The organism is Azoarcus sp. TTM-91, from assembly GCF_012911025.1.
Lineage (GTDB): Bacteria > Pseudomonadota > Gammaproteobacteria > Burkholderiales > Rhodocyclaceae > Azoarcus.
In genome coordinates, this window is record NZ_WUEI01000017.1 from 1 (window position 1) to 57,671 (window position 57,671).

The window sequence follows — 57,671 nt, forward strand, 5'->3', positions numbered from 1 at the left end:
GCGGTGCGGTTGAAGACCTTGCGCAGCAGCTTGCGGATCATCGGAAGGTGGCGGGTTCTTGCGACATAAGGCGGGGATCATAACCCAAGGCTGGGCGCGGAAATAGCGGCGGTTCACTGGAGGTGGGGACGGAAGCCCTCGCTTCGCCGGCTTGAGGCCTGTTGCGCCGCGACGGAGTGCCTGGTTCTCCTGTTCCCTGCGGGGGATTAAGTCTTTCGGTTTACATCATCGATTGCGGCATGGCGTGGCCGGGGATCAGCCAGATGACGTCGTGGCTGGAGTTGCTGAGGTGGATTGATGTCAATTGAATTTTCCCTTTTTGAAATAAATAAATCCGGTGTATGAGCAGGTTTCGTGATTACGGAGTTGCATTGATTGGTGCGTCGCGAGGTGATTGGATTGATTTCTCATGTATATCTCTTTGGTCGCTGTGGAGTGGGCGGAATTTAATGCCAATGCATTGATTATTAATAATTTTTACTCTATCAATTGCTGCGATTTATAAATAGGTTGGAGGGGCTGTAATGCGGGTTTAAAGAAATGAATCCCGATTCGAATATTGTGTTTACATATATTTCTCTGCCTTCCTATACTGGGCGGAACGTGAGGGGAAAATGCGCAGGGAGCTGCTTCTTTCCGCCTTTTCCCCAAGCAGCAGATTCAGAGGCGAGTGCTGTTCGGTTTCTGGGGCGCGCGGGGAGAGATAAATGGATTTCATGGTAAGGCGGGGCGTGCGTCGCGGCGTTTCACAAGGCCGTGTCCTTTTCCATCTCATCCTCTGCGGCGGCCTTTCGTTCTCCCTGGACCGTGAAGCCACTGCTGCATGCTCGACCATAGGCGCTTCCATCGTCTGTAATTCGGCGGCGACGGTTCTCTCGCCGAATACGATCAACAGCGCCACCAGCGGGCTGACCGTTACCGTCAATTCAGGGGCCAGCGTTTCAGCCCTGCTCGGCATCGGCTATGCGGTGAATCTCACGGGTACGAATTACGCGTTCACCAATAACGGAACAATAGATCCCAGCCTGCTCGGCCTGATTGCGGCAGCCGCGACAGGGGTGAAGATGGGGAATGCCACCGGCGGCTCGGTGGCACTGAACAACGGCGGCTCCATATATGGCTCCGGTTTGCTGGCAACGGTTTCCCTGCTCGGACTGGGGGGAACGGCCATCGATCTGCAGAGCGGTGCTGGTGGCGTCATCACGCTCAACAACAGCGGCTTGATCACCGCCGGGACAGCTTTCCTCGGCGCTGGCGTACTGGCTGCCGACAGCACCGCGATTGCCGCCTATGGCGGCGGCCGGGTGAATATGGTCAATACCGGCACGGTGACGGGTCGCGTCGGCTTCGCTACCGCCAGCGGCGGAAACAGCTTCATCAATGCCGGCACCATCAACGGCAGCGTGCATCTTGGTGCGAACAGCACCAATACTTTCACCGCGGTCACCGGCTCTCAGGTCAATTCCAGCGGCGGCGTCGCGGTCGACGTGCTCGGCCTGCTCGGGCTGAATCTCAGCTATGCCGCGGCCGGCCAGGTAAATGGCGGCGAGAACGGCAACGACACCCTGATCCTGCAGAACGCGGTGTCCGGCACCGGCAGCGGCCTGGCGGGCACCGGCACCGCATCTGCCTCGGTATACAGAAACTTCGAGAATCTGGTGGTCAACAGCGGCAGCTGGACGCTCAACGGCGCGCTGGTCAGCGGCGCCACCAGCCTCAACGGCGGCCTGGTGACCTTCGACAGCGCCAGCAACTTCGGCAGCGGCACACTGACTTCCGCCGGCGGCACCGTGCAGGCGGCAAGCGCGGGGCTGACGCTGCCGAATCCGGTCAGCCTGGGGACTGGCGGGCTGAGTACCACCGGCAGCAACAGCTTTGCGCTCAGCGGCGCAATCTCCGGCAGCGGTGCGCTGAGCAAGGGCGGCAGCCATGTGCTGACGCTGTCCGGCAACAACACTTTCAGCGGAGGGACCAGCGTCAGCGCTGGCGGGTTGATGCTCGGCAGCGGGAATGCGCTGGGCAGCGGTGCGCTGACGGTGAACGGCGCCGCCACCGTGGATACGCTGTCGGCCTTGAACGTGGGCAATGCGATCGTGCTCAATTCGGCGCTGACGACGCTCGGCAGCAACGACCTCGGCCTGAATGGAGCCGTCAGCGGCAGCGGCAACCTGGTGAAGAGTGGCAGCGGCGTATTGACCCTGGGGGCCACCGGCAACACATACAGCGGCGGCACCACGCTCAATGCCGGCACGCTCAGGGTTGGCGGTTCTGGCGCCTTGGGCAGCGGCGCGCTGACCGTGGCCGGGGCTTCGAGCTTGAGTTCCGCCGCGGCGGCGGCGCTGAGCAACGCCGTCGTGCTGAACGGCAATCTGGGGATCGCCGGCAGCAATGATCTGACCTTGTCCGGCGTGGTGTCCGGCAGCGGCCAGCTGAGCAAGAGCGGCAGCGGCGGGCTGAGCCTGAGCGGGGCCAACAGTTATTCCGGCGGCACGGTGCTCGGCGGCGGCACCCTGAGCGTCGGGAATGCAGGGGCGCTGGGCAGCGGCCAACTCAACGTCAGCGGTGCCGCCACCTTGAGCGGCAACGGCGTCACCCTGGGGAATGGTGTGGCGCTGAATGCGGCTTTGACCGCCAGCGGTGACCTCGGCCTGAGCGGAGTGCTTGCCGGCAGCGGCAGCCTGATCAAGAGCGGCAGTGGCAGCCTTGCGCTCAATGGCGCCAATACATACAGCGGCGGCACGGTGCTGCAGTCCGGCAGCCTGGTGCTGGGCAATTCGACCGCGCTGGGGAGCGGCGCGGTGCAGGTGAGCGGCGCCGCGACGCTGGACGCTGGCCAGGCGGTGGCGGTGACGAATGCGGTCCAGCTGGGCGCGGCACTCACGCTCGGGGGCAGCCAGGACGTCGCCCTGGGCGGGGTGGTCAGCGGCAGCGGCAGCCTGATCAAGAACGGCAATGCCGGTCTCAAGCTGCAGGGTGCCAACACTTACTCCGGCGGCACCACGCTGAATGCGGGCCGATTGAGCTTGGGCAACGCCGCCGCGCTGGGCAGCGGCGCGCTGAGCGTGGGCGGTACCGCAGCCCTCGGCCTGGGGGGCAACTATGCGCTGAGCAACGCGGTGCAGCTGGGCGGTGCGCTGACGGTGGATACCGCCGGCAACACCGCCAGTCTGTCTGGCGCAATTTCGGGAAGTGGCAGCCTGCTGAAGAGCGGTTCGGGCACGCTGACCCTGAGCGGCGCCAACAGCTACGCCGGCGGCACCACGCTGGCGGGTGGGGGATTGATGCTGGATAGTGCCACCGCACTGGGCAGCGGCGGCCTGGCCGTCAGCGCCAACACCAGCCTGGACAGCACCGCCGCGCTGCTGCTGACCACCCCCATCCAGCTCGCTGCAGACCTCACCCTGGCCGGCAGCCAGAACCTCACGCTCGCGGGCGCGATCACCGGCAGCGGCGCCCTGATCAAGAATGGCAGCGCCACGGTTGCGCTGACGGGCGGCAACAGCTTCGGCAGTGCGGCGATCAACAGTGGCACGCTGCAGGCGAACGGTGCCAGCCTGGCCGCCAGCGTGAGCAACAACGCCCACCTTGTGCTGGCGCAGAACCTGGCCGGCACCTATTCCGGCAGCATCGGTGGCAGCGGCACGGTGGAGAAGAGCGGCCCGGGCGCGCTGGTCCTGTCCGGCAGCAACACCTTCGCCGGCGGGCTGGCGATCACCAGTGGTTCCCTGGAGACGCGCGGCGGGCAAGCGCTGGCCGACTCTCTGGCGGTATCGCTTGCCGGGGGCGCGCAGCTGCTGGTCGGCGACAGCGAAGCGCTGGGCAGCATTGCCGGCACCGGCGCGGTGAGCGTGGGCGCAGGCGCCAATCTCGCGCTGGGCGGCAACGGGTCGAACTCCAGTTTCGACGGCGTGCTGCAGGGCGCCGGTGGCATCATCAAGAACGGCGCTGGCACCCTCAGCCTATCCGGCGTCAGCACCCATAGCGGCGGGGTGGCGGTCAATGGGGGTGCCTTGCGGGTGGACGGCTCGCTCGCCAGCGCGAATGTAAACATCGGCAACGGCGCCACGCTGGCGGGCAGCGGCACCCTGAGCGGCGCGGTCAGCCTCGCGGATGGCGCCAGACTGAGCGCCGGCAACGGCCAGACGCTGACGCTGGGGGCGCTCACGCTGTCCCAGGGTTCCACGCTGGACTTCTCGCTTGGTGCCGCACAGGCCATCCCGCAGCCCGTGCTGCGGGTGGACGGCAACCTGACGCTGGACGGCACCCTGAACATCACCGATCTCGGCGGCTTCGGCATCGGCGTCTATCGCCTTTTTGCCTATGGCGGCAGCCTGACCGACCTGGGGCTGGACCTCGGCGCACTGCCGGCTTCCACGCTCTCGAGCGCCATGCAGGTGCAGACCTCGGTGCTCGGCCAGGTCAACCTCATCGTGCAGGATGCGAACGCCAACCTGCAGTTCTGGAACGGCGTCAAAGCCGCGGCGGATGGCGTCATCACCGGCGGCAACGGCACCTGGGCCAGCGGCGCGAGCAACTGGACCGACTTCACCGGGCTGGCCACTCAGCTGTGGAACAACCAGTTCGCGGTCTTCGGCGGCGTCTCCGGCGGCAATGTGGATGTGAGCGGCAGCCAGTCCATCACCGGCATGCAGTTTCTGGCCAATGGCTACATCCTGGGCGGCAGCGGCCAGCTGCAGACCAGCGGCAGCACCACCCTGCGGGTGGAGCCGCTGACCACCGCGACCATCAACACCGCCATGGGCGGAAGTGGCAGCCTCAACAAACGCGATGCCGGCACCCTGATCCTAGGCGGCAACAATAGCTATACCGGCGGCACCACCCTGAGCGAGGGCGTGCTGCAGGTGGACGCCGACAATCGCCTGGGGGACGCCAGCGGCAGCCTGACCTTCAATGGCGGCACCTTGCGGGTGACCGGCAACGCGTACCAGGGCACCGGCCGGGCTATCACGCTGGGGGCCAACGGCGGCGGTTTCGACATCGACTCCGCAGCCAATACCTTCACCGTCTCCCAGGCGCTCGGCGGCTCGGGCGCGATCACCAAGGCGGGTGCCGGCACACTGGTGCTCAGCGGCGTGAACAGCTATTCCGGCGGCACCCAGCTCGCGGCCGGCACCCTGGTGGCCGGCAGTGGCTCGGCGCTGGGCAGTGGCGCGCTGAGCGTGACGGCCAATGCCGCGCTCGCCAGCTCCGGGCCGCTCGCGCTGTCGAACGGCGTGAGCCTGGGGAGCGGGGTGACGCTGGGCTTGCCGCTGGGCAGCGACCTCACGCTCAACGGCATCGTCTCCGGCGCGACCGGGGCCCTGGCGAAAACCGGCAGCGGCACGCTGACCCTGGCTGCCACCAACACCTACGGCGGTGGCACTACTCTGGGGGGCGGCACGCTGGTGCTGGGTAACGACCAGGCCCTGGGCAGCGCCGGCCTGAGCGTCACCGCAGCCAGCAGCCTGGCATCTACCGGCGCGCGCACGGTGGCGAACGACCTTGCCCTGGGGGCCGACCTCACGGTAAGCGGCGCCCAGGATCTGACCCTGAACGGCACCGTTTCCGGCGGCGCCAACCTGATCAAGGCCGGCAGCGGCACGCTGACGCTCAATGGCAACAACAGCTACAACGAAACCCGGCTCGACAGCGGCAGCCTGGTCCTTGGCAGCAGCGCAGCGATAGGCAATGGCGCCATACGCGTCACCGGTGCCTCCCGCCTGGATGGCGCCACGCCGCTGGTGCTCGGCAATGCGCTGGACCTTGGCGCCCTGCTGGACGTCGCCGCCAGCCAGAATCTGACGCTGAACGGCAACATCACCGGTGCCGGCGGACTCGGCAAGAGCGGCGCAGCCACCAGCCTGACGCTGAACGGCACCAACACCTTCAGCGGCGGCATGCAGCTGGGCGGCGGCAGCCTACTGCTGGGCAACGACGGCGCCCTCGGCGGCGGCGTACTGACGGTGAACGCTTCTTCCTCGCTCGATGGCGCCTCGGCGCTCACGCTGGGAAACGGGGTGCAGCTGAATGCCGACCTGACGGTGGCCGGCACGCGCGATCTCGTCCTCAACGGCACCGTCGCCGGCACCGGCCAGCTGGTGAAGGGCGGCGGCAGCACCACGCTGACGCTCAACGGCAGCAACAGCTACAGCGGCGGCACCATCAGCCAGGGCGGCATCCTGGCGCTGGGCAACAGTGCCGCCCTGGGCAGCGGCGCGCTCACGGTGAGCGGCGCCACCGTGCTCGGCGGCAACAGCCCACTGGTGCTGGGCAACACCCTGCAGCTGAACGCCAACCTGGGCCTGAGCAGCGGCCTGGACCTGAGCCTGAATGGCAGCATCGGCGGCAGCGGCAGCCTGCTTAAAGCCGGCGCCGGCACGCTGGTGCTCAATGGCGCCAACAGCTATGCCGGCGGTACCGACATTGCAGGCGGCACGCTGGTGCTGGGCAGCAACACGGCGCTGGGTACCGGCGCCTTGCGGGTGAATGGGCTGAGCACGCTGGGCGGCAGCCTGCCGCTGTTGCTGAACAACGATGTCGTGCTCGCTGCCGGCCTGAACCTCGATGCCACCCACGACATCGCGCTGCAGGGCGGCATCAGCGGCGCCGGCGGGCTGGCGATATCCGGCGGTGGCAGCACCACGCTCGGCGGCGCCAACACCTATGCCGGCGGCACCCAGCTGAACGGGGGCCGGCTGGTGTTGGGCGGCGCCCAGGCCCTGGGCACCGGCGTGCTGACGGTGGACGCCGCCGCTGCGCTGGCCACCACTCAGTCCTTCGCGCTCGCCAACGCCCTGGTGCTGAACAACACCCTGACGCTGGAGGGCCAGCATGCGCTGTCGCTCGACGGCGGACTGAGCGGCAGCGGCGCCCTGCTGAAGAACGGCAGCGCCACGCTGACCCTCAACGGAACGAACACCTTCAGCGGTGGCCTGGGGGTGAATGGCGGCACGCTGGCAATCGGCAACGCGGCGGCTGCGGGCAGCGGCGACGTGACCATAGGCGCGCCGGTGGTGCTGGACAACGGCGTGGGCATGACCCTGGCCAACAACTTCATCCTCAATGGAGGCCTGACCTTTGCCGGCGCCCGGGATCTGGCGCTGAGCGGCACGCTCTCCGGCACCGGCCGCCTGGTAAAGAACGGCGGCGGCGTGCTCGCGCTCAGCGGCGTCAACAGCTACAGCGGCGGCGTGGATCTCAACGGCGGCACCCTCATCGGCGACAGCGGCAGCCTGCTCGGCGACATCGTCACCCAGGCCGGCACCAGCCTGGTCTTCGCCCAGAATGCCAACGGCAGCTACGGCGGGCCGCTGTCCGGCGCCGGCAACCTCAGCAAGACGGGGGCAGGGGAGCTGGTGCTGGGTGGCGCGAACAGTCTGGGCGGTACGATCAGCGTGCTCGCCGGCACGCTGGCGGCGCAGGGCGGGCAGGCCATCACCGGGGCGAGCCAGGTGCAGGTGGACGTGGGCGCCACGCTGAGGCTGGACGGCAGCGAGACGGTGAGCCGCCTGATCGGCGGCGGTGCGGTGGATATCACCGGCGGCAACACGCTGACCCTGGGCGGCGGCAGCGACAACCTCTTCGCCGGCGGTTTCCACGGCAGCGGCAACCTGAACAAGGTCGGCGGCAGTTTGCTGATGCTGACCGGCAACAGCACCAACACCGGCGGCACGCAGGTTTCCGCCGGCACACTGCGGGTGGATGGCACGCTCTCCAGCGCCACGCTGAACGTGCAGTCCGGCGCCACGCTGAGCGGCAACGGCACGGTGATCGGCGCGGTGACGGTGGACACTGGCGGCCGCCTGCAGGCGGATGCCCTCGTCGGCACGCTGACGGTGGGCGACCTGCTGCTCTCCAGTACCTCCATCGTCGATTTCGCCCTTGGCGCGCCGGGCGCCGGCAGCCCGATAGACGTCACCGGCAACCTCACGCTGGACGGCATCCTGAACGTCACCGACAGCGGCGGTTTCGGCCTGGGCGTCTATCGCCTCTTCAGCTACGCCGGCAGCCTGACGGACAACGGCGTGACGCTGGGAGCGCTGCCGCCGGTGAGCGGCACTACGACGCTGCAGGTGGCGGTGCCCAACGAGGTGAACCTGCTGGTGGAGAACAACGCCGGCGACCTGCAGTTCTGGAATGGCGGCACCGTTTCCGCGGACGGCATCATCCACGGTGGCAACGGGACCTGGGACGGCGCGCTGATCAACTGGACCTCGGAGGACGGCCTGCTCAGCCATTCCTGGGGCGGCGTTTTCGCCGTATTCAGCGGCACCGCGGGTGTTGTCACGGTGGACGGCACCCAGGCTTTCGAGGGCATGCAGTTCATCACCAACGGCTACGTGCTGCAGGGCAATCCGGGCGCTGCCCTGAACGCCGTCGGCGATGCCAATGGCGACGCCATCATCCGGGTGGATGGCGGAGACGAAGCCACCATCAACGCCACCATCGACGGCACGGCCACGCTGGTGAAGCACGACGGTGGCACCCTCATCCTGGGTGCAGCCGCCAATGACTACCTGGGCGGAACCCGAGTGGAAGGCGGCGTGCTGCAGGTTTCCGGCGATGCGCAGCTGGGCGCGGCCAGCGGCAACCTCACCCTGAATGGCGGCGCGCTGCGCGTTACCGGCGGCGCCTACACCCAGACCGACCGCAACGTCATCCTGGGCGCCAATGGCGGCGTCTTCGACATCGCCGATGTCGCCAACGACTTCCTCGTCAGCCAGCCGATCACTGGTCCGGGCAGCCTGGGCAAGACCGGGCCGGGCACGCTGGTGCTGGCCGCGGCGAACACCTACGGCGGCGGCACCCGGCTGCTGGCCGGCGGCATCACCGTGGGTGACGACGCCGCGCTGGGCAGCGGCGGCCTGCAGGCGGCCGCCGGCACCGAGCTGGATGCCAGCCAGGCGGTGGTGCTGGACAACGCCTTGCAGGTTGACGGCCCGCTGGCCATCGCCGCCAGCAAGGACATCACCCTCGCCGGCGTGGTGAGCGGCGCCGGTGGCCTGGTCAAGAACGGCGCCACCACGCTGACGCTGAACGGCGGCAACAGTTATGGCGGTGGCACCACGCTCAACGCCGGCCGCATCGTCGTCGGCACTTCCACCGCCCTCGGCGGCGGCACGCTGACAGCCGCCGCCGGCACCGCGCTGGACAGCAGCGTGGGCGGCCTCTCCCTGGCCAACAACCTCCTGCTCAATGGCGACCTGACACTGGATGGCAGCTTCGATCTGGCGCTCACCGGGCTCATCACCGGCACCGGTGGCCTGGTGAAGAACGGTACTGCCACCCTCAGCCTGAGCGGCGACAACAATTACACCGGCGATACCTGGCTCAACGCCGGCGGCCTGGTGGTCGGCAGCAACGGCGCGCTGGGCGATGGCGATCTGCATGTCGCCGCCGGCACCACCCTGGACAGCGCCGCGGCGGTCAGCCTGGACAACGATGTGCTGCTGAACGGCGACCTCGCGGTGCTGGGCAGCAACAACCTCACCCTCAGCGGCCAGATCAGCGGCACCGGCGGCATCCTCAAGTCCGGCAATGCCCGCCTGAGCCTGCTGGGCGCCAACACCTACGGCGGCGATACCTGGCTGAACGGCGGCACCCTGGAAGTGGGCAACGACGATGCGCTCGGTACCGGCACCCTGCATGCGGCCGCCGGTACCGCGCTGGACAGCAGCACGCCGGTGACGCTGGCCAACCAGGTGGACATCGCCGGCCCCTTCACCGTGCCGGGCAGCAAGGACCTGACCCTGGACGGGGTCGTCAGCGGTGCCGGCAGTCTGCTCAAGACCGGCCCGGCGGTGCTGACGCTCAACGGCATCAACACCTACCTCGGTGGCACCACGCTGGCCGGCGGCACCCTCGTCATCGGCAATGCGCAGGCCCTCGGAGGAGGTGATCTCACCGTCAGCGCGCCCTCCACACTGGGCAACTCCGCCCCCTTCACGCTGGCCAACGATGTGCACCTGCTCTCCGCGCTGACCCTGCAAGGCCTGAACGACCTCACCCTGAGCGGCGACATCGACGGCAGCGGCAACCTGGTGAAGAACGGTGCCGGCACGTTGGCGCTGACCGGCAACAACAGCTACAGCGGCGGCACCACGGTGAATGCCGGCACCTTGGCCGGCGACAGCGACAGCCTGCAGGGCAGCATCGTGACGGCGGCCGGTTCGGTGGTCGATTTCCTGCAGGCCGCCAATGGCAGCTTCAACGGCAACATCAGCGGCGGTGGCGCGGTGGTCAAGAATGGCGCGGGCACGCTGACGCTCACCGGCAGCAACAGCTACGGCGGCGGCACCACGGTGAATGCCGGCACCCTGGCCGGCAACACCGACAGCCTGCAGGGCAACATCGTCAACAACGCCACCGTGGTGTTCAACCAGACCGCCGACGGCATCTACGGCGGCGTGATGTCCGGCGCCGGCGATCTGGTGAAGGAGGGCAGCGGCGCGCTGACGCTGAGCGGCAACAACACCTTTACCGGCGATGTGTTCGTGAATACCGGCCAGCTGCTCGTCACCGGCGTGGTCGATGGCGCCTCCATCACCGTTGCCGGCGGCGCGTTCATCGGCGGCTCCGGCACCATAGGCGGGCCGGTCACGCTGGCCGGCGGCGCGCACCTGGTGGCCGGCACCTACATGACGCCGCTGAGCTTCGCCGATGCGCTGATCCTGTCTCCCGCCACCGAGCTGGACTTCGCCCTCGGCACCGCCGGCGCGCCCACCACGCTGGTCTCGGTCGGCGGCGACCTGACGCTGGACGGCATCCTCAACATCAGCGATGCCGGCGGCCTGGGCAGCGGCATCTACCGGCTGTTCGCCTACGCCGGCACGCTCACCGACAACCTGCTGAGCTACGGCCTGCTCCCGCCTGGCTACGACGCCAGCCGCTTCACCCTGCAGACCGCGTTCGGCGGGCAAGTGAACCTGCTGGTGGAAAGCGTGCCGGGCGAAATCCAGTTCTGGAACGGCAACAAGACGGTGGCCGATGGCGCCATCTCCGGCGGCAACGGCGTCTGGTCCTCCACCACCAACTGGACCGATGCCAGCGGCAACGAAACCCAGAGCTGGGGCGGCCGCTTCGCCGCCTTCGCCGGCACCGCCGGACAGGTCACGGTGGATGGCGTGCAGGCGATCACCGGCATGCAGTTCCTGTCCGACGGCTACTGGCTGCTGACTGGCTCCGGTGGCGGCCTGAACCTCACCGGAGCGGCCACGCCCATCCGGGTGGACGACGGGGTGACGGCGGAAGTCGATGTCGCCCTCGGCGGCAGCGGCGGCATCAACAAGACCGGTGGCGGCACCCTGGTGCTGGAACGCGCCAACGGCTACAGCGGCGGCACCACCATCAGCGGCGGGCGCGTACAGGTGGCGGCCGACGATCGCCTGGGGGCCGGGGGCACCGGCGTGACGCTGGATGGCGGCATCCTCAGCATCGCCGGCACCGGCTTCACCGGCACCAACCGCAGCCTGACGCTGGGCGCCAACGGCGGCGGCGTGGAGATCCTGGACGCCGCCAACAACTTCACCCTCTCCCAAGCGCTGGGCGGCAGCGGCGGGCTGACCAAGCTGGGCGCCGGCACGCTGACGCTGACCGGCAGCAACAGCTACAGCGGCGGCACAACGGTGGCCGCCGGCACGCTGGCGGGCGACAGCGCCAGCCTGCAAGGCAACATTTCCGCCGCCAGCGGCACCACCCTGCGCTTCGACCAGGGCAGCGACGGCCTCTTCCTCGGCTCCATCACCGGCGCCGGCGCGGTGGTGAAGACCGGCGCCGGCAACCTCACGCTGGGCCAGGCCAACGCCTACAGCGGTGGCACGACGGTGAGCGCCGGCACCCTGACCGGCAACAGCAGCAGCCTGCAGGGCAACATCGTCAACGACGCCACCGTGGTGTTCAACCAGAGCGGCGATGGCGTCTTTGCCGGCAACATCAGCGGTGGCGGAACGTTGATCAAGACCGGCGCGGGCACCCTCAGCCTCACCGGCGATCATCCCCTTTCCGGCGTCGTCACCGTGATCGACGGCAGCTTGCTCCTCAGCAACGGCAACGTGCCGGATTCGGTGATGAACATCGCCTCCGGCGGTCAGCTGCTGGGCTCCGGCTGGGTGGGAAGCGTGACCAATGGCGGCACGGTGCTGGGCGCGATGGGCGGCGGCCATGTCAGCGTTGCAGGCAACTACCTCAACACGGCCGCCGGCACCCTGCTGGTCGATCTGGATGAAGGCGCGGGCAACCACCTCACCGTTACCGGCTCCGCCAACCTGCAGGGGCGCCTGCGCGTGCTCAGCGGCTTCGCCTACCAGGGGGCTTCCACCACTTACACCGTGCTGAGCGCCGCCGGCGGAGTGAGCGGTACCTTCGACGAAGCGGTGATTCCCACGCTCGCCTTCCTGGATGCCTCCCTCGCTTACCAGCCGAATTCGGTGGAGCTCAGCCTGGTGCGGAACGACATTACCTTCGCCTCGGTTGCCCTTACCCCCAACCAGCGTGGCGTGGCTGCCGCGCTGGACGCCATGGGGGCGGGAACCCTCTACAACAGCATCCTCTCCCTGGACGTGGCCGAGGCCCAGCGCGCCTACGACCTGCTCTCCGGCGAGGCCTTCGGCAGCAGCTCCGCCGCACTCATCGGCGAAGTCGGCCTGGTCATGGATGCCTTGAGCGCCCGCACCCGCGCCGGCGGTGGTTGCGTTTCGCAACGCCGGGAGGGCGAGCAGGCCAGCGCGCCTTGCGTATGGACGCAGATGCTGGGCGCCATGGGCACCTACGCGATGAACGCCACCGACTACGGCTGGCCGGCCGCGCTGGGCCAGGCCAGCAGCCAGCTCGGCACCGGGTTCAGCGGCTGGGGGCATGTGCTGGGCGGCTGGGGCCGGCTGGATGGCCACGACGGCAGCGCCGCGACGGAGCGCGACACCAGCGGTGTGCTGGTCGGCCTGGAGCACACCCTCAGCGAGCAGTGGCGGGTGGGGCTGATGGGCGGTTACTCTGATACCACCGCCAAGGTCGGCCGGCGCGCCTCCAAGGCCAAGGTGGACAGCTACCACCTGGCCGCTTACGCCGGCTACCTGCACGAGCGCTGGGCGCTGAGCTTCGGCGCCGGCTACAGCCTCCACAAGGTGGATAGCCGCCGCACGGTGGCTTTCGGCAACTTCTCCGACCGCCTGAGCGCGGATTACGACGCCCACACCGCGCAGATCTTCGGCGAGGTGAGCCGCAACTTCGATGCCGGCGTCGCCCTGGTCGAACCCTATGCCCGGCTGACCTTCGTGCGCTACGAAACCGAGACCTTCCACGAACGGGGCGGCGCTGCACGGCTGGAAGGCAGCAGCAAGCAGGCGCAGACGGAGCTGACGCTGGGCGGGCGGCTGATGCGGCAGATCAATCTCGAGGGCGACAGGGCCCTGCTGCTGCGCGCTGGCCTGGGTTGGAACCACGCCTTCGGCGACGACACCGCGGATACCGACATGCGTTTCGCCGAAGGCGGCGGCGCTTTCTCGGTCAAGGGCGCGCCGCTGTCGCGCGACAGCATGGTGGTGGAGGCGGGCGCCGAGTTCCGGGTGTCGCCCGGCATGCGGCTGGGCTTCGACTACCTCGGCCAGCTCGGCAAGGACAGCCGCGACCAGCAGCTGCGGGTGAGCGTCGGCTACCGCTTCTGAGGTGCTCTGCGGCTGCGGAAGGAAGAACGCCCCGGGATGGCCGGGGCGTTCTTCCTTCCATGGTTCGTAACCCGCGGCGGCTCAGGCGCGCAGCGAGATCACCGGCCAGCCGCGTTCCACCGCGTGGGCGTGCAGAGTGTCGTCCGGATCGACCGCGATCGGGTTGCTCACCCGTTCCAGCAGCGGCAGATCGTTGCGCGAATCGCTGTAGAACCAGCTGCGCTCGAAGCTGCCGGCGTAGAGCCCCAGCGACTCCAGCCAGGCATCCACCCGTTCGATCTTGCCGGCCTGGAAGGCGGGCACGCCGCGCGCCTTGCCGGTGAAGGCACCGTTCTCCTGCGCCGGAATGGTGGCCACCAGATGGGGAATGCGGAATTCGCGGGCGATGGGGCCGGTGACGAAGCTGTTGGTGGCGGTGACGATGGCGACCAGCGCACCGCTGGCGAGGTGGCCGTCCACCAGCTGGCGTGCCTGCGGCGTGATCATCGGCCGGATGGCGGTGTCCAGGAACTCACGGTGCCAGGCGTCCAGCTGCGCGCGCGGATGGCGGGCGAGGGGGGCGAGCTGGAAATCGAGGAAGGCGAAGATGTCTAGCGTGCCGGCCTTGTAGTCCTCGTAGAAGGCAATGTTCTTCGCCTCCTGCACTTCGCGGTCGAGCACGCCCTTGGCGATCAGGAACTGGGCCCAGGCGAAGTCGGAGTCCCCATTGAGCAGGGTGTTGTCGAGGTCGAAAAGTACGAGATCCACAATGTGTTCCAGGTGAGTGAGTGGAGCGCTTGGCGGCCGTTCAGATGGAAAGGCCCTGCTGCATCATCTCGCGCAGCAGCGGCACGGTGACCGGGCGCTTGCGTTCCAGCGAGGCGGTGTCCAGCGCGTCCAGCACCGCCAGCAGGCTGGGCAGGTCGCGGCGGCCGTGGCGCAGCAGGAAGTCCACCACCTCGTCGGCCAGCGGCAGGCCGCGGCGGTCGGCCAGGGTGCGCAGGATCGCGCTGCGGGAGTCGTCGTCCAGCGGCTGTACCTCATACACCAGGCACTGGCCGATGCGGGTGCGCAGGTCTTCGCGCAGCGTCAGCCCCAGCGGCGCGTTGGGGCCGGAGAGCAGCAGCGACTGGCCATTGGCGAGCGAGCGGTTGAAGGCATTGAAGAGGCCGATCTGGGCGTCTGGCGACAGGCGGTCCACATCGTCCACCGCCACCAGCGCGCCGGGCGTCTCCGGCAGCTGGGCGCCTTGGGTGGCACCGGCGAGGCAATGGGCAGGCCGGCCGGCGGTCTCGGCCAGCGCCACGGTGGCGCGCAGCAGGTGGCTGCGGCCGCTGCCGGGCGCGCCCCACAGGAAGAGGTGGCGGGCGGGCAGGGCCTGGTCGCGCGCGGCCAGCAGGGAGAGGGCGGCGATCAGCTCCGCGTTGCTGCCGGCGACGAAGTTGTCCAGCGTGGGGGGCGCGTCCGGATGGATGTCGAGAACGAGTTGCTTCATCACCGGTTTCATTCCCTGGCCCCCGGATGGCCGCGATAGAGGGCGCTGGAGAACCAGGCGCTGCGCACCTCGCGCAGGCCCACCAGCAGCGCGGCGCTGACCGGCAGCGCCACCAGCACGCCGACGAAGCCGAACAGCTGGCCGAAGGCCATCAGCGCGAAGATGACCACCACCGGATGCAGGCCGATGCGTTCGCCCACCAGGTAGGGCGTGAGAGCGAAGCTCTCCACCACCTGGCCGATGGTATAGACCACCGCCACGCCGATCAGCGGCGACCAGCCGTCGCCCTGCAGCAGCGCGGCGAGGATGGCCAGCACCAGACCGCCGCCGAAGCCGACGTAGGGAATGAATACCAGCAGGCCGGTGAGAACGCCCACCGGCAGCGCGAAGTTGAGGCCGGCGATCCACAGGCCGACGCTGTAGAACACCGCCAGCAGCAGCATCACCGACAGCTGGCCGCGCAGGAACTCGGACAACACCGAATCGATCTCGCCGATGATGCGTAGGGTACGGGGCAGCCAGGGGCGGGGTACCGCCCGCTCCAGGCCGGCGATCAGCCGCGGCCAGTCCTGCAGCAGGTAGAACATCACCACCGGGATCAGGAACAGGTTGGCCAGCATGCCGACCAGGGCGAGGCCGCCGGTCTTCAGATGGGCGAGCAGGATGGGAATGAGATCCTGCGCGGTCGCCCAGTTCTCGGTCATCAGCTTGCGCAGCTGGCTGGCGTCCAGCTGCAGTTGCACGCCCAGGTGCTGCCGCAGCTTGGGCGACACATGGTGGTTGAAGAGTTCGATGAGGTCGGGCAGGCGCTGGGCCAGCGTCATCGCTTCGCGGTACACCATCGGCACCAGCACCAGGGTGAGGGCCACCAGCACCAGGCAGGCGATCAGGATCACCAGCAGCACCGCCAGCGGCCGCGGCAGGCGCCGCCGCACCAGCCAGCCGACCAGCGGGTCGCAGATGTAGGCGAAGACCCCGGCCACCACGAAGGGCGTGAGGATGGGGCTCAGCAACCAGAACAGGCCGACGAGGGCGAGGCCGGCTGCGGCCCAGGCGGCGGTTTGCAGACGATCGGCGCGGCGCGGGGTCATTTTCAAGTAAAATCGCGGGCTTGGCGCGGGGGCAGATCACCCGCGAAACCCGTAAATGTAGCCAGTTGGCCCTGCACCCTCAAGTTCCGTCGCATGCCGACCGGCCCGAAACCCGCATCCAGCAAGTCAGAGGAACGATCTTGACCGCTCCGAATCCGTCCCAGCAAGTTTCCCTTTCCTACCGCGACGCCGGCGTAGACATCGACGCCGGCGACGCCCTGGTGGACCGTATCAAGCCCTTCGCCAAGCGCACCATGCGCCCGGAAGTGCTGGGCGGCATCGGCGGCTTCGGCGCCCTGTTCGAGCTGTCGAAGAAGTTCAAGGAGCCGGTGCTGGTATCCGGCACCGATGGCGTGGGCACCAAGCTGAAGCTGGCCTTCCAGCTGAACAAGCATGACACCGTCGGCCAGGACCTGGTGGCGATGAGCGTGAACGACATCCTGGTGCAGGGCGCCGAGCCGCTGTTCTTCCTCGACTACTTCGCCTGCGGCAAGCTGGACGTGGAAACCGCCGCCACCGTCGTCCAGGGCATCGCCCAAGGCTGCGAGCTGGCTGGCTGCGCGCTGATCGGCGGCGAAACCGCCGAGATGCCCAGCATGTACCCGGACGGCGAGTATGACCTCGCCGGCTTCGCGGTCGGTGCGGTGGAAAAGGCGGACATCATCGACGGCAGCCGCATCATCCCCGGCGATGTGGTGCTAGGCCTGGCCTCCAGCGGCGCCCACTCCAACGGCTACTCGCTGGTGCGCAAGATCATCGACGTCGCCAGGCCCGACCTGGATGCCGATTTCCACGGCCGCCCGCTGCGCGACGTGGTGATGGCGCCCACCCGCATCTACGTGAAGCCGCTGCTGGCGCTGATGCAGGCATTGCCGGGCGCGGTGAAGGGCATGGCCCATATCACCGGCGGCGGTATCACCGAGAACGTGCCGCGCATCCTGCGCGACGAGCTGACCGCCCGCATCGACGCCGCCAGCTGGACGCTGCCGCCGCTGTTCCAGTGGCTGCAGCAGGCCGGCAACGTGGACATCCAGGAGATGTACCGGGTGTTCAACTGCGGCATCGGCATGGCGGTGGTGGTGGCCGAGGCGGATGCCGACAAGGTGACCGCCCAGCTGAGCGCCGCCGGCGAAACCGTGTATCGCATCGGCCGCATCGACAAGCGCGGCGAGGGCGAAGCCCAGACCATCGTCGGCTGAGCCGCCGCAGCCACTCGGCCAGCCCGCGGCGCCTGGTGCGCCGCGGGCTTTTTTTTGGCCTGGCTTTCCGCGGCGGCGCTCCGCTTCACGAGGCGGGCGATGCGGCTGCTTCAGCCATTGCCCTCTGTCCGGGGGCGGCAGACTGTGCGGCGGTGGCGGTCCGATTTGCCCGGAGCCAAGGAACCACGGCGCCGGGCAGCACTCCGAAACTGGCGGTTTGGGTGAGATGGAACGCAGAGGAAGCGCATAGCCGGCCGGCTACGATATGCAACAATCTGCAAGCCTTTTTCTGTTCCAATCCTTCGTTTCCCCGCGTTTTCACCGCTTTCCCCATTCGCTGGAATTCCCTCCCCCATGTCGTCCCGCCGTCCCCTCGTACTCGCTCTCTGTATCGTCGGCCTGGCCGGCCTCGGCGCCTACGCCTGGCATGCCAACCGTGCGCCGGTCTCTCCCAAGGGCAGCGCTGCCGCGGCGCCAGCCGAGGCGCCGGCGGCCATCGGCGTGGAGGTGGAGGTGGTCGTCACCCAGGCGATGCCGGATGACGTCAGCGCGGTCGGCTCGCTGCTTTCCAACGAGGCGGTGGTGCTGCGGCCGGAAGTGGCCGGGCGCATCTCGGCCATCCGCTTCCGCGAGGGCACGGCGGTGAAGCAGGGCGAGGTGCTGGTGGAGCTGGATGCGGCGGTACAGCAGGCGGAACTGCAGCAGGCCAAGGCCAGCCTGTCGCTGGCGGAGGCGGACTACCGGCGCTCGGAAGACCTGTTCTCGCGCAAGTTTGTCAGCCAGAGCGCGCGCGACGAGGCCGCCTCGCGGCTGGAGGTGGCGCGCGCCACCACCGCGCTGGCGCAGGCCCGCTACGAGCGCACCCGGCTGCGCGCGCCCTTCGCCGGCGTAGTCGGCATCCGCAATGTCAGCGTCGGCGATTACGTCCAGGAAGGCGCGGCGCTGGTGAACCTGGAAGACATCAAGACGCTGAAGGTGGATTTCCGCCTGCCGGAGCACTATCTGCAGCGCATCCGCCCCGGCCAGGCGGTGGAGGTGAGCAGCGATGCGCTGCCCGGCCAGTCCTTCGCCGCCTCGGTGGATGCCATCGACCCGCTGGTGGACGCCCAGGGCCGCTCGGTGGTGATGCGCGCCCGCCTGGCCAACGACGAGGGCAGGCTGCGGCCCGGCATGTTCGCCCGCGTGCGCCTCATCCTGCGCGAGAGGCCGGCGGTGGCGGTGGTGTCCGAGCAGGCGCTGATGCCCTCGTCCGGCACGGTGCAGTATGTCTACCGGGTGGAGCAGAACGTGGTGCGCCGGGTGGAGGTGGAGACCGGCAGCCGGCGCGGCGCCAAGGTGGAGATCGTGCGCGGTCTGGCGCCGGGCGACACCGTGGTCACCGCCGGCCACCAGAAGCTGCGCGACGGCGCGGTGGTGCGGGTGCTGCAGACAGGTGGCAACGGCGCCGCCAGCGACAGCATCGCCGCGCCTTCGGCGGCTGCGGCGGCGGGCTGAGGACGGCGGCGATGGTCCTGTCCGAGATCTGCATCAAGCGGCCGGTGTTCGCCACCGTGCTGTCGCTGATGGTGCTGCTGGTGGGCATCATGTCCTGGTCGCGGCTCACCGTGCGGGAGTACCCGGCCATCGACGAGCCGGTGGTCACGGTGGATACCACCTACACCGGCGCCAGCGCCGAGATCGTCGAATCCCAGGTGACCAAGCCGCTGGAGGATTCGCTGGCCGGCATCGAAGGGGTGGACGTGCTGTCCTCCATCAGCCGCCAGGAGCGCAGCCAGATCACGGTGCGCTTCCGCATCGAGCGCGACCCCGACAGCGCCGCCGCCGACGTGCGCGACCGCGTTTCCCGGGTGCGCCGCCGCCTGCCGGACGATGTGGACGAGCCGGTGATCGCCAAGGTGGAGGCGGACGCCAACCCCATCATCTGGGTCGCCTTCTCCTCCGACCGCCACTCCCCGCTGGAAGTCAGCGACTTCGCCAACCGCATCGTCAAGCCGCGGCTGCAGACCCTGCCGGGCGCGGCGGACGCTCGCCTCTACGGCGAGCGCCGCTACTCCATGCGGATCTGGGTGGACCGCGACCGCCTGGCCGCCTACGGCCTCACCCCGCAGGATGTGGAAGACGCCATCCGCAAGCAGAACGTGGAACTGCCGGCCGGCCGCATCGAAAGCCGGCAGCGCGAGTTCTCGGTGGTGGCGCGCACCGACCTGGCCGAGGCCGAGCAGTTCGGCGCGGTGGTGGTGCGGGAGCCGGCGACGCCGGCCGGCTACCCGGTGCGCATCCGCGACATCGGCCGGGTGGAGGTGGCGGCGGCGGACGAACGCACCTCGGTGCGCTTCATGGGCAAGCCGGCGGTGTCCATCGGCCTCATCAAGCAATCCACCGCCAATCCGCTGGACCTCAAGCGCGGGCTGATGGAGATGATGCCCAGGCTGGAGGAGGAACTGCCCGCCGGCATGAGCATGAACATCGCCAACGACTCCACCGTGTTCATCGAGCGCTCCATCAAGTCGGTGTTCTCCACCATCTGGGAGGCGGTGGTGCTGGTGGCGGTGGTGTGCTTCTTCTTCCTGCGCAACTGGCGGGCGATGCTGGTGCCGCTGGTGACCATCCCGGTGTCGCTGGTCGGCGCCTTCGCGCTGATGCTGGTGTTCGGCTTCTCCATCAACACGCTGACCTTGCTCGCCCTGGTGCTGGCCATCGGCCTGGTGGTGGATGACGCAATCGTGGTGCTGGAGAACATCTACCGCCATGTGGAAGAGGGCATGGAGCCGGTGGCGGCGGCCTTCCGTGGCGCCAAGGAGATCGGCTTCGCTGTGGTGGCGATGACCATCACCCTGGCGGCGGTGTATGCGCCGGTCGCCTTCATGACCGGCCGCACCGGCAAACTGTTCACCGAGTTCGCGCTGACCCTGGCCGGCGCGGTGATCGTCTCCGGCTTCGTCGCGCTGACGCTGTCGCCGATGATGTGTTCCAAGCTGCTGCGCCACGAGAAGAAGCATGGCGCGGTCTATGTCGGCATCGAACGCTTCCTCGAAGGCCTGACTTCCGCCTACCGCCGCGCGCTCACTCGGGCGCTGGACCTGCGCTGGCTGGTGATGCTGGCCTTCGCTGTGGTGGCCGGCAGTTCGGTGCTGCTGCTGGGCGTGCTCAAGACCGAGTTGGCGCCGGTGGAGGACAGGGGCCGCATTCTCGCCAGCTTCTCCGGCCCGGAAGGCGCCACGGTGGATTACATGAGCCGCTACGCCGCCGAGATCGAGGCGCTGTACGCCAGCGTGCCCGAGATCTCCGGCTACATGGTCACCGTCGGCAACCCGACCGTGTCCCAGGGCATCTCCTACGCTTCCTTCGTCGACTGGGCGGAGCGCACTCGCAAGAGCAGTGCCATCGCCGCCGAGCTGGACCCCAAGCTGCGCGCCATTCCCGGCATCCACGCCTTCCCGGTGTTGCCGGCCGCCTTCGGCCAGAGCCCGCGGGTGCGGCCGGTGGGCTTCGTCATCGTCACCTCCGCCAGCTACGAAGAGCTGAACGAATACACCGAGCGGATGCTGGACGAGATGCGCAAGAACCCCGGCTTCGTCTCGCCCGATACCGACCTCAAGCTGACCAAGCCGGAGCTGGCGGTGGACGTGGACCGGGACAAGGCCGCCGACCTCGGCGTGCCGGTAGACGTCATCGGCCGCACGCTGGAGACCATGCTGGGCGGCCGCCAGGTCACCCGCTACAAGAAGGAGGCCGAGCAGTACGACGTGATCGTGCAGGTCGGCGCCGGTGCCCGCGCCGATCCGCGCGACATCAGCGGCATCTTCGTGCGCGGCAAGAGCGGCGAGATGATCCCGCTCTCCAGCCTGGTGCGGGTGAACGAGACGGTGAGCCCGCGCGAGCTCAACCACTTCGGCCAGCGCCGCGCGGTCACCATCTCCGCCAACCTGGCGCCCGGCTACACCCTGGGCGAGGCGCTCAACTACATGGAAGAGGCCGCCGGACGCATCCTGCCCGCCGGCTACGCCTTCGACTACGAAGGCCAGTCGCGCGAGTTCAAGACCAGCTCCGCCAGCCTGGCGCTGGCCTTCGGCCTCGCGCTCGCGTTCATCTACCTGGTGCTGGCTGCCCAGTTCGAGAGCTTCCGCGACCCCTTCATCATCATGCTCACGGTACCCTTGTCGATGACCGGTGCGCTGGGCGCGCTTTACCTCGCCGGTGGCACGCTCAATGTGTACAGCCAGATCGGCCTGGTGACGCTGGTCGGCCTCATCACCAAGCACGGCATCCTGATCGTCGAGTTCGCCAACCAGCTGCGTGAGACCGGCACGGAAATGCGCGCGGCGGTGACCGAGGCGGCGGTGCTGCGGCTGCGGCCCATCCTGATGACCACCGGCGCAATGGTGCTGGGCACCATCCCGCTGGCGCTGGCCACCGGCGCCGGCGCAGAGAGCCGACAGCAGATCGGCTGGGTCATCGTCGGCGGACTGCTGCTTGGGACCTTGTTCACTTTGTTCGTCGTGCCCACCGTCTATACTTTATTCAAGCGCCGGGATCACCGCCCGGCGGTGGCGCAGGGGGAAGGCAAGCTCTCCGCCCCGGCCTGAGGCGTTCCCCGTCAAGGAAAGTTGGAGTTTCAATTGATCGACACTTCGTTGCGCATCTCGCCCGTCTATACCCCGGCCGTGCAAACGGTCGGGCCGGCGCGCGCCGGTGTCAATGAAACACCGCTCACCACGGATGTTCCGCCGTCCGGCCCTAGCGCGGTCGTAGACCTGAGCGCCCAGGGCCGTCAGGCCGCTGCCCGGGAAGTCGGGGCCGAAAGCGCTTCCCGTGCTGGCCTGACGCAGGCGGCCGAACGGGCCAATACCCGGGCCCTGGAGTCGGCCGCCGTTGCCGGACCGGCGGCCGACCCCACCGCAGACTTGTATACCGGCAATGGCATGAACCAGGTCGCCGCGCAGGCCGAAGCTGCGGCCCAGGCGGCGGATGAACAGCCCGCCGAGGCGCAGTTGCAGCAGGGCTCGGCTTCGCCGGATGCGCTTGAACAGGCGAGGGTGGCGCTGCAGAACGCGGATGCCCAGTCCGCCAACGATGTCCTGGTGCGGCCGGAAGCGGTGGAGCAGGCCGGAGCCGCCCTGAGAGTGGCGCAGACATCCGCGCCCGCGGTGGAGACCGCCGCTGCCCGGCCGCTGACGGCGGCCGATGCCATCCAGCAGGCGAACGCAGCCAGTGCCGCAGCGCCGCTGAACCAGACTGACTCGGTGGATCCCGCCCAGCAGGCTCAGGCTGCCCAGGCCGATGCTGCCGCGCGGGAAGCCGACAGCCAGCAGACCGCGGCCGCGGCGCAGCGTACCGAGGCGGCCCAGGCGCAGGCGGAGCAGACCGAAACCGCGGCGAACGAAACCCAGAGCGAACGCGCGGAAGCGCTCAATCGGCAAGTTGAAGCCGACCGTGCCGATGGCGCCGCCCGAGAGGCGCAGCAGGCGCGGGCCGAAGTCCAGACGCAGCGTTCCGAAGCAGCACAGGCCGAGCAGGCGGCGCGCGACCGCCAGCTGCAGCAGGCGGACACCGCGGACCGCCAGGCAGAGGCGCAGCGGGCGGAGAGTGCACTGCGTAACGACCAGCAGGTACGGGAGGCGACCGAAGAGCGCCGTATCGAAACCGAGCGGGTGCAGGAAAGCAGCCGTAGCGATCAGCTGGAACGGGCTGCGGCCGAAGAGCGCCGGCAGGACGTGCAGCGCACCGAGACGCAGACGCGCAACAACGAAATCCAGCAGGCCGCGGCCGAGACGCAGCGGGTCGAGGCCCAACGGCTGGAGGCGCAGCGGCTGGAAGCCCAGCGTAGCGATATGCTGGCCGCTGCCGAGCAGATGCAGCGCACCGAGCCGCTGACGCGCCCGGATGTCCAGCCCGCGGATGCGGCAGCCCCCACCGCCGCCAGCGAACGCGCCGAAGCGCTGGCTCGAACCGCCGAAGTGGAGGGGATGGCCAATGCGGCCGCGAATGCCGCCAACGCCTTCAACAGCGCCACCAACGGGCCCGCGGAGTTGACCGGCGCAGCCAAGGCCAACGCCCCGGCAGACGCCGCTTCCAGTGCGGGCAATCAGGCGGTGCAACTCTATCTGCAGAACGCTGCCCTGCCGAGTGGCCAACAGGCTTCCGCCGCGGTGCGGGTGGCGGTCTGAAACCCGCGGCCGGGTTTCTGGCCGCAGTTTGCTTCCTGATCTGACCATTCATCGCGCCACCGTCCGGGGGGCGTTTTTCGCGCTTTTTCTTTCCCTCGCTGAACTGATGGATGCGGCCAGCCTGGGCTGGCCGTGCGGCGTTCAGCCGAACAGGTAAGGGAAGAGCTTCTGCCGTTCGGCCGCGGTCAGCGATTCCATTCGTTGCACGTTGCGCGCCGGAATGTTCTCCGGGTCGGGGAAGTGCGCCAGGGCTGCTTCCAGGCTTTCCTCGCGGATCAAGTGCAGCAGTGGCCAGGGCGAGCGGTTGGTGAGATTGCCGGCGTCGTCCGGTTCGGTGTCGGCGAACTGGTAGTCGGGGTGGAAGCTCGCCACCTGGAATTCGCCCTCCCAGCCGAATTGCTGCAACCACAGATCGACCAGGTCCAGGAACTGGTTGTAGTCGTCGAAATCCGCCAGCACCTCCGGCAGCGCCATCACCGTGGTTTCCAGCGCGTGCACCGGCGTGTCGGAGAGGCGCTCCAGCTCCTTCTGCATGTCTTCCAGCACCGCTTCCTCGGTGGTGGCGGCGCTGACGTGGATGCGGATGCGGCCCTCGACACGCGGCCGGGCGGCGAAGGGGCAGAGGTTCTCGCCGATGACGACATCGTCCAGCCAGCGGGCGACGTCCTCGGCAACCTGGCGTTCGAAGGCGGAGCGGTCCATGGGGATTCCTTTCTTGAGGGTTCAGGCGGCGAGCAGGCGCAGGGCGGCATCGCGTACCGCGCTGGCGAGGTCGGGGCGCAGGCAGTCCAGTTCCACCAGGTCGGGCCAGTTTTCGCGGAACTGGCGCTGCCAGGTGAGCTGGCGCTTGGCGAGCTGGCGGGTGGCGGCAATGCCGGTGAAGCGCAGGGTGTCGAGGTCGCACTCGCCATCCAGGTAGGCCCAGGCCTGGCGATAGCCGACGCAGCGCATCGAGGGCATGTCGGGCGTGAGCGCATAGCGTTCGCGCAGCAGGGCGAGTTCGGCGAGCAGGCCGCCGTTCAGCATCTGGTCGAAGCGGTCCGTGATGCGTTGGTGCAGTACGCTGCGGTCCGACGGCGCCAGCGCGATCGGCAGCAGGCGACAGGGCAGTTCGCCGGCCTCGCGCCGGGCATAACTTTCGGCTAGTGGGCGGCCGGTCAGGCGCACGATCTCCAACGCGCGCTGGATGCGCTGCGCGTCGGTGGGTTCCAGCCGGGCGGCGGCGGCCGGATCCAGCCGTCCGAGCTCGGCATGCAGCGCCGGCCAGCCGCGGGCGGCGGCCTCGGTGTCGATCTCGGCGCGCATCGCGGCGTCTGCCGGCGGCAGGTCGGACAAGCCCTCGCGCAATGCCTTGAAGTACAGCATGGTGCCGCCCGCCAGCAGGGGAACGCGGCCGCGGGCGGTGATCTCCGCCATCAAGCGGACAGCGTCGGCGCAGAAGCGCGCGGCGGAATAAGCCTCTTCCGGCGTGACCACGTCTATCAGGTGATGCGGGCAGCTTGCCTGTTCGGCCGCGCTCGGTTTGGCGGTGCCGATGTCCATGTCGCGATACACCAGCGCGGAGTCTACGCTGATGATCTCCACCGGCATTTCCGCGGCCAGGGCGAGCGAAGCGGCGGTCTTGCCGCTGGCGGTAGGGCCGAGCAGGAGCAGGGCGGGGGGCAGGGACACGGCGGAGGGGAAAAAGCGGAATTACTGCACAGAGCGGGGCGCAATTATGGCGGTTTGTGTCGGGCCTGTCAGCGGCCGGCGACGCCGGCGCGTTGTAGCCCGAGGAGCAGGCCAAGGGGCACCGAAGTATTTCTTTCGGCAAGGCTAAATCCGGGTGGCCGCGATGCCGATATTCGGCCAGGAGCGGTCATACGGGCCTGCGCCAGCAGAGGGAGCCGGCTAGTCCGGCAACCCAGTTCATGTGGTGGGGCCGACCGCGGCGACAGGTCGGCGACAAGGTGAAGACAATGACGATAGCGAAGCGGATTTCCCTCTTGATACTGCTGTTGGTCGGCGCGGCGCTGATCGTTGGCGCGGTGGCATTGATACAGATGGGCCGGATGGGCGACGTGATCCGCTACCAAAGCGAGAACATCCTGCCCAGCATCCAGCTGACCGGCGGCGTGGCGCGTGATTTCCTCGACTTGCGCACCCGCATGCTGACCCACATCGCCTCGACCGACAGCAAGACCATGGAAGAGCTGGACAAGGCGATGACCGCCAGCCGCCAGGCGATAGACCAGAAGCTTCGTGACTACGAGAAGTTCATCTCCAACGATGCCGATCGCGCACTACTGGAGGAGGACAAGGCGGCCATCCGCGAGTATTACACCCTGATCGACAACTCCCTGCGGCTGTCGCGCGAAGGCCGCAAGGACGAAGCGCTGGCCCTGGGCGCCAGCGCCCGCCAGATCAGCGCCCGGGTGGTGAAGGCGGTGGATGCGCACATCGACTTCAACACCCAGATGGCGGAGGACTTCGCACAGGGCGCCACCCGCGGCGCCGACCGCAGCTTCTGGGCGATGATCGTCATCGTGGTCATCGCTTCCGCCGTCGGCATCGGCTTCGGCATCTACACCTACCGCACGGTGATCGGCTCCCTGAACCGGATGAAGGAAGTGGTGGCTGGCGTCTCCAGCAGTCTGGACTTCACCCGGCGGGTAGCGGTGAGCGGCAACGACGAAGTGGCCGATACCACGCGCGCCTTCAACGGCCTGCTGGACACGGTGCAGCAAAGCCTGGGGCAGATGGTGCGCCACGCCGGAGAGGTGTCGGCGGCGGCCGGCCGGCTTGCCACCTCGGCGCACCAGGTTTCCACCAGCTCGGGCGAGCAGAGCGAAGCCTCGTCCAGCATGGCGGCGGCTGTGGAAGAGATGACGGTGAGCATCAACCACGTTGCCGACCGTGCCGGCGAAGCCAACCAGCTCGCCACCCACTCCGGCTCGGTGGCGCAGGCGGGAGCGCAGGTGATCGGCAAGACGCTGAGCGACATCAAGCGCATCGAGCGTGCGGTGAGCGAGGCGGCGGACATCGTCGCCAGCCTGGACGCGGAGAGCGCGAAGGTGAATGCGGTGGTGGCGGTGATCAAGGAAGTGGCGGACCAGACCAACCTGCTGGCGTTGAACGCCGCCATCGAGGCTGCCCGCGCCGGCGAGCAGGGCCGGGGCTTCGCGGTGGTGGCGGACGAAGTGCGCAAGCTGGCCGAGCGCACGGCTGCCTCGACGCAGGAAATCTCGGCCACGATGGCCAGCATGCAAAGCGGTGCGCGCAACGCGGTGAAGGGAATGAACACCGCGGTGGAGCAGGTGGTGGGCAGCGTGGGCCACGCCGAAGAAGCGGAGCGCTCGGTGCGGGAGATCGAGAACGGCGCCGAGCGGACGGTGGCGATGGTGAACGAGATCTCGGAGGCGATCCGCGAGCAGAGCGCGGCCAGCTCCAGCATTGCCCAGCAGGTGGAGCGCATCGCGCAGATGACCGAGGAGAACAGCGCGGCGGCCGGCAGCACCGCGGACACCGCGCATGAACTGAACAGCCTGGCCGAAGCGATGCGCAGCGAAGTGGCGCGCTACCGGGTTTGAGTTGAGGCAATGCCAGTGCCGCGCTGTTTGAGATATCAATAACCTATTCCTAAACTCGCTTTACCCGCTGCCGATAAGCTGGTATCTCATGATCCGGGCCGGCCCGCCCTTGGCGGGGCCGGCCCTTTTCTGTCTGTGAGCTCTCCGGCAGGGGAAGCGATTGAACGAGGTGAGAAGTTGACGATTGCAAAACGTATGGCGTTGTTGATCCTGTTGCTGGTCGGCGCGCTGGTTGCGGTAGGAGCGGTGGCGCTGGTGCAGATGCAGCGCTTGCAGGAGACGATGCGGCAGGAGAGCGATAACATTCTCCCCAGCATCCAGCTCATCAACGCCGCTTCGCGGGATTTCTTCGAGCTCCGTACTCGGGTGCTGTCGCATGTCGCCAGCAACAACGCCGAACAGATGGAAGAGCTGGACCGCCGAATCGAACTCAGCCGCAAGCTGATCGCCGAGAAACTTGCCCAGTACGACAAGTACGTCTGGGACGAGACTGATCGCGGCCTGCTGGAAGACGACAAGGCCCGCATCAACGAATACTACAAATTTCTTGAGGACGTGCTGCCGCTGTCGCGGCTGGACCGCCGGGACGAAGCCCTGGCGGTGATCATCAAGGCGCGCAGCACCGTAGATGGCGCGGTGAATGCCTTCGACGCGCATTCCGACTACAACAAGTGGATGGCCGAGACCTTTGCCGCCGAGGCCCAGGCCAGCGCCCGGCGCAGCGTCTGGCTGCTGGCGGGAGTGATCCTGGGCGCGGCGATTGCCGGTATTGCCTTCGGCTTCCTCACCTACCGCACGGTGATCGGTTCCCTGAACCGGATGAAGGAAGTGGTGGCTGGCGTCTCCAGCAGCCTGGACTTCACCCGGCGGGTGGCGGTGAGCGGCAACGACGAAGTGGCCGATACCACGCGCGCCTTCAACGGCCTGCTGGACACGGTGCAGCAAAGCCTGGGGCAGATGGTGCGCCACGCCGGAGAGGTGTCGGCGGCGGCCGGCCGGCTTGCCACCTCGGCGCACCAGGTTTCCACCAGCTCGGGCGAGCAGAGCGAAGCCTCGTCCAGCATGGCGGCGGCTGTGGAAGAGATGACGGTGAGCATCAACCACGTTGCCGACCGTGCCGGCGAAGCCAACCAGCTCGCCACCCACTCCGGCTCGGTGGCGCAGGCGGGAGCGCAGGTGATCGGCAAGACGCTGAGCGACATCAAGCGCATCGAGCGTGCGGTGAGCGAGGCGGCGGACATCGTCGCCAGCCTGGACGCGGAGAGCGCGAAGGTGAATGCGGTGGTGGCGGTGATCAAGGAAGTGGCGGACCAGACCAACCTGCTGGCGTTGAACGCCGCCATCGAGGCTGCCCGCGCCGGCGAGCAGGGCCGGGGCTTCGCGGTGGTGGCGGACGAAGTGCGCAAGCTGGCCGAGCGCACGGCCGCCTCGACGCAGGAAATCTCGGCCACGATGGCCAGCATGCAAAGCGGTGCGCGCAACGCGGTGAAGGGAATGAACACCGCGGTGGAGCAGGTGGTGGGCAGCGTGGGCCACGCCGAAGAAGCGGAGCGCTCGGTGCGGGAGATCGAGAACGGCGCCGAGCGGACGGTGGCGATGGTGAACGAGATCTCGGAGGCGATCCGCGAGCAGAGCGCGGCCAGCTCCAGCATTGCCCAGCAGGTGGAGCGCATCGCGCAGATGACCGAGGAAAACAGCGCGGCGGCCGGCAGCACCGCGGATACCGCACAGGAGCTGAACAGCCTGGCCGAAGCGATGCGCAGCGAAGTGGCACGCTACCGGGTATAGCCAAGCGCTCCCCGGCGGGAATAGAGCGGGGGATGGACGCGCAAAGAGAGGGCATAAGGACAAGGGCGGCCAACGGCCGCCCTTGTCTTTTTCCGGTGGGTGGTGGTCAGCGGTCGGGGCGCTCGCCGCGTTCCCGGCCTTCCGGCGGCCGCATGCCGGCGCGGAGCTCCTCCTGGCTGAGGCGGCCGTCCTTGTTGGTGTCCAGCGTGCTGAAGCGCTCCAGCAGGCGGGGGTTGTCCTTCACCTCGTCCTTGGAGAGGAAGCCGTCGCCGTTCTTGTCCAACTGGGCGATGCGGTTGCCGCCACGCTCGCCGCCGCGCTCCCCCTGCGGGCCTTGGCCGGGGGAGGCGGACTGGGCGAGAACCGGGGCGCAGATTCCGATCAGCAACAGGGGCAGCAGGCGTGCGGGGTTTTTCATGTCGGGTTTCCGGGAAAGGCTTCCGGGCGGAAGCGGTGCGCAAGCCTAGCGCCGGGCAGGGCCGGGAATGTGTCCGCCGCGTGTGCGGCATGTATCGCTCTGTACGGCAATGCCACAGGAAAATCCATTTGGCATTGATTGGCGGCGGCGCCGGCGCTATGGTTCGGCATCCCCCCGCCGGAGTCCGCCATGTCGCTGCATCCTTGCGCCGCGCTTTGCCGTCGTCTGCTCGTCCTCATGCTCGCGCTGCTGGTGCCGCTTGCGCTGGGCGCGGCAAGCCCGCCGGCGCCGATGCTGGCGGAGCGCTATCACGACGGGGTCGAGCCGCAGGACTACTGGATCAGCGAGAAGCTGGACGGCGTGCGGGCGCTGTGGGACGGCGAGCGGCTGCGTTTCCGCAGCGGCCGGGAGATCGTGGCGCCAGCCTGGTTCACCGCGCCGCTGCCGCGCCAGCCGCTGGATGGCGAGCTGTGGCTGGGGCGGAGCAGGTTCGAGGCCTTGTCCGGCCTGGTGCGCCGCCAGCAGGCGGAGGACGAGGCCTGGCGCGAGGTGCGTTACATGATCTTCGAGCTGCCAGGTGCGGAGGGCGGCTTCAGCACGCGGGTGATGCGCATTCGCGAGCTGGTGGAAGAGGCGGGCGTGCCCTGGCTGCAGGCGGTGCCGCAGTTCAGGCTTGCGGATCGCCAGGCCCTGCGGCGCAAGCTGGATGAAGTCGTTGCAGCCGGCGGCGAAGGGCTGATGCTGCACCGGGCGGATGCGCCCTGGGTGGCCGGGCGCAGCGAGGCGCTGCTGAAGCTCACCCCCTGGCTGGATGCGGAAGCCACAGTGGTCGCCCATGTTCCGGGCAAGGGCCGGCTGCAGGGCATGACGGGCGCGCTGGAAGTGGAGGCCGAAGACGGCCGCCGTTTCCGCATCGGCAGCGGACTGAGCGATGAACTGCGCCGGACGCCGCCGGCGCTGGGCAGCCGGGTAACTTATCGCTACCGCGAACTCACCGCCAAGGGCCTGCCGCGCTTCCCGCGCTATCTGCGCGAGCGGCCGCTGGCGGAGTAGCCGCGCTTGCCGCCATCGGCCCTGCCGGCGTTTCAGCGCACCACCCGCTCCATCTCGTAGCCTTCCAGCGCCAGGCTGGTGGTGGCGTTGCCGTCGGTACAGCTCCACCACATGGTGACCCAGGCGCGGCCCTGGGCGTCGAAGCGCTCGATCTCGCAGATGGAGCCCTTCATGAATTCGAACATCTCGCGCTCGTCGTCTTCCATCTCTGGGTCCAGGGTGACGTGCAGCACGCGCACCTCGTCGCCGATGGCGAGCGGATTGCCGTGTTTGTCGGCGTAGGGGCTGGAGGAGGCGGTGGGGGCTGGGCTACAGGCTTGCATCGGTCGGGCTCCGTTCGGGGGCGCGGTCGGTTGCCGCGCTGCCCCTTCAGAGGCAAAGCCCGTGCCGGCCGGCTTGCGCTGCCGAAGTGCCGCCGTTGCTGGGCTTGCCGCGCTCATTCCCGATGGCTTTGTCGTGAGCGCGACAGGGCGCACGGCCGCTGCGGTCGCAAAGCCGACGCCGATCGGCAAGGTGCGTCAGCTGCGCGGCCGGTAATGCACATGGCCGGGGCCATGCGGGTGTTTGTGGGCGTGGCCGTGGGCATGGTCGTGGGCGTTGGCGGCCACATCCACCGAGATCAGGTTGAGGCTGCCGTGGCGCACGCCGCTCTCCGCCATCAGCGAGTCGGCGAAGCGCCGCACCGCGTCGGCCGGCCCCTTGAGGATGGTGCATTCCATGCAGTTGTCGTGGTCGAGGTGGGCATGCAGCGTGGACACGGTGAGGTCGTGGTGGTCGTGCTGCAGGCCGGTGAGGCGCTCGGCCAGCACCCGTTCGTGGTGGTTGAAAACGTAGCTGAGGCTGGCGACGCAGTGGCCCTTGTCATCCTTCTGCTGGCGGGAGCTTTCGAGTTCGCGGCGCAGCATGTCGCGCACCGCCTCCGAGCGGTTGCGGTAGCCGCGCTCGGCGATCAGCGCATCGAAGGCGGCGGCGAGGTCTTCTTCCAGCGAGATGGTGAAGCGGTCCATGGCGGTCTCCGGATCGGGGAGGCGCCATCTTAGCGGTGGTGGCCGTGGCGGCGAAGTGCTCAGCGCGGCGCGGGCGTCAGCGTGATCCGCCGGGTGGCGAGGGCGCCGACGCAGGCGGGGTCGTGGGAGGCGACGATCATGCTCAGGCCGCTGTCGGCCAGCACGCCCAGCAGGCGCTCGGAGGCCGCTTCGTCCAGACCGGTGGTGGGTTCGTCCAGCAGCAGCACCTTGGGCGACATCGCCAGCACGCCGGCCAGCGCCGCCAGCCGCTGCTCGCCGCCGGACAGCGCATGTACCGGCCGCTCGGCCAGATGGGCGATGCCGATGCGGGCCAGCGTCTGCAGTGCAATCTCCCGCGCCTCGGCCGCACTGGCGCCGCAGTTGAGCGGGCCGAAGGCGGCATCTTCCACCACCGTGGGGCCGAAGAGCTGATCGCCGGCGTCCTGGAACAGCAGCCCCAGCGGGCCGCGCAGCGGGGCGAAATCCTTCTCGCCGCGGCAGAGCCGGCCTAGCAGCTGAAGCTCGCCGCCGGCCAGCGGCACGAAGCCGAGCAGGCTGTGCAACAGCGTGGTCTTGCCGGTGCCGCTGGCGCCGAGCACGAACAGGCGCTCGCCCGCCTGCAGCTCCAGATCGAAGGCCTCCACCACCACCTTGCCGGCCCGCGCCAGGCGCAGGCCGCGGCCGAGGATCAGCGGGCCCGAGGTATTCACCGCAGCAGCCACAGCAGACTGCTGCCCAGGCACAGCACCGCGGTGCCGGCTGCCCAGCGCCAGGGCCGCAGTGGCCTGGCGCTGGGCACGGGCGCGGCGGCGAAGCCGCGGGCGCGCAGGGCGAGATCCACCCGCTCGGCGCGCAGCATGGCGTGTATCAGGATGAGGGCGAGCTGCTGCGCCAGCACGGCGACAGTGCGGCGGTCGGCGCCGGGGTGGAAGCCGCGGGCGCGCATGGCGATGTCGAGGCGGCGGCGGGTGTCGTCCAGCACGCCCAGGTAGCGCACGGTGAGCACCAGCAGGCGGGCCAGCCGCGGCGGCAGGCCGAGGCCGGCGGCGGCGCGGGCGATGGCGAAGGCGTCCAGTCCGGCAAGCAGGGCCATGCAGCCCAGGGCTATGGCGTTGCTGCGCAAGCTGATGAGCAGCGCATGGTGGGCGCCGGCCTCGGACCACTGCAGGCCGCCGTCCTGCAGTGCCCAGGGCAGCGTCAGCCACAGCATGGCGACGAAGAGATTCACGCTGGCGATGCGTCGCAGCAGGCTGTGCAGCGGCAGGGCGCCTTTCGCGCCAGCCGTCAGCGCCAACAGCAGGCCGGCGGCGCAGGCGGCCAGCAACAGGGCGGGCGAGGTGAGTTGCGACAGCAGCACGCTGATGCCCACCGCCGCGCCCAGGCGCAGGCGGGGGGCCAGCGGCGTGGCGGGGGGCGCCGCCCTCATGCGCGCACCGCGGCGAGCGCGGCCGGCAGTATGCGCGCCAGCAGGGCGACGGTAGCGGCGCTGATCAGCGCATCCACCACGAAGACCGGCAGGTGGGCCAGCACCAGCAGGCCGATCAGCTCGGTGAACAGATGGCCGCCGCTGAGTACCAGCGCCAGGCTGGCGAGGGCGGCCGCGCCGCCGATGCCGACGATGCCGCAGGCCGCGCCAGCCACCAGCAGGCGCTGGCGCGGTGGCGGCGTGCCGTCGGCTGCCGGCCGCACCAGCCGGCGTAGCAGGTAGTGGGCGGCCACCGCCGGCAGCGCCATGATCAGCAGGTTGGCGCCCAGCACGGTGAAGCCGCCGAAGGAGAACAGCGCCGCCTGCAGCAGCAGGGCGACGAAGAACACCGGGAACACCGTCCAGCCCAGCATCAGCCCGGCCAGGCCGTTGAGGATGAGGTGCACGCTGCCGACGCCCACCGGCACATGGATGGTGCTGGCGACGAAGAAGGCGGCGCCCAGCAGCGCCGCCATCGGCAGCTGCGCCTCGCCCAGCCGGCGCAGGCCGAAGGCGACGCCAGCCGCAGCCAGCGCGGCAGCGCCGGCCAGCACCGGAGCGGAGAGCACGCCTTCGGCCAGATGCATCTCAGCCCCTCCGCCGCGCCGCGAACCAGGCGGCGATGCCGGCGATGCCGACGATGTAGCCGATGCCGCCGATGATGTCGCGCAGGCGGATCTGCTGTTCCAGCCGGGCGATGTCCTCCCGCACCAGACGCAGCGCCTCGGCGGTGGCTTCGCCGTTGCCACCGGCCGCCGCCGGCAGTTGCACCGCCAGCGTTTCGGCGCGGTGGCCTTCCTCCCCTTCCACCACCGCCCAGTAGGGCCCGCCCGGCGGCACCGGCAGGCGGAAGCGGCCGTCCGCGCCGGTGGTGCCTTCGGCCAGCGGGCTGTCGCTGTTTTCCGGCGTTACCGCCACATAGATGCCGGCGGCCGGAGTCTGGTCGGTGTAGCGCGCCAGGCCGGTGACGGCGTCGGCCTCATGCTGGGCGACCACCGCCAAGCCGTGGGCCTGGACGGTGGTGGCGAGCAGCAGTGCGGCAGTGGTGGCGAAAGGGCGTAGGGTCATCGCGCGGCTCAGTGGCGGGCGGCCGGCTTGGCGGCGGCAGCGGTGAACACCAGGCTGTACTCGATGCTGGACTCGGTGCCGCGGGCGTCGTCGGCCAGCGGCAGGCGCTGGCCGGACCAGATGCGGTTCACGCCCTTGCGCACGGTCAGTGTGGCGATGCCTTCGGCGTCGCTCACCGCATCGTTGCCTTCCTCGCCGAAAGCCAGCTTGATGCCGGCGGTGGGCTTGCCGTTGAGCAGCACCTTGAGTTTCAGCTGCTCGCCGGCATGCGGCGCCTCGGCGGAGAGCGGCACCAGCTCGAAGGGCTGGTTGTAAATCTGGATGGCGGGCTTGCCCCAGTGGGCGATGGTCTTGTGGTACTTCACCGCGTGCACGCCGCTGACGGCGCCGGGCACCTCGTCCATCGGCTTGTTGATGCTGCGGCCCTTGTCCGTCTTGCTCCACCAGCCATTGTCGAACCAGGCCAGCAGCACCGCCGCCTCCGGCGCCTGGATGCGCACGCCGTCCCTGCGGTCCTGGCGGGTGACGTTGAGGGCGTTGCCCCCGGCGTCGAAGGCGGTGACGCGCTTGAGCTTCTCCGCCGGGTAGGTCTCGGTCTTGCCCTGGTGGCCGCCGTACATCACCCGGTAGTTCTTGTGCGCCGGGTCGGCCTGCAGCCAGATGGTGTGGGCGGCGGCGGGCAGCGCGAAGCCTGCGAGCAATGCCGAAGCGGTGGCATATACGCCGATATGAAGAATTTTGTTAATTTTCATAATCAAAAACTCAACTGTGCGCCGACGCGGAAGGTACGGGGTGCGCCAGTGGCATAACCAATGGTGGAGACTGCGGTGGCGTACTCGCGGTCGGTCACGTTATCCACGGCCAGGTAGATCGTCGTGCGACGTTGACCGGAGAAGGTGTAGGACAGGCCCAGATCCAGGGTGTCGTAGCCCCGGTAGGTCTGGCTGTTGTCCGATGAAACCGCGTAGGAGCCGATCTTGCGCCAGGTGGCGGAGGCCCGCCAGTTGGCGACCGGACGCCAGTTCGCTTCAAGGGTGGCAGTGTAGCGCGGCACCGAGGTGACACGCTTGCCTTCCAGGCTGGAATCTGGGTTATCGACGATGCGGGTGTGGGCGCTGCCATAGGTCAAGGACAGGTCGAACTGCTCCGTCGGCAGCCACAGGAGGGAGGTTTCAAAGCCGGTGCGGCGAGTGCTGCCAGCGTTTACGTACTCGCCGGGGGAGATTTCGCTGATTTCATCTGAGGATTTGAGGTGATAGGCGGCGAGATCCAGCACGATCTGGCTACCGATTTTGATGTTTGCGCCAACTTCGGTCTGGCGGAAGACGTTGGGATTGACGTTGTTCACGCCGATCGCATACTTGGCCATGTCCGGCGCCAGGGCGAAGCCCTCGGCCCAACTTGCGCGCAACTCCACGTTGTCGGCGACCTGGGAGCGGACGCCGATCTTGGGGCTGGTATGGGTCACTGATTTCATGTTGCGACATTCGTCAGTGGCGGTTTCCGCACCCTCAATGCCGCAGTCCCCTGTGAAACGATCCCAGCGCAGGCCGATGGAGGGCTTGAACAGCGGATGCAGTTCGATGCCGGCCTCACCGAAGATGGCGAGGTTGTTGAGCTCGAAGTGGCGGTCGTATTCGGCGGTGTCGACACGGCGGCGATACTGGATGTCCTCGTACTTCAGGTAATCGGTGCGTTCGCGGTAGTGCTCCACGCCCGCCACCCAGGTCAGCGGGCCGGCGGTGAATGCATGTTGGCCATTCAGATTGAAACCGGCGCCGAGAACGCCGCGGTCATAGGTTTCTTCGCGCTGGCGCCATGTGGGGGCGGTTGCCGAGCCGCGAGAGAACCAGCGGGTGAAATCCTGCTGGGTGGCGTAGGCGAAGGTGAGCAACTTCACCTCGGACGAGAGTCTGTAATTCACGTCGGTGCGCAGCGTGTAGAAGCTTTTTTCCGCACCATCGTTCTTGGTGCGCGGATCCTTGCCGTAGGGGTCGTCCTTGAACTGGGCCAGAGTGATGTAGCCGGGGTTATCGGATTCGGCCTCATGGGCGCGGCCGGAGACGGCGATCTCCAGTTCCGGCGATACCTTCAGCGACCAGCGGCCGGCCAGCGTGGCGCGGTCGGACTTGGACTGATCGCGGAAGCCGTCGGAGTGATAAACCTGCGCGGCGAGGTTCAGGCGCTGGCTATCGTTCAGGGCGACGCCTGCTGCACCTTGCAGGTCTACCGTGCCGAAGCTGCCGATGCTGATGTCGGCGTCCTGATACTCACCGCCTTTGCGCGTCTGCAGCGTCACCGTGCCAGCGCGGTTGTAGTTGCCATAAAGCGCGGACACTGGCCCGCGCAGTACCGTCATATTGTCCAGCTCCAGCGGGACGATGACGTTGAGGTCGGCGTAGCCGTCGGCGTGGGACATGGCCTCGTTGAGCGGAATGCCATCGACCACGAAGCCGATGTCGCCACCGTGGCCACCGCCGCCGAAGCCACGCAGGGAAATCGCATCGCCGACGCCGGGCAGGCCATAGCCGGTGAGGTTCATGCCAGGCACATTGCGGAACAGTTGCTGGGCTTGGGAAACGCGATGTTCCCGGATGTCGGTGCTTTCCTGGCGCGTGCTGGAGTAGGCCGCCGTCACACTGTCAGAGGCTTGGCCCTTCACTTCGATAGTGCTCAGTTCCACCGCATCGTCTGTGGCCTGGGCTGCGAAGGCGGGGAAAGCACAGCCCGCAAGCAGCAGGGAAAGCAGGCGAGGGCGCCGCCGGCTCGTGGGCAAAGCGGTATTTCTGAGCAACATCGGATTCGTCTCGTGTATGTGTATTGGTCCGGAGGGCGCGTCATTCTAGCGAACGGGTATGAAAAATTCAGCAAAGTTCATACCAGCGCTTATAGGGAGATTTCTCCTTACTTACTTCGCTTGATTTGATGGTGTTTTCTTACCAGCGGAAAGCGCCTGCCTGCACGCGCGCGATGGGGCGTCTGCCAGGATGCTTATCGCTTTAGGCTGATTGCTGGAAATTAGTCTCCCGGCGTCGACAGGCTGCGGATCAGGCGCAAGCAAGAGCGGTGATGACTCTAGAATGTAAGTAGAAGTAATAATGTGCTCGTTTTGGCTTCCTCGCTCGACATAGCAAGTGAAGCCGCGCTCGTGCGGCACTGCCTGGGCGCTGTTCAGCGCCCCGCCTACAGGAGATTCCCCGAATGAAGTTGTTTCCGCTTCCCCGTTCCTTCGCGCTCGCATGCGCTTCCGCCGGCTTGATGCTGGCTTCGGCGTCGGCGATGGCGGATTACGTGTGGCTGGAGCGCGCCGCGGCGGGGCCGGCCACGGTGAATCTCGGCTTCCTGGACGCCAAGCGCACGCCTACCAGCGCCCTGCAGGGCGCGCAGGCCACGCTGGCCGACGGCAAGGCGCTGCCGCTGGCCGCCGCCGGCGAACGCCTGGCGGTGACCGCGCCGCCGGTGGGCGATCTGCGCTTCGTCGCCTATACGGTGACGCCGGACGGCGCGCTGGTGTTCTATCAAGCCAAGGAAGGCCGCAGTGAAACCAAGGCGGGCAACGACCTGGAACTGGTGCCGATCGAGCCCAACGGCAACACTTTCCGCCTGATGTGGAAGGGCACAGTGGTGGCTGCCACCCAGGTGAACGTGAGCACCTCCGAAGGCTGGAACCGGGTGCTGCGTCCCGCCGCCGACGGCACGGTGACGCTGACCACGCCCTTCCCTGGCCTGTATGTGCTGGAGCTGAGCGCCAAGGTGAATGGTTCCGCGGTGGTGGACGGCAAGAAGTATGACGACGTGCGCCACACCGCGACGCTGAGCTTCACCGTCGCCCCTTGAGTTTTCGCTTGCGGAGGCGGCCCGCGCAAGCTCTGCGCGGCCCGGACAGGCAGCGGCAAGAGAGGCCCAGGCGGCGGGCCTGCCGCTGAAGTCTCCGCCGACGCGACGTAGGTGCGGGGCTTGTTGGGCAGCCAAGGGGCGGATTAAGATGAGAATAGTTCTTAATCCAATACGCGCCTGGCCTCATGCCGCAGGAAGTCCATTCCCTCTACCTAGACCACCACCGGTGGTTGCAAGGCTGGCTGCGCCACAAGCTGGGCTGCGCCCATCAGGCGGCGGATCTGGCGCATGACGTCTTCGTCAGGCTGCTGCTGCGGCGTGAACCGGCGCCGATGCGGGAGCCGCGTGCCTATCTCACCACGGTGGCGCGCGGCTTGCTGATCGACCATTGGCGCCGGCAGGACCTGGAGCGGGCCTGGCTGGAAGCGCTGGCGGCGTTGCCGGAGCCGGTGTCGCCTTCGCCCGAGGAGCGCCAGCTGGCGGTGGAACTGCTGCTGCAGATCGACGCCATGCTGGCCGGCCTGCGCGCGCCGGTGCGCACCGCTTTCCTGCTCGCCCAACTGGAAGGCGCTTGTTACGACGACATCGCCAGCCGGCTGGGCGTTACCCGCCGGTCGGTGGAGCGCTATGTCGCCGAAGCCCTGTTCCACTGCTATTCCCTGCGCCATGCGTGCTGAGCCGCTGTTGCCCGAGGCCATCGTGCCGGCGGAGGTGGTGCGCCAGGCCATCGCCTGGCGGGTGAAGCTGCATGGCGAGCCGGCCGGCAGCGCGCTGTGGTTGGCTTGCGCGCGCTGGCGGGCCGCCCATCCGCAGCACGAGCTGGCCTGGTGTCGCCTGCAGGCGATAGGCGAGGAGTTGGCCGGCGGCGTGGCCGGCCTTGGCAGCGCCCGCTCCCTGGTGGCGGCGCTGCATGCGCCGACCGATGTGCGCCGCCGGCGCTTGCTGAAGGGCGCGGCACTCGGCCTGGGCGCGGTGGCCTGCGGCTGGACGGCGCGGGAGCTGATGCCGTGGTCGGCCTGGCTGGCGGATCACGCCACCGCGGTGGGCGAGCGCCAGGACATGCTACTGGCCGACGGCAGCCGTCTGCAGCTGGATACCCACAGCGCGGTGAGCTTGCGCTTCGATGCCGCCGAACGCCTCATCGCGCTGGAGCGGGGCGCGCTCTGCCTCAGCTGCGCGGAGGACGTGCTGCACCGTCCGCTGCGGGTGTCCAGCCTGGGTGCGGTGTTCGAGACCCAGCAAGGGCGCTTCGTCGTGCGGCAGGAGGGGCAGGGCAGCGTGCTGGAGGTGACAGCCGGCCAGGTCGGCATCCGTCGCCGTGGCGAGGCGGGCGCATACGCGGCGCTGGCCCGGGCTGGCGACCGCTACCTGGTGGATGCGGCCGGGCCGCGCCAGGTGCCGCGGGCGGATATCGCCGCCGACGGCTGGGCGGAGGGCGTCATCGCCACTCAGGGCATGCGGCTGGATGCCTTCCTCGCCGAGCTCGGGCGTTATCGCCGCGGCTACCTCGGCTGCGACCCGGCGGTCGGCGCGCTGCGCCTGTCCGGCGTCTATCGGCTGGACGACACCGACAAGCTGCTGGCGGTGCTGACGCGGGCGCTGCCGGTGAAGGTGGTCTATCGCTCGCCCTGGTGGGTGAGGGTGCAGGCGGTGGCCTGAGCCGGGCGTCGCGCTGGCGGCGCCTCTCCTGATTCGGCGGACGTGTCGCAGCGGAGCCGCGCTGCGGTTGTGTTACCCCTTTGCGCGGATACGCTCCCCGGTGGTCAGTCCCAGGGCAGTCGCGGCATGCGGCCTGTCGGCGAAGAAATATTCGCATCCGCTGTCGGGTTTTTCCCGCTGGTCCGGCAAGCGAGGTGAAGGCCTTCACCTGCACACCTCCATCGACTTCCTGACCGGACTCTCCATGCACGCTTTTTCTCGCCGCCTCCCTGCGGCGCAACCGCCCAGGGCGGTGCGCCGTTGCCTGTCCCCCCTTCCCGCCGCGTTGTCGCTGACCGTGCTGTGGCGCGGTCTGGCCGCTGCCGGCCTTGCCGCCACGGTGCTGCTGCCCAGCGCTCCCGCCTTTGCTCAGGAGGTCCGCAGCTACGCGGTGCCCGCCGGCAGCCTGGGCGATGCGCTCAACAGTTTTGCCCGTCAGGCGGGCGTCACCCTCTCCTTCACGCCGGAGCAGGTCGGCGGCCGCAACAGCGTCGGCCTCAGCGGCAGCCATACGGTGGAGGGCGGCCTGGCCGCGCTGCTGGCCGGTTCCGGCCTGGTGGCGCGCGCGGGCGCCGAGGGCTATGTGCTGCAGGTGGTGCCGACGGCGGCCCTGAGCCAGGGCGACGCAGTGCTGGGCACGGTGCACGTCAATGCCCAGGCCACCACCTCGCCCGGCACCACCGAGGGCAGCGGCTCCTACGCCACCGACTCCGCCGCCACCGCGACCCGCCTCAACCTGTCGCCGCGCGAGACGCCGCAGTCGGTCACCGTGATGACCCGCCAGCAGATGGACGACCAAGGCATCCTCGAACTGGCCGACGTCGTCCGCCAGACGCCGGGCCTGACGCTGAACCAGTCCGGCAACATGGGTTCGGACAGCAGCGCCATCTATTCCCGCGGCTTCGTCGTCGAGAACTACCAGATCGACGGCGTCGGCATGGTGAACAGCAACTACAGCACGCTCTTCCAGACCACCGACATGGCCTTCTATGACCGCGCCGAGATCGTGCGCGGGGCCACCGGTTTGATGAACGGCATGGGCACGCCCAGTGCCACCATCAACCTGGTGCGCAAGCGGCCCACCGCCTGGTTCCAGGCTTCGGCCAAGGTGGAAGCGGGGTCGTGGGACTACTACCGCGCCGAGGCCGACATCTCCACTCCGCTGAACGAGGCCGGCACGGTGCGCGGCCGGGTGGTGGCGGCCTACCAGGAGAGCGGCTCGTATATCGACCGCCTGCAGCAGCGCAAGCAATTGCTGTACGGCATCATCGAGGCCGATCTCGCGCCCACCACGCTGCTCACCGCCGGCTTCTCTGTGCTGCAGGACGACATGACCGGCCACGCCCGCTCCGGCCGGCCACTGTTCTATGCCGATGGCAGCCGCACCGACTGGTCACGCTCGGATTCCGCCGCGGCCGACTGGGCATACTCCAAGCGCAATTACCAGTCCTTCTTCGCCGCGCTGGAACACGGCTTCGCCGAGGGCTGGAAGGTCAAGGGCTCCGCCAGCCACGCGGTCAGCGACTACGACGAGGTGCTGGGCTACGCCGCCGGCGGCTACCCGGACCGCAACACCGGCGCTGGGGCCAACCTGTGGGCGGGGCGCTGGACCGGCGCACCAGAGCAGACCAGCCTGGATCTCTATGCCACCGGCCCCTTCCAGCTCTTCGGCCGCGAGCACGAACTGGTGGTAGGCGCGACCGCCACCCGCACGGTGGATAACAGTCATGGCCACACCCTCTGGTTCTTCAACGGTTGGAGCAGCTCCATTCCCAATATCTGGACCTGGGATGGCGATATGCCGGCGGAGCCTTCCAACCCCAAGCTCAGCGACATCCACGGCAAGGAGCGCGTCACCAGCGCCTACTTCACCGCCCGCTTCCGGCCCACCGATGCGCTGTCGCTGCTCGTCGGTGCGCGCAGCACCAGCTGGGAGAACCGCCGAGCCACCTACACCTATGCCAGCGGCAGCCGCAGCGAGAGCAACCGCGCCGAGAAGGGCCAGCTCACCCCCTACGCCGGCGTGGTGTACGACCTCAACGACAGCTGGTCGGTGTATGGCAGCTATACGGACATCTTCAAGCCGCAAAGCAATATGACCCCGAGCGGCTCCTACCTCGATCCGCTGCTGGGCAAGGCCTACGAGTTGGGCACCAAGGCCGAGCTGTTCAACAAGCGGCTGAACCTGGCCATCGCCACCTACCTGATCCAGCAGGACAACTACGCCGTCCAGATTCCTGGCGTCCTGGCACCGAATGGCGCCAATGCCTATCGCGCGGCATCCGGCACCGAAACCCGCGGCTTCGAGGTGGAGGCGAGCGGCGAGCCGCTGCGCGACTGGCAGATCGCCGCCGGTTTTGCCCGCAACTTGGTGGAAGACCGCGACGGCCACGCGCTCAACACCAACATTCCGCAGAACACGCTCAAGCTGTTCACCAGCTACAAGCTGGCGGGCGTGGGCCAGGGCCTGACGGTGGGCGGCGGGCTGCGCTGGCAGAACAGGATCTGGAGCGACAACCAGGGGCCGGCCGGCGTGCGTGTCACCCAGGACGGCTACACGGTGGTGGACCTGATGGCGCGCTATCCGCTGAACAAGCAGGTGACCCTGACCGCCAACCTCTACAACGCCACCGACGAGAAGTACTACACCACCACCAGCTCGGCCTACTACGGCGAACCCCGCCATCTGCGGCTGGCGATGGACCTGCGCTTCTGAGCCTCGCCCGGCGGCCTGCACCCGGGCGGGCTGGTGGGGGCGGCAGCAAAGCCCGCGTTGCACGGCTGCGACATCACGTTGTAAGAATTTGTAAAAAAGAGCGCGTTTTTACGATCTCAAACGACATGTCTAGTGAGAGCCGGACAAAACGCGCCACACGTCGATAAGTGCAGCCGGGACGCCCGCCGGCGTCCTGCAGGGTCCGGTCCCTGCCCCATAGCCGAGGTTTGCCAATGAAATCCGCATCCATAGCGCCGCAGCGTCCGCGGCTCGCCATCTTCTCCCGCGTCAGCGCGGCCGTCTTCGGCGGCTACCTGTTGACGTCGGCCTGCATCGTGTTCCTGTCCTACATCATTCCCATACGTACCGCGGAGGCGGTGCTGACGGCCACGCTGCTCAGCTTCGCCCTCTACACCGGCGCGGTGATCTGGGTGTTCGCCGCGCCTACCGCCGGCCGCGCCTGGGCCGGCATGCTGCTGCCGACGGTGGCGCTCGGCCTGGCGTCCCTCGGCTTCTACCTGGCCACCGGGAGCGCGGCATGAAGAACACCTTCCGCCAGTCCATGTCCTGGCTGCACACATGGGGCAGCCTGTGGTTCGCCTGGATTCTCTTCGCCGTCTTCTTCACCGGCACGCTGGGAGTGTTCGACGACGCCATCTCACACTGGATGCGGGATCCGCTGGCGGTTACCGCGGCGTCCGAAGGCGCGCCGCCGCCCGACCGCCTGCAGGCGGCCAGGGTGGGCCAGGCCTTCCTGGAGAAGAACGCGCCCAGGGCCGAGTTCTGGAGCATGGGGCTGCCGGACGAGGAGAACACCAAGCTGCGCGTGTTCTGGCGCGACAACCCGCAAGCCGAGTTCCAGGACCGCGAGCTGGACCCGGTGACCGGCGAGGACGCCGGCCCGAGCAAGGAGCGCAAGACCGAAGGCGGCCACCACTTCGTCCATATGCACTTCGAGTTCCACGCCGGCGATGCGGGCATCTGGCTGGTGGGTGTGGCGGCGATGGTGATGCTGGTGGCGCTGGTGTCCGGCATCGTGGTGCACAAGAAGATCTTCGTGGACTTCTTCACCTTCCGCCCGGGCAAGGGTCAGCGCTCCTGGCTGGACAGCCACAACGCCCTGTCGGTGCTGACGCTGCCCTTCCAGTTCATGATCGTCTACACCGGCGTGGTCGCTTTCGCCTCCATCTACATGCCGGCGGCGGCGATGGTGCGTTACCACGGCGACCTGGATCATTTCTTTGCCGACATCCAGGAACGGCCGGCGCCGCGCCAGATGCAGAACGTGGCTGCCCCGGTGATGCCGCTGCCCGGCCTGGTGACCGCGGCCGAGAACCGCATCGGCCGCGAGGCCCGCTTCATCTCGGTGTCGCACCCCGGCGACGCCAGCGCCTCGGCGCGCATCTTCATGCGCGGCGACGAGGCGGAGATGGCCAGCCGGCTGCGCGGCTCCAACGGCTCGGTGCAGTTCGACGCGGTGAGCGGCGAGATCCTGGATACCGAGATGCCCGGCGAGATCCGCGGCGCTGGTGCCTTCTCCACCTTCCAGAGCATGCGCGCGCTGCATTTCGTGACCTTCGGCGGCTACACCATCAAGTGGCTGTACTTCATCTGCGGCATGGCCGGCGCGGCGATGCTGGCCACCGGCGCCATCCTGTTCATGGTGAAGCGGCGCAAGAAGCCGGCGGGCGAGTTCGGCGCTTCCACCGCGCGCGTCTATCGCGTCATCGATGCGCTCAACGTCTCGGGCATCGCCGGGCTGATGCTGGCCAGCGTCGGCTACTTCTGGATCAACCGGCTGGTGCCGGTGGCCCTGCCGGAGCGCGAAGTTTGGGAGGTCGGCCTGTTCTTCGCCCTGTGGTTCCTCACCCTGGTCCATGCCTCGCTGCGGCCCGTCATGCGCGGCTGGGTGGAGCAACTGGGCGCCACCGCCTTCCTCTGCCTGGCGCTGCCGCTGATCAACATGCTCACTACCGGCGACAACTTCGTCGCCGCACTGGCCCGTGGCGATGGCGAGGCCGCCGGCGTGGAGCTGACGGCGATGGCCTGCGGCCTGCTGTGCATCGCTGCGGCGCGCTTCGTGCGGCGCAAGTCGCAACAGGCGCCCCAGGCCGCCAGGGCCAGGGCCGGCAAGCCGGACGCCGCGGCGGATGCCGACGTCGAAGCGGAGGCCGCATGATGCAGACCATGCTGAACGTGTTCGCCGCGCTGCTGCTGTGCTACGCCGGCATGACTGCGCTGTGCCTGGCGATGGACCGCCACCACAACCAGGTGCTGAGGCGCGCTCCGGCGGCTTCCGCGCGCCAGGGCTTCCGCTGGGCCGGATGGCTGCTGCTGGCGCTGGCGGTGGTGCCTTGCGCCTGGGCTTGGGGCTTGAGCATAGGCGTGATCGCCTGGTTCGGCTTCCTGTCGGCGGGGGCGCTGGCCCTCGTCTTCATGCTGCCCTACGGTCCGCGGTTCGCGGCCATGCTGGGGGCTGGCAGCGTCGTGGCCAGCCTGTTGATGATGTTGATCGTCAAGGTGAGCACATGACTTCCAAATCCGATGCCTGCTATGACGCCGCCCGCGGGGAGCTGACCCGGGTCGGCCTGCGCGTCACCCTGCCACGCCTGCGCATCCTCAGCCTGTTCGACGAGGAGGTGGAGGGCATGCTGTCGGCGGAAGACGTGCATCGCATGCTGTTGCTGCGCGGCGACCGCATGTCCCTCTCCAGCGTGTATGCGGTACTCAAGCGGCTGGATGCGGCGCAACTCATCAGCAGCCATTTCGAAGAGGGCCGCAAGGTGTTCGAGCCGGCCGGCCGCACGCCGGGTGGCCACATCGTCTGCTCCTGCTGCGGGCGCGACATCGCGCTGCGCGACGAGCGGGTGGATGCCATGCTCAAGCGCATCGCCCGCACCCACGGTTTCGAACTCACCGAGTACGTCGTCGCGCTGCACGGCGTCTGCCTGGAGTGTGCGGAGAAGAAGGCGACGCGGGCCTTTGCGAGGCCGGCGGCCAAGGGGCGCACCACGATTGCCGCCTGACCGGGTCTTCCGGAACCCTGGGGTCGGCGCATAGTCTCTCCGCCGGCCCTTTCTTTTCCCCCTGCCGAACACGCGAAGCGCCGCCCATGGGCGATGTGGCGGAAGGGCCGGCCCCGCGCGGGTGGCCCATGCTTCAGCGTGTTCTCGTTTTTTTGGAATCCCATGTCCCGGTCAGCATCTTCTTCGTCCTCTTCCCTCAAGCGTGGTGTCGCCCTCGGGCTCGGTGTGCTGGCCATTGGCGGTCTGGCGTGGTTCTTCATGCGCGGGCAGGGCGGCGCGGCGGACCAGCCGGCGGTGAACCCGTGGAATGCGCCGGTGCCGGTGCGGGTGGTGCCGGCGGAGGCGGGCAAGCTCGCCCTGCGCCTGCGCGCCATCGGCACGGTGACGCCGATGGCGGCCGTCACCGTGCGCAGCCGGGTGGACGGCGAGCTGCTGAAGGTGGCCTTCGAGGAGGGCCAGATGGTGCAGAAGGGCGCGCTGCTGGCCGAGATCGATCCCTCGCTGTACCGGGTGCGCCTGGCCCAGGCCGAAGGCCAGCAACTGCAGAACAAGGCCCAGCTGAAGAACGCGGAGAGCGAGCTGGCGCGCTACCAGACGCTGTTCGCCCAGGACTCCATCGCCCGCCAGCAGGTGGATACCCAAGAGGCGCTGGTCAACCAGCTGCGCGGCACCATCAAGGCCGACCAGGCGCAGGTGGACGATGCCCGGCTGCAGCTGCAATGGACGCGCATCGAGGCGCCCATCGCCGGCCGCCTCGGCCTCCGCCGGGTTGACCCCGGCAACCTGGTGTCCACCGGCGACACCGAGGGCCTGGTCACCATCACCCAGATGCGGCCGATCAGCGTGGTGTTCACCATTCCGGAACACCAGCTCGGCGAGGTGCGGCAGGAACTGCGCGCCGGCCATGCGCTGACGGTGGAGGCACGCGACCGCGACGACCGCCTGAGCCTGGCGCAGGGCGTGCTGCGCACGGTGGACAACCAAATCGACGTCGCCACCGGCACGGTGAAGCTGAAGGCCGAGTTCGCCAACGGCGACGAAGCGCTGTTCCCCAACCAGTTCGTCAACATCCGGCTGGACGTGCGCCGGGTGGACGCGGCGGTGACGATCCCGCTGGACGCGGTGCAGTTCGGCTCCAAGGGCAGCTACGTGTATGTGATCAGCGAGGGCAAGGCCCACATCCGGCCGCTGAAGCTGGGTGCCGGCGACGGCGACCGGGTGGTGGTGGAGCAGGGCCTGCAGGCGGGCGAGCAGGTGGTGCTGGAAGGCCTGGACCGGCTGCGCGACGGCCGCCAAGTGATCGTGGTGGAGGCCGATGCGGCGGCGCCGGGCCTGCCTGGCCACGGCGCCCCGGCCGCCGCTGCCGGCGGCTGATGCGATGAGCCTGTCCCGCCCCTTCATCCACCGGCCGGTGGCGACCTCGCTGCTGATGCTCGCCCTGGTGGTCGCCGGCCTGCTCGCCTGGCGCATGCTGCCGGTTGCGGCGCTGCCGCAGGTGGATTACCCCATCATCCAGGTGTTCACCTTCCATCCCGGCGCCGGGCCGGAAGTGACCGCCCGCACCATCACCGCGCCGCTGGAGCGGCGCCTGGGCCAGATTCCCGGCCTCAAGCAGATGAGCTCCACCAGCTCCGGCGGTGCTTCGGTGATCACGCTGCAGTTCGGCCTCACGGTGGAACTGGGCGTGGCCGAGCAGGAAGTGCAGGCGGCGATCAACGCCGCCTCCAGCCTGCTGCCCGGCGATTTGCCGACGCCGCCCATCTACCGCAAGGTGAATCCGGCGGATGCACCCATCCTCACCCTGGCGGTGTCCTCCGCCGCGCTGCCGCTGCCCGAGGTGTACGACCTGGTGGACACCCGGGTGGCGCAGAAATTGGCCCAACTGCCGGGCGTCGGCATGGTCAGCCTGGCCGGCGGCCAGCGGCCGGCCATCCGGGTGCAGGTCAACCCGCAGGCGCTGGCGGCGCACAAGCTCACGCTGGAGCAGGTGCGCAGCGCCATCGCCGCCGCCAACTCCAGCCAGCCCAAGGGCAGCCTGGATGGCCCGCACCGCTACGTCATGGTGGAGGCCAACGACCAGATCAAGTCGGTGGAGGAATACCGCCGCCTCATCGTCGCCTGGAGCAACGGCGCGCCGCTGCGCCTGGGCGACATCGCACGCATCGAGGATGGCGCCGAGGACCGCTTCCTCGCCGCCTGGGCTGGCTACTGCCAGCCCACCGCCGGCGCGCCGGCCGGCGTGGGCGGCGATTGCGGCAGCGACGCCACGACGCCGGCGCAGGTACCGGCGGTGCTGGTGAACATCCAGCGCCAGCCGGGCGCCAACGTCATCGACGTCGCCGACCGGGTGCGCGCGCTGCTGCCGCAACTCACCGCCACGCTGCCGGCTGCGGTAGACGTGGCGGTGCTCACCGACCGCACGCTGTCCATCCGCGCCTCGGTGCGCGACGTGCAGAAGGAGCTGGTGTTCGCGGTGGCGCTGGTGGTCATGGTCACCTTCCTGTTCCTGCGCAACCTGCCGGCCACGCTGATTCCCAGCGTGGCGGTGCCGCTGTCGCTGGTGGGCACCTTCGGTGTCATGTATCTCGCCGGCTTCTCGGTGAACAACCTCAGCCTGATGGCGCTCACCATCGCCACCGGCTTCGTCGTGGACGACGCCATCGTCATGCTGGAGAACATCGCCCGCCACCGCGAGATGGGCGAGTCGCCGATGCAGGCGGCGCTCAAGGGCGCGGCTGAGATCGGCTTCACCCTGGTGTCGCTCACCGTGTCGCTGATCGCGGTGCTGATCCCGCTGCTGTTCATGGGCGACGTCGTCGGCCGCCTGTTCCATGAGTTCGCGGTGACGCTGGCGGTGGCCATTCTCATCTCGCTGGTGGTGTCGCTGACGCTGACGCCGATGATGGGCGCCCGCATGCTGCGCGACGAGCCGGCGCACCACGGCCAGGGCTTCCTCGACGGCGTCATCGAGCGCTACGGCCGCTGGCTGGACTGGGTGCTGGCGCGCCAGACCGCCGCGCTGCTGGTGACGCTGGCCACGCTGGCGCTCACCGCGCTGCTCTATGTCACCGTGCCCAAGGGCTTCTTCCCGGTGCAGGACAGCGGCGTGATCCAGGTGGTGACCGAGGCGCCGCAGACCATCTCCTTCGGCGCCATGGCCGAGCGCCAGCAGGCGCTGGCGGCCATCGCGCTGGCCGACCCGGATGTCGCCAGCCTGTCGTCCTTCATCGGCGTGGACGGCAGCAACAGCACGCTGAACAGTGGCCGCATGCTGATCAACCTGAGGCCGCACGGCAGCCGCGGCGCGGATGCCAGCACCATCGTGCGCCGGCTGGGCGCCGCGCTGCGCCAGGTGCCGGGCATCACCGCCTGGCTGCAGCCGGTGCAGGAGCTGTCCATCGAAGACCGGGTGAGCCGCACCCAGTACCAGTTCACCCTGTCCACCCCGGACGAGGAGGAACTGGCCGAGTGGGTGGCGCGCACGGTGGCGGCGCTGGGTGAGCGGCCGGAGCTGGCGGATGTCGCCTCCGACCTGCAGCGCAGCGGCCTGCAGGCGCATGTGGAGATAGACCGCGAGGCCACCGCCCGGCTGGGCGTCAGCGCGGCGGACGTGATCGCCGCGCTGCACACCGCCTTCGGCCAGCGCCAGATCGCCACCCTGTTCACCCAGGCCAACCAGTACCGCATCGTGCTGGAGGTGGACCCGGACCATGCCCTGGGGCTGGCGGCGCTGGAGAGCACCTATGTGCCCACCGGCAGCGGCGGGCCGGTGCCGCTTTCCACCGTGGCGCGCATCACCCAGCGGCCGGCGGTGCTGTCGCTGTCGCACCAGGGCCAGTTCCCGGCCGCCACCGTGTCCTTCAACCTCGCCGCCGGCGCTTCGCTGGGCCAGGCGGTGGAGGGCATAGAGGCGACGATGCGCCGGATCGGTTTGCCGCCGGCGGTGGAGATGACCTTCCAGGGCGCGGCCGAAGCCTTCCGCGCTTCGCTGTCCAACACCCTGTGGCTGATCCTGGCGGCGGTGGTGGTGATGTACATCGTGCTCGGCGTGCTCTACGAGAGCGTGATCCACCCGGTCACCATCCTGTCCACGCTGCCCTCGGCCACCGTGGGCGCGCTGCTGGCGCTGCACCTGTCCGGCCGGCCGCTGGACCTGGTGGCGGTGATCGGCATCGTGCTGCTGATCGGCCTGGTGAAGAAGAACGGCATCATGATGGTGGACTTCGCCCTGGATGCGCAGCGCCGCCTGGGCCTGAGCCCGCGCGAGGCGATCCACCGCGCAGCGCTGCTGCGCTTCCGCCCCATCCTGATGACCACGCTGGCTGCCCTGGTCGGCGCGCTGCCGCTGATGCTGGCCGGCGGCTCCGGTGCCGAGCTGCGCCAGCCGCTGGGCATCGTCATGGTCGGCGGCCTGCTGCTGAGCCAGGTGCTGACGCTGTTCACCACGCCGGTGGTCTATCTGTTCTTCGACCGCCTGGTGCGCCGCCGGCAGGCGGCGCCGGCCGTGGGCGCCGGACCGGCATGAATCTCGCGCGTCTGTTCATCCGAAGGCCGATCGCCAGCTGCCTGCTCGCGCTGGCCTTGATGCTGGCCGGCCTGCTGGCCTACCGCATGCTGCCGGTGGCACCGCTGCCGGAGGTGGAGTTTCCCTCCATCCAGGTGACCGCCTCGCTGCCGGGCGCCAGCCCGGAGAGCATGGCGGCGACGGTGGCGACGCCGCTGGAGCGGGCGCTGGGCAGCATCGCCGGCATCACCGAGATCAGCTCATCCAGCTCGCAGGGGGCGACCACCGTGCGGCTGCGCTTCGATCTCGACCGCGACATCGACGAAGCGGCGCGCGACGTGCAGGCGGCGATCAACGCCTCGCGTGGGCAGCTGCCCTCCGGCATGCCGGGAAACCCCAGCTACCGCAAGGTGAATTCCTCCCAGGCGCCCATCATGGTGCTGGCGCTGTCCTCGCCCAACCTGGCGCCGGGCCGGCTGTACGACCTGGCGTCCACCATCCTGGCGCAGAAGATCGCCCAGATCGAAGGCGTGGGCGAAGTCAGCGTTGGCGGCAGCGCGCTGCCGGCGGTGCGGGTGCAGCTCAACCCCGGCGCGCTGGCCCACCACGGCCTGGCGCTGGATGAGGTGCGCAGCGCCATCAGCGATGCGAACGCGCTGCTGCCGCTGGGCGTGGTGGAGGAGGGCGACAGGCAGTGGCGGCTGGAGAGCGGCCGCACACTGCGCGACGCCGCCGACTACCGCGGCCTCATCGTGCGTTACCGCGACGGCGCCGCGGTGCGGCTGCAGGACGTGGCGGCGGTGAGCGACAGCGTGGAGAACCGCTACAACAGCGGCTTCCACAACGACAGCCCGGCGGTGCTGCTGCAGGTGTTCCGCCAGCCCAACGCCAACATCGTGGCCACGGTGGATGCCATCCACGCCCAGCTGCCGACGCTGAAGGCGCTGCTGCCGGAGGACACCGGCCTCACAGTGGTGGTGGACCGCACGCCCGGCATACGCGCCACGCTGGACGAGGCCAGGCTGACGCTGCTGATCGCGGTGGTGCTGGTGATCGGCGTGGTGTGGGTCTTCCTCGGCGATCTGCGCTCGGCGCTGATTCCCAGCCTGGCGGTGCCGGTGTCGCTGATCGGCGCCTTCATCGTCATGTACTTCCAGGGCTTCTCGCTGAACAACCTGTCGCTGATGGCGCTCATCGTCGCCGCCGGCCTGGTGGTGGATGACGCCATCGTGGTGCTGGAGAACATCGAGCGCCACATCGCGAACGGCATGCGACCCTACCGCGCGGCGCTGAAGGGAGCGAGCGAGGTCGGCTTCACCCTGCTGGCGATGAATGTGTCGCTGGTGGTGGTCTTCCTCTCCACCCTGTTCATGGGCGGCATCGTCGAGCGCCTGTTCCGCGAGTTCACCATCACCCTGGCGGCGGCCATCCTGGTATCGCTGGCAGTGTCGGTGACGCTCACGCCCAGTCTGTGCGCCCACCTGCTGCGGGCGCGCGAGGCGCGGCCGCCGGGCCGGCTGGCCGCCTTCAGCGCCCGCCTGTTCGAGCGCATGCACCACGGCTACGCGCTGAGCCTGGCCTGGGCGCTGCGCCACTGCACGCTGCTGCTGGTGTTGCTGGTGGGCGTCATCGCCTTCACTGTCCATCTCTACATCGCCATCCCCAAGGGCATGCTGCCGGAGCAGGACACCGGCCAGCTGCGAGGCTTCGCCCGCGGTGACGACGGCTTCTCCTTCCAGGTGATGCAGCCCAAGGCGGACATCTTCCGCCGCCACCTGCTGGCCGACCCGGCGGTGGCCGACGTGGTCGGCACCGCCGGCAACAACGGCGCCGCCAACGTCTGGATGATGGTGCGGCTCAAGCCTTGGGCGGAGCGCGGCGGGGTGAGCGCACGCGAGGTCATAGACCGCCTGCGCGCCACCGCGCCGCCGGTGCCGGGCGGCATGCTCTTCCTCAGCGTGGACCAGGACATCCAGCTGGGCTCGGCGCTGAACTCCAGCGAGCGCGAGGTGCTGCTGCTGGCGGCCGACACCGGGCCGCTCAAGCAATGGGCGCTGCGCCTGGCCGAGGCCATGCGCACGCTGCCGGAACTGGTGGATGTGGACAGCTTCGGCGACGAGGCCACCCAGCAGGTCACCATAGACATAGACCGCGAGGCGGCGCGGCGGCTGGGTGTGGATCTGCAGACCATCAGCAGCGTGCTCAACAACTCCTTCTCCCAGCGCCAGGTGGCCACGCTGTACGACCGCCTGAACCAGTACCGGGTGGTGATGGAGCTGGACCCGCGTTACACCCAGAGCGTCAGCGTGCTGGACGAGATCCAGATCATCACCGCCGACGGCAGCCGCATCCCGCTGTCGGCGGTGGCCAGCTACCGCAACAGCCTGGCGGGAGACCGCGTCTACCACCAGGCGCAGTTCGCCGCCTTCGGTATCGAGTACTCGCTGGCGCCCGGGGTGTCGGCCGAGCAGGCGACCCAGGCGATCAACGATGCCTTCACCCGGCTGATGCCGCCCACCGCGGTGCATCTGCGCCACGGCGGCCAGACGGGCAACTTGCAGGCCACGCTGAGCGCCCAGCCCTGGCTCATCCTCGGCATCCTGGTCACGGTGTATTTCGTGCTCGGCATCCTCTACGAGAGCACGCTGCACCCGCTCACCATCCTGTCCACCCTGCCTTCGGCCGGCATCGGCGCGCTGCTGGCGCTGATGGCCTCCGGCACCGAGTTCAGCCTGATCGCGCTGCTCGGCCTGTTCCTGCTGATCGGCATGGTGATGAAGAACGCCATCCTGATGATCGACTTCGCGCTGGAAGGCGAGCGCCGCCTCGGCCTCAGCCCGCGCGAAGCCATACAGCGCGCCGCGCTGCTGCGGCTGCGGCCCATCCTGATGACCAACCTGGCCGCGCTGCTGGGCGCGCTGCCGCTGGTGCTGGGCATGGGCGAGGGCTCGGAGCTGCGCCGTCCGCTGGGCATCGCCATCGTCGGCGGGCTGGCGGTCAGCCAGTTGCTCACCCTCTACACCACGCCGGCCGTCTACCTGGTGCTGGACCGCCTGCGGCTGCGCTTCGTCCGCCGCCGCGCCGAGGCCGGCGCCTGATTCTTCCCTCTTCCCCTGGCCGCACGATGTCCCGTATGCCCTCGAACCTCTCCCACCCCTTGCTCGCCGTGATGGCGGCCTGCGGCCTTTCCGCCTGCGCGGTCGGCCCGGATTACCGCCAGCCCGAACTCGCCACCCTCCCGGGCAGCTTCAAGCACGAAGCCGGCTGGCAGACGGTGCAGCCGCGGGAGGGCCAGGCGGCAGCCGACGAGAACGCACCCTGGTGGCAGCCCTTTGCCGACCCGACGCTGGACGCGCTGCTGCGCGAGCTGGCGGCGGCCAGCCCGGGCGTGGCCCAGGCGGAAGCCCGCTATCGCCAGGCCCAGGCGGCCCTGCGCGCCACCCGCGCCGCTTTCTCGCCCACCGTGGGCGCGAGTGCGGGCGCCCGCCGCAGCGGCAGCGATGCGAGCATCGCCAATGCGCTGACGCTGGACCTGAGCGCGAGCTGGACGCCGGACCTCTGGGGCCGGCTGCGACGCGAGGCCGAAGCCGGCCGCGCCGAACTGCAGGCTTCTGCTGCCGACCTCGCCGCGTTGCGCCTGTCGCTGCAGGCCACGCTGGCGCAGAACTACATCCGCCTGCGCATCTTCGACCTCCAGCGCGAGCTGCTGGCGCAGACCGAGCAGGCCTACCTGCGCTCGCTGGAGCTGACGCGCAACCAGTACGACGCCGGCTTCGCCGCGCGGGCCGACGTGGTGCAGGCGGAGGCGCAGCTGGAAAGCGTGCGCGCCGAACTGCTGGACCTGGCCGGCCAGCGTGCCACGGTGGAGAACGCGGTCGCTGTGCTCGCCGGCCGTCCGCCCTCCGCCCTGGCGCTCTCGGCCGACGGCAGCCTGCCGCAACTGCCGGCGGTGCCGCCGGCCATGCCCGGCAGCCTGCTCACCCGCCGGCCGGACCTGGTGGTGGCCGAGCGCCGGGTGGCGGCGGCCAACGCCCGCATCGGTGTGGCCGAGGCCGCCTGGTTCCCCGAACTCACGCTCAGCCTGAGCGGCGGCTACCAGTCCGGCAGCCTGCGCAGTCTGCTGGATGCGCCCAGCCGGGTGTGGGCGCTGGGGCCGACGTTGGCCGCCACGCTGTTCGACGGCGGCGCCCGCTCCGCCGCGGTGGATCAGGCGGTGGCCGCCCATGAGGAAAGTGCCGCCGCCTGGCGCGAAGCGGTGCTGGCCGCGCTGCAGGAAACCGAGGATGCGCTGGCCCGCCTGCGTGCGCTGGAGGCGCTGGCGGCCCAGCAGGGCAGGGTGGTGGCGCTGGCGCAGGAGAACGAGCGCCTGGTGACCAACCGCTACCGCTCCGGCTTGGTCTCCTTCCTCGAAGTGGCGGTGGCGCAAAACACCACCCTGAGCGCCCGCCGCGCTGCGCTGGACGTCACCCGGGACCGGCTGGAGGCCAGCGTGCAACTGGTGGCATCGCTGGGCGGCGGCTGGACGCAGTCGGTCGATTGAGGTTTTCGTGATCGGCTGGCGGCGGGGCAGGACGGTCGGACGCCCGGCGGCGGATCGGCCTGCTGGCTGGGTCGCGCGGCTGTGAATAGGCCGTGCTGTTAGGTTCGATTGGGCGGTGTCATGGCTGGCGGGCTTTGGTTGCCCTCAGCCCCTGCTGATCGCTGACGATCCGGGCACTTCCCGCATTCACCCAGCCGTCTGCCGCGCCGCCCGGGGGCTGTAGCCGAAGCAGCGCTTGAAGGCGGTGGCGAAGTTGTTGGCCGAGTTGTAGCCGGCGATTTCCGCCGCAACTGCCACGCTGGCGCCGCGGCGCAGCTCGCGATAAGCCTTCTCCAGCCGCAGCTCCCGCAGCCGCTCGAATACCGTGCGGCCCCAGGCACGCTTGGCCAGGGCCTGCAGCGTGGTGGGATTGCTGCCGACCTGGCGGGCGATCTCGCTCATGTTCAATTCCCCGCTGTCGCTCTCCATCAGCAGTGCCTCCAGGCGGGCGAGGCGGCGGCGTTCGCTGCTGGTAAAGGTGTTGCCCGCAGAAGCCGTGCCATCGGTACTCACCGCTGTCAGCGCCTCTACCGCGAGCTCTATGCACTGCGCTTCCAGTCGCAGGCGCTGCAGGCCGGGCAGGTAGGGTGTCGGCTCCAGGATGGAGCAGGCCAGCGCGCGGACGCGGGCGGGCACCGTCCATTGTTGGTTGGCGAGGTGCTGGCGGGTGAAGGCGCGCAGCGTCGCATGGGCGGCGCATTCGTCGAAGCCGCCGCCGCTCTCCAGCCATTCGGGCGTCAGCGTCAGGCTGACCTTGCGTTCATCCCGGCCGCGCTGCCAGCGGCGGCTGAATTCCCCTTCTTCGGCGAGATTCACCAGCGCGCCCTGCGAGCGGGTGGCCGGGTCGGGGCTGCATGGGCCGAGCAGGAAGCGGTGCGGGCCGAAGGAGAGGTCGGTGGCGCCACCGACCACCACCACGATCTTGATCGCCGGATTCAGCGTGTTGCGGGTGCGCATGTCGTGCAGATCGTGGCCCGCGGCGGCATGCAGGATCAGGCCGGGGCGCAGCTGCAGGGTGTCGAAACGGCCTTGCAGCACCGGCTGCTGCGGGTCTGGCGCCACGTCCTCGAAGGTGTAGTTGCCGCCCAGCAGGTTGGCGGAGCGCACCAGATCGCTAGGCGTAACTCGACGTTCCTCGGCCAGGAAAAGTTTCCCGCTTGCTTTTCCCGCAGACATTTCCCTTTCTCCCGCAGAGATTACCCGTATGACCGGATGCCATACTTTCGGCTGTTTTAGAAACAAGAATCATTCCTATTGTAGGGTTAATCAGCCTGTTCTGTGGAGAGTTCCGTGAGCGTCCGTATTTCCTTTTCTCCTCGCCAGCCAAGGTCCCTGGCCATGCTGGCGTGCGGCCTGTTCACCCTGCCGGCGCTGGCCGCCGACGACCAGACCCTGGACACGGTGGTGGTGACCGCCTCGTCTACCGAGCAGACCCTGCGCGACGCCCCGGCCAGCATCAGCGTGATCACCAGCGAGGAGATCGCGAAGCGGCCGGTGCAGGAACTGGCAGAGTTGCTGGGCACGGTTGAGGGCGTGACGCTGACGCGCAACGGCAACCAGGTGCCGGGCGTGCAGATCCGTGGCCTGGGTCAGGCCTACACGCTGATGTTGATAGACGGCAAGCGGGTCAATTCCAGCAATGCGGTATTCCGCGGCAATGACTACGACACTGGTTGGGTACCTGCCGCCGAGATCGAGCGCATCGAAGTCGTCCGTGGGCCGATGTCTTCCCTCTATGGATCGGATGCCATCGGCGGTGTGGTGAACATCATCACCCGCAAGATCGGCAAGACCTGGCGTGGTTCGGTGAAGGCGGACGCGGTTGTTCAGGAGGACGCGGACGCCGGCAACGCCTTCATCACCAGCGCGAGCGTCAGCGGCCCGCTGATCGCCGATGTACTCGGGTTACGGCTGTCCGGGGGCTACGACAAGCGAGAGGCGGATGACAGCAATATCAATGATCCCGGGATCAACGGTACCCAGTCGGGTTTCCCCAAGGTTGAAAACCGCCAGTTCAGCGGTGCGCTCAACTGGCGGCCGGCGGACGGCCACGAGGTAGGGCTGAGCTATGACCGCAACCGCCGCAACCATGATGGCTTCATCCTCGAGCGCGAAGCCAGTTCCTTGAGCCACAGCGGCCGCTACGGTTTCGGTACGTCGGACATTACTTTCAACTACGACGAGACCCGCAACCAGACTGGTACGGTGAGCGGGCAGAAGAACCCGAACAAGGCCACCAGCCTCAGCCTGGATGGAAAACTGGTGCTGCCCTGGGAGGCGGCAAATCAACTGCTGACCCTGGGGGGCGAGTTGCGTCGCGAAAAACTGCGCGATCGCGCCAATCTCGCCGGCCTGCCGGGTACCGCCGGCTATGGCGCCAATCCTGAAGCGGAGGTGGCCCAGTACGCGCTGTTCATCGAGGATGAATTCACCCTGCGCGACGATCTCAAGCTGACGCTGGGTAACCGCTTCGACCATCATGAGAACTTCGGTGGACATAACAGCCCGCGCGCCTATGTGGTCTATCACGCCACCGAGTCGGTGAGCTTCAAGGCTGGCTGGGCGCGCGCTTTCCGCGCGCCCACGCTGCTGCAGGGCAGCCCGAACTGGGGCTCGGTCTCTTGCGGCAGCGCGGTCACCGGCTGCTACATCATCGGCAGCGAGGACATCAAGCCGGAAACCAGCACCAGCAAGGAACTGGGCGTGCAGTTCGATTTCGGCAAGGTGGGCGGCGGAGTCACGCTGTTCCACAACAAGATCAAGGACATGATCGACATCACCAGCCGTACGTCCAACGTCGCCCTGGCGCCGACCTATGCCAACTTCGTCGGTTACCTGCCCGACGGCCGGCCGATCTTCGCTTACCAGAACATCGCAAGCGTGACGACCAAAGGCGTGGAGACCAGCTTCCGTGCCGAGCTGTCGCCGCAGTGGGCCATGCGGGCGAACTACACCTATACCGACGCCAAGAACACCAGCGGCGCGCGCGACATCCCCATGATCTATCGCCCGCGGCACTCGGCCAATCTGGGCGCGGACTGGAAGCCGGACGACAACTGGTCGCTCAATGCCACCGCACGCTACTCCGGCAGCCAGTACATCAGCGTCTCCAGCGACGGCCAGAACAGGGTGAAGAAATCCGCCTATGGCGTGGTGGATCTCAGCGCTGCCTACCGCATCAACAAGATGCTCACCGTCCGCGCCGGGGTGCTGAACCTGGGTGACGAAGGCGAGAACCGCGACGTCTCCACTGACTTCAACGAGGAAGGCCGGCGCTATTTCGTGTCGCTGGCGGCGGATTTCTGACCCGCGGTTTCACGGCTTGGCGAACTCGGCAGGCGCGCCCCGGTCGAC

Annotated in this window: 36 protein-coding genes; 21 read left to right on the plus strand and 15 right to left on the minus strand. The window is 68.6% G+C overall.

The features are described from left to right. Positions 1 to 707 precede the first annotated feature (707 nt). Positions 708 to 13,658: an autotransporter-associated beta strand repeat-containing protein gene (locus GRF61_RS07265; protein WP_169150006.1), complete on the plus strand. Its 12,951-nt coding sequence runs from the start codon at positions 708 to 710 to the stop codon at positions 13,656 to 13,658. 81 nt (positions 13,659 to 13,739) lie between these two features. On the opposite strand, the gene GRF61_RS07270 is transcribed toward GRF61_RS07265, so the two are convergent. The 3 genes from GRF61_RS07270 to GRF61_RS07280 are packed head-to-tail and all read right to left on the minus strand — an operon-like array spanning position 13,740 to position 16,223. After that, positions 13,740 to 14,405 (minus strand): HAD family hydrolase, encoded by a 666-nt coding sequence (locus GRF61_RS07270; protein WP_169150007.1) that lies wholly within the window; start codon positions 14,403 to 14,405, stop codon positions 13,740 to 13,742. Between the two features lie 40 nt (positions 14,406 to 14,445). Further along, on the minus strand, positions 14,446 to 15,132 hold the full coding sequence (gene hda / locus GRF61_RS07275) for a DnaA regulatory inactivator Hda (RefSeq protein ID WP_169150008.1): 687 nt from the start codon (positions 15,130 to 15,132) through the stop codon (positions 14,446 to 14,448). 8 nt (positions 15,133 to 15,140) lie between these two features. Next, entirely contained in the window at positions 15,141 to 16,223 is a 1,083-nt protein-coding gene (locus GRF61_RS07280; protein WP_169150043.1) for an AI-2E family transporter, read from the minus strand. A gap of 140 nt (positions 16,224 to 16,363) precedes the next feature. On the opposite strand from GRF61_RS07280, the gene purM reads away from it, so the two are divergent. From purM to GRF61_RS07300, 4 genes are all read left to right on the plus strand, one after another. Then, positions 16,364 to 17,422 (plus strand): phosphoribosylformylglycinamidine cyclo-ligase, encoded by a 1,059-nt coding sequence (gene purM / locus GRF61_RS07285; RefSeq protein ID WP_169150009.1) that lies wholly within the window; start codon positions 16,364 to 16,366, stop codon positions 17,420 to 17,422. Positions 17,423 to 17,776: 354 nt separating this feature from the next. Next, a complete protein-coding gene (locus GRF61_RS07290; protein ID WP_169150010.1) occupies positions 17,777 to 18,916 on the plus strand; it encodes an efflux RND transporter periplasmic adaptor subunit in 1,140 nt (379 codons plus the stop codon). 11 nt (positions 18,917 to 18,927) lie between these two features. Continuing rightward, positions 18,928 to 22,008 carry an efflux RND transporter permease subunit gene (locus GRF61_RS07295; protein WP_169150011.1) on the plus strand — a complete coding sequence of 1,027 codons (3,081 nt, stop codon included), beginning with the start codon at positions 18,928 to 18,930 and terminating at the stop codon, positions 22,006 to 22,008. 33 nt (positions 22,009 to 22,041) lie between these two features. After that, a complete protein-coding gene (locus GRF61_RS07300) occupies positions 22,042 to 23,589 on the plus strand; it encodes a hypothetical protein (protein WP_169150012.1) in 1,548 nt (515 codons plus the stop codon). Positions 23,590 to 23,730: 141 nt separating this feature from the next. Here the strand turns inward: GRF61_RS07300 and GRF61_RS07305 are convergent, their stop codons facing one another. Both GRF61_RS07305 and miaA read right to left on the minus strand, forming a co-directional pair. Continuing rightward, positions 23,731 to 24,291, minus strand: coding sequence for a DUF1415 domain-containing protein (locus tag GRF61_RS07305; RefSeq protein WP_169150013.1), 561 nt, complete (start codon positions 24,289 to 24,291; stop codon positions 23,731 to 23,733). 21 nt (positions 24,292 to 24,312) lie between these two features. After that, on the minus strand, positions 24,313 to 25,260 hold the full coding sequence (miaA, locus tag GRF61_RS07310) for a tRNA (adenosine(37)-N6)-dimethylallyltransferase MiaA (protein ID WP_169150014.1): 948 nt from the start codon (positions 25,258 to 25,260) through the stop codon (positions 24,313 to 24,315). A 287-nt stretch (positions 25,261 to 25,547) separates the two neighbouring features. On the opposite strand from miaA, the gene GRF61_RS07315 reads away from it, so the two are divergent. Together GRF61_RS07315 and GRF61_RS07320 are read left to right on the plus strand one after the other, a co-directional pair. Continuing rightward, positions 25,548 to 27,158, plus strand: a complete 1,611-nt coding sequence (locus GRF61_RS07315) for a methyl-accepting chemotaxis protein (protein ID WP_169150015.1) — start codon at positions 25,548 to 25,550, stop codon at positions 27,156 to 27,158. A gap of 135 nt (positions 27,159 to 27,293) precedes the next feature. Beyond that, entirely contained in the window at positions 27,294 to 28,946 is a 1,653-nt protein-coding gene (locus GRF61_RS07320; protein ID WP_348982358.1) for a methyl-accepting chemotaxis protein, read from the plus strand. A 106-nt stretch (positions 28,947 to 29,052) separates the two neighbouring features. On the opposite strand, the gene GRF61_RS07325 is transcribed toward GRF61_RS07320, so the two are convergent. Next, positions 29,053 to 29,364: an EF-hand domain-containing protein gene (locus GRF61_RS07325; RefSeq protein WP_169150017.1), complete on the minus strand. Its 312-nt coding sequence runs from the start codon at positions 29,362 to 29,364 to the stop codon at positions 29,053 to 29,055. Between the two features lie 237 nt (positions 29,365 to 29,601). Between GRF61_RS07325 and GRF61_RS07330 the strand changes: the two genes are divergently transcribed. Continuing rightward, positions 29,602 to 30,417, plus strand: coding sequence for a DNA ligase (locus GRF61_RS07330; protein WP_169150044.1), 816 nt, complete (start codon positions 29,602 to 29,604; stop codon positions 30,415 to 30,417). Positions 30,418 to 30,449: 32 nt separating this feature from the next. Here the strand turns inward: GRF61_RS07330 and GRF61_RS07335 are convergent, their stop codons facing one another. The 8 genes from GRF61_RS07335 to GRF61_RS07370 form a co-directional block, all read right to left on the minus strand. Further along, complete coding sequence (locus GRF61_RS07335; RefSeq protein WP_169150018.1) at positions 30,450 to 30,740, minus strand: hypothetical protein; 291 nt, start codon at positions 30,738 to 30,740, stop codon at positions 30,450 to 30,452. Between the two features lie 195 nt (positions 30,741 to 30,935). After that, entirely contained in the window at positions 30,936 to 31,424 is a 489-nt protein-coding gene (nikR, locus tag GRF61_RS07340) for a nickel-responsive transcriptional regulator NikR (RefSeq protein WP_169150019.1), read from the minus strand. A gap of 59 nt (positions 31,425 to 31,483) precedes the next feature. After that, positions 31,484 to 32,134, minus strand: a complete 651-nt coding sequence (locus tag GRF61_RS07345; RefSeq protein ID WP_348982359.1) for an ABC transporter ATP-binding protein — start codon at positions 32,132 to 32,134, stop codon at positions 31,484 to 31,486. Further along, on the minus strand, positions 32,131 to 32,850 hold the full coding sequence (locus GRF61_RS07350) for an energy-coupling factor transporter transmembrane component T (protein ID WP_169150020.1): 720 nt from the start codon (positions 32,848 to 32,850) through the stop codon (positions 32,131 to 32,133). Before GRF61_RS07350 ends, GRF61_RS07345 begins: the two co-directional genes overlap by 4 nt. Then, positions 32,847 to 33,476, minus strand: coding sequence for a cobalt transporter CbiM (gene cbiM, locus GRF61_RS07355; protein WP_169150021.1), 630 nt, complete (start codon positions 33,474 to 33,476; stop codon positions 32,847 to 32,849). Before cbiM ends, GRF61_RS07350 begins: the two co-directional genes overlap by 4 nt. 1 nt (position 33,477) lies before the next feature. Continuing rightward, a complete protein-coding gene (locus GRF61_RS07360) occupies positions 33,478 to 33,957 on the minus strand; it encodes a carboxypeptidase-like regulatory domain-containing protein (protein WP_169150022.1) in 480 nt (159 codons plus the stop codon). 8 nt (positions 33,958 to 33,965) lie between these two features. Further along, positions 33,966 to 34,709: a DUF4198 domain-containing protein gene (locus GRF61_RS07365; RefSeq protein ID WP_169150023.1), complete on the minus strand. Its 744-nt coding sequence runs from the start codon at positions 34,707 to 34,709 to the stop codon at positions 33,966 to 33,968. Between the two features lie 2 nt (positions 34,710 to 34,711). After that, complete coding sequence (locus GRF61_RS07370; protein WP_348982360.1) at positions 34,712 to 36,640, minus strand: TonB-dependent receptor; 1,929 nt, start codon at positions 36,638 to 36,640, stop codon at positions 34,712 to 34,714. A gap of 518 nt (positions 36,641 to 37,158) precedes the next feature. On the opposite strand from GRF61_RS07370, the gene GRF61_RS07375 reads away from it, so the two are divergent. The 12 genes from GRF61_RS07375 (at position 37,159) to GRF61_RS07430 (ending at position 54,278) form a co-directional block, all read left to right on the plus strand. After that, on the plus strand, positions 37,159 to 37,794 hold the full coding sequence (locus tag GRF61_RS07375) for a hypothetical protein (RefSeq protein ID WP_169150025.1): 636 nt from the start codon (positions 37,159 to 37,161) through the stop codon (positions 37,792 to 37,794). A 185-nt stretch (positions 37,795 to 37,979) separates the two neighbouring features. Further along, on the plus strand, positions 37,980 to 38,471 hold the full coding sequence (locus GRF61_RS07380; protein ID WP_169150026.1) for a sigma-70 family RNA polymerase sigma factor: 492 nt from the start codon (positions 37,980 to 37,982) through the stop codon (positions 38,469 to 38,471). Between the two features lie 7 nt (positions 38,472 to 38,478). Then, positions 38,479 to 39,453, plus strand: a complete 975-nt coding sequence (locus GRF61_RS07385; RefSeq protein WP_169150027.1) for a FecR domain-containing protein — start codon at positions 38,479 to 38,481, stop codon at positions 39,451 to 39,453. Between the two features lie 244 nt (positions 39,454 to 39,697). Then, positions 39,698 to 42,208, plus strand: coding sequence for a TonB-dependent receptor (locus tag GRF61_RS07390; RefSeq protein WP_169150028.1), 2,511 nt, complete (start codon positions 39,698 to 39,700; stop codon positions 42,206 to 42,208). 233 nt (positions 42,209 to 42,441) lie between these two features. Further along, entirely contained in the window at positions 42,442 to 42,750 is a 309-nt protein-coding gene (locus tag GRF61_RS07395) for a DUF3649 domain-containing protein (protein WP_169150029.1), read from the plus strand. Continuing rightward, the gene (locus GRF61_RS07400; protein ID WP_169150030.1) at positions 42,747 to 44,387 is read left to right on the plus strand and encodes a PepSY-associated TM helix domain-containing protein; all 1,641 of its coding nucleotides are present in this window, start codon (positions 42,747 to 42,749) and stop codon (positions 44,385 to 44,387) included. The genes GRF61_RS07395 and GRF61_RS07400 overlap by 4 nt, the downstream gene beginning before the upstream one ends. Continuing rightward, positions 44,384 to 44,740, plus strand: a complete 357-nt coding sequence (locus GRF61_RS07405; RefSeq protein ID WP_211165797.1) for a DUF3325 domain-containing protein — start codon at positions 44,384 to 44,386, stop codon at positions 44,738 to 44,740. Before GRF61_RS07400 ends, GRF61_RS07405 begins: the two co-directional genes overlap by 4 nt. Next, a complete protein-coding gene (locus GRF61_RS07410) occupies positions 44,737 to 45,234 on the plus strand; it encodes a Fur family transcriptional regulator (RefSeq protein WP_169150031.1) in 498 nt (165 codons plus the stop codon). The genes GRF61_RS07405 and GRF61_RS07410 overlap by 4 nt, the downstream gene beginning before the upstream one ends. 162 nt (positions 45,235 to 45,396) lie before the next feature. Further along, positions 45,397 to 46,608, plus strand: coding sequence for an MdtA/MuxA family multidrug efflux RND transporter periplasmic adaptor subunit (locus GRF61_RS07415; protein ID WP_169150032.1), 1,212 nt, complete (start codon positions 45,397 to 45,399; stop codon positions 46,606 to 46,608). Between the two features lie 4 nt (positions 46,609 to 46,612). Further along, entirely contained in the window at positions 46,613 to 49,759 is a 3,147-nt protein-coding gene (locus GRF61_RS07420; RefSeq protein WP_169150033.1) for an efflux RND transporter permease subunit, read from the plus strand. Then, entirely contained in the window at positions 49,756 to 52,836 is a 3,081-nt protein-coding gene (locus tag GRF61_RS07425) for an efflux RND transporter permease subunit (protein WP_169150034.1), read from the plus strand. The genes GRF61_RS07420 and GRF61_RS07425 overlap by 4 nt, the downstream gene beginning before the upstream one ends. A gap of 35 nt (positions 52,837 to 52,871) precedes the next feature. Further along, complete coding sequence (locus GRF61_RS07430; protein ID WP_248281152.1) at positions 52,872 to 54,278, plus strand: efflux transporter outer membrane subunit; 1,407 nt, start codon at positions 52,872 to 52,874, stop codon at positions 54,276 to 54,278. Between the two features lie 186 nt (positions 54,279 to 54,464). Here the strand turns inward: GRF61_RS07430 and GRF61_RS07435 are convergent, their stop codons facing one another. Then, positions 54,465 to 55,493: a helix-turn-helix transcriptional regulator gene (locus GRF61_RS07435; protein WP_169150036.1), complete on the minus strand. Its 1,029-nt coding sequence runs from the start codon at positions 55,491 to 55,493 to the stop codon at positions 54,465 to 54,467. A 114-nt stretch (positions 55,494 to 55,607) separates the two neighbouring features. On the opposite strand from GRF61_RS07435, the gene GRF61_RS07440 reads away from it, so the two are divergent. Then, positions 55,608 to 57,623, plus strand: coding sequence for a TonB-dependent receptor (locus GRF61_RS07440; RefSeq protein WP_211165798.1), 2,016 nt, complete (start codon positions 55,608 to 55,610; stop codon positions 57,621 to 57,623). Positions 57,624 to 57,671 lie beyond the last annotated feature (48 nt).

Excerpts from the sequence above, each read along its gene's own strand:
- GRF61_RS07265 (WP_169150006.1), top strand. The coding sequence starts at position 708 with ATGGATTTCATGGTAAGGCGGGGCGTGCGTCGCGGCGTTTCACAAGGC.
- hda (WP_169150008.1), bottom strand. The coding sequence starts at position 15,132 with ATGAAGCAACTCGTTCTCGACATCCATCCGGACGCGCCCCCCACGCTG.
- GRF61_RS07280 (WP_169150043.1), bottom strand. The coding sequence starts at position 16,223 with ATGACCCCGCGCCGCGCCGATCGTCTGCAAACCGCCGCCTGGGCCGCA.
- GRF61_RS07290 (WP_169150010.1), top strand. The coding sequence starts at position 17,777 with ATGTCGTCCCGCCGTCCCCTCGTACTCGCTCTCTGTATCGTCGGCCTG.
- GRF61_RS07295 (WP_169150011.1), top strand. The coding sequence starts at position 18,928 with ATGGTCCTGTCCGAGATCTGCATCAAGCGGCCGGTGTTCGCCACCGTG.
- GRF61_RS07305 (WP_169150013.1), bottom strand. The coding sequence starts at position 24,291 with ATGGACCGCTCCGCCTTCGAACGCCAGGTTGCCGAGGACGTCGCCCGC.
- GRF61_RS07315 (WP_169150015.1), top strand. The coding sequence starts at position 25,548 with ATGACGATAGCGAAGCGGATTTCCCTCTTGATACTGCTGTTGGTCGGC.
- GRF61_RS07325 (WP_169150017.1), bottom strand. The coding sequence starts at position 29,364 with ATGAAAAACCCCGCACGCCTGCTGCCCCTGTTGCTGATCGGAATCTGC.
- GRF61_RS07330 (WP_169150044.1), top strand. The coding sequence starts at position 29,602 with ATGCTCGCGCTGCTGGTGCCGCTTGCGCTGGGCGCGGCAAGCCCGCCG.
- GRF61_RS07335 (WP_169150018.1), bottom strand. The coding sequence starts at position 30,740 with ATGCAAGCCTGTAGCCCAGCCCCCACCGCCTCCTCCAGCCCCTACGCC.
- nikR (WP_169150019.1), bottom strand. The coding sequence starts at position 31,424 with ATGGACCGCTTCACCATCTCGCTGGAAGAAGACCTCGCCGCCGCCTTC.
- GRF61_RS07350 (WP_169150020.1), bottom strand. The coding sequence starts at position 32,850 with ATGAGGGCGGCGCCCCCCGCCACGCCGCTGGCCCCCCGCCTGCGCCTG.
- cbiM (WP_169150021.1), bottom strand. The coding sequence starts at position 33,476 with ATGCATCTGGCCGAAGGCGTGCTCTCCGCTCCGGTGCTGGCCGGCGCT.
- GRF61_RS07360 (WP_169150022.1), bottom strand. The coding sequence starts at position 33,957 with ATGACCCTACGCCCTTTCGCCACCACTGCCGCACTGCTGCTCGCCACC.
- GRF61_RS07365 (WP_169150023.1), bottom strand. The coding sequence starts at position 34,709 with ATGAAAATTAACAAAATTCTTCATATCGGCGTATATGCCACCGCTTCG.
- GRF61_RS07375 (WP_169150025.1), top strand. The coding sequence starts at position 37,159 with ATGAAGTTGTTTCCGCTTCCCCGTTCCTTCGCGCTCGCATGCGCTTCC.
- GRF61_RS07380 (WP_169150026.1), top strand. The coding sequence starts at position 37,980 with ATGCCGCAGGAAGTCCATTCCCTCTACCTAGACCACCACCGGTGGTTG.
- GRF61_RS07390 (WP_169150028.1), top strand. The coding sequence starts at position 39,698 with ATGCACGCTTTTTCTCGCCGCCTCCCTGCGGCGCAACCGCCCAGGGCG.
- GRF61_RS07395 (WP_169150029.1), top strand. The coding sequence starts at position 42,442 with ATGAAATCCGCATCCATAGCGCCGCAGCGTCCGCGGCTCGCCATCTTC.
- GRF61_RS07400 (WP_169150030.1), top strand. The coding sequence starts at position 42,747 with ATGAAGAACACCTTCCGCCAGTCCATGTCCTGGCTGCACACATGGGGC.
- GRF61_RS07405 (WP_211165797.1), top strand. The coding sequence starts at position 44,384 with ATGATGCAGACCATGCTGAACGTGTTCGCCGCGCTGCTGCTGTGCTAC.
- GRF61_RS07410 (WP_169150031.1), top strand. The coding sequence starts at position 44,737 with ATGACTTCCAAATCCGATGCCTGCTATGACGCCGCCCGCGGGGAGCTG.
- GRF61_RS07415 (WP_169150032.1), top strand. The coding sequence starts at position 45,397 with ATGTCCCGGTCAGCATCTTCTTCGTCCTCTTCCCTCAAGCGTGGTGTC.
- GRF61_RS07420 (WP_169150033.1), top strand. The coding sequence starts at position 46,613 with ATGAGCCTGTCCCGCCCCTTCATCCACCGGCCGGTGGCGACCTCGCTG.
- GRF61_RS07425 (WP_169150034.1), top strand. The coding sequence starts at position 49,756 with ATGAATCTCGCGCGTCTGTTCATCCGAAGGCCGATCGCCAGCTGCCTG.
- GRF61_RS07430 (WP_248281152.1), top strand. The coding sequence starts at position 52,872 with ATGCCCTCGAACCTCTCCCACCCCTTGCTCGCCGTGATGGCGGCCTGC.
- GRF61_RS07435 (WP_169150036.1), bottom strand. The coding sequence starts at position 55,493 with ATGTCTGCGGGAAAAGCAAGCGGGAAACTTTTCCTGGCCGAGGAACGT.